The following is a 55762-nucleotide window of genomic DNA, read 5'->3' as shown; positions in this document are numbered from 1 at the left end:
GGACGGCTCAGGCGGAGCGGCGCCGCAGACGGCGGGCGCCCAGGACGACTCCCGTGCCGGCGACCAGCACGCCCCCGGCGACGCCGGCGAGAGCGGTGAGGCCGGGCCCGCGCTCCGCCGACCCGGTGTCCGCCAGCTCGGCGCGGCCGGTCCCGGCGGCGGAGGCGGCCTGGAGGATCAGGTCGGTGACGACGTCCGGCCGCGCGATCAGGGACACGTGGCAGGTGTCGACCTCCACGGTGTGCGAGTGTGCGCGCTTGGCCTGGAAGCGCTCCTGGTCCGGGTTGATCGTCATGTCCTGACGGCCGACGAGGGCCCAGGACGGGATGGTCTTCCAGGCGGCGACCTTGGCCTTCTCCGAGAAGGCGGTCGTGGCCGCGGGCCGCTGGGTGATCGCCAGCAGGTTCGCCCGGCTCTCCGACAGGCAGGCGGCGAAGACCGGGTGCACCTTGTCGTGCTTGAGGTAGAGGTCGGTACCGCTGACACCGCCGCCCGCGCTGTACGGCACGGACTTGGTGGCCGTGCCCAGGGCGCTGGGGAACCGCTCGGACAGCGACATCCCGCTCTCGCCGACGTCGGGCATCAGGGCCGAGACGTACACCAGCGACTTCACATGGGGGTTGCCGGCCGCGGCCGAGCTGATCACCGCGCCGCCGTAGGAGTGACCGGCCAGGACGATGGGGCCCTTGACGCTCTTCAACACGGAGGCGATGTAGGCGGAGTCGCTGTACAGCCCGCGCAGCGGGTTGGCCGGTGCGATGACGGGGTAGCCGCGCGCCTCCAGCCGTTCGATCACCCCGTCCCAGCTGGAGGCGTCCGCGAAGGCCCCGTGGATCAGGACGACCGTCGGTTTCGTCCCGGTCGTGTCCCCGTCCGCGGCGGCGGGGGCCGCGACGGACGCGCACAGGGCCAGGGCGCAGCCGGCCGCGGCGACGTCGGCGCGGCGTATGCGACGCCGCGAGCGGGAATCCAGAGTTGCCGCCATGCCGTATCTCGCTTTCCTCGATGCTCAGGGCGGAGGCCCTACGGCACCTGAGTGTTCACGGCGCGACGGCGACAGGCCCGGCGCGTGTGCCGACCGGGTCACACGCATGGGCCGTCGGGGTGAAATCCGCCCCGCGGGGGTGTGACACCGGCGGGCGCCCCGTACGGGGCGGACCGCGGGGCGCCGGGAACGGTTCGTCCGGCCGACCGGCGGCAGGGCCGGAGCGGTGTGCGCGACCAGGCAGGCGGCCGGCGGGCCGACGAGGTCGCCACCCGGGTCACGGCCGTTCGCGTCGGACGGCGACGGCCGCACCCGGGGCGGCGGTACGGGGGATGCGGCCCGCCGGGCTCACCGTTCGGCCGCGCCCCAAGCGGGGTGCACGACCGCACCGGCGCCGGGCGGCATTCGAGAGCCGCCTCGCCCACTTGCCCGGAAGCGGATCCGGTGCGGCCGGAGAGATGCCCACGGGGCCACGACGGGGCGGTCCGCTACGCGCGGGCGAGAGCCGCCGCACGACCGGCGGGGCCTCGTACGGCCGGTGCCGGACCCGGCGTCAGCCGTGGTCCAGGGAGCGGTGCGGATGCGCCGGGTAGACGCCCATGATCCGCACCTCGGAGGAGAAGAAGCGCAGCTCCTCCAGGGCCAGGGCCACGCTGCTCTCCTCCGCGTGGCCCTCGATCTCGATGTAGAACCGGCTCGCCTTGAGGCCCGCGCCCACCTGGTAGCTCTCGATCTTGGTGAGGTTCACCGCGTTGCTGGAGAAGCCGCCGAGCGCCTTGTAGAGCGCACTCGGGATGTTGCGCACGGAGAAGAACAGGCTGGTCATCATGGGCGTGCCCGAGTCCGGCGGGAACTCGGCGTCACGGGCGAGGACGACGAAGCGGGTGGTGTTGTCCGAGGTGTCCTCGACGCCGCCGCGCAGCACCTGCAGCCCGTACAGGTCCGCGGCTCCGGGCGGGGCGAGGGCCGCGTGCCGCGGGTCGCCGAGCTCCGCGACCTCGCGGGCGGCGCCCGCGGTGTCGTCGCTCACCAGCGTCTGCCAGCCGCCCTCGCGGATGATCTTCCGGCACTGGCCCAGCGCGTGCACATGGCTGCGGACGAAGGCGACGTCCTCCAGCGTGGCGCCGGGCACGCCCATCAGGTCGAAGCGGATCGGCAGGAAGTACTCCGCGATGATCGAGAGGTCCGCCTCCGGCAGCAGGTGGTGGACGTCCGCGACGCGGCCGGCGGCCGAGTTGTCCACGGGGATCACGGCCAGGTCGGCGGTCTCCAGCGCGACCGCCTCCAGCGCCTGCTCGAAGGTCGTGCAGGGCAGCCCACGGCTGTCGGGATACAGCCTGCGGGCCGCGGCGGCCGAGTTCGATCCGGGTTCTCCCTGGTAGGCGATGGTCACCATGTGCGCGTCGGTATCTCCGGATCGATGGGCTGTGCGGGCGGCGGGGCCGTCCTTCGCATGCTACTGCGCGGTGCGCGCGGACCTCGTACGCGTCCGAGGGCCGGACGGCCGCGGCGGGGTCGGACGGCCCCGGCGGGGTCGGGCGGCCCCCGCTCACGCGTGCTGCGGGCGGGTGCCCCGGGCGGCCCCCACCGCCCGGGGGTTCCGCGATCCGCGCCGGCCGGGCCGGCCGGCGCGGCGTTCACCACGGAAGCCGCGCGCCGCGGTCTCCGAAGATTCCGGTCGGGCCGTCCTGGCCGACGGTGGCGTAGCGCACGATCGCCTCCGCGCCCTCTTCCGGGGTCTGGATGCCCTGGCCGCTCAGGCCGTGCAGGTCGGTGGCGCTGAACCCGGGCTCGACGGAGTTGACGCGGATGTGGGGCAGGCCCTTGGCGTACTGCACCGTGAGCATGTTCACCGCGGCCTTCGACGCCGAGTAGACGGGAGTGACGTACCGGGACTCGTTCTTCCCGGGGTCGAGGACGGTGCCGAAGGAGCCGAGCCCGCTGCTCACGTTGACGATGACCGGCGCGGCGGACTCGCCCAGGAGGGGCAGGAAGGCGTGCGTCACGCGCACCAGACCGACGACGTTGACGTCGAGGACGGCGCTCATGTGGGCGGCGGAGGCCTCCTCGGCGCCGATCATGCCCTCGTACACGCCCGCGTTGTTCACCAGGACGTCGAGCCGGCCCTCGCGGCGCCGCAGTTCTCCGGCCGCGGCGGCGACGGAGGCGTCGTCGGTGACGTCGAGCACGAGCAGCTCCGCGCCGGTCTCCTCGGCGGCCGCCCGTCCGCGGGCGGCGTCCCGGGCGCCGATGTAGACGGTGTGGCCGAGCTCGATCAGACGGCGGGCGGTCTCGCGGCCGAGGCCTTTGTTGCCGCCGGTGACGAGGGTGATGGTCATGAGGTGTGCTCCTTTGCTCCGTGCTGGTGTCACGGCGCACGGGTGACCGCGCGCGGACGGGTTCGGGGGCGCCGCGTGGTGGTGCGGGTGGCGGGGGTGCGCGGCCGGTCAGGCGGCGATGCCGTCGAGTTCCGCGAGGGCGTCGGAGGGCAGTTCCAGGGCGGCGGCGGCGACGTTCTCGCGCAGGTGCGCCACGGAGGACGTACCGGGGATGAGGACGGTCGTCGCCGACCGCCGCAGCAGCCAGGCGAGGGCGACCTGCTGCGGCGTTGCGCCCAACCGGGCCGCCACGCCCAGGAGTTCGCCCGACTGGAGCGGGGTGAAGCCGCCGAGCGGGAAGAAGGAGGCGAAGGCGATGCCCTCCGCCGCGCATCGGTCGACGAGAGCGTCGTCCTGCCGCTTGACCAGGTTGTAGAGGTTCTGCACCGCGACGACGGGGGCGATGGACCGCGCCTCGGTCAGCTGGGCGTCCGATACCCCGCTGAGCCCGAGGTGCCGGATCAGGCCCTGCTCGCGCAGTTCCGCGAGGGCGCCGAATCCCTCGGCGATCGAGTCGTCGCTGGTGCCCTCCACCGAGCCGAGGCGCAGGTAGACCACGTCCAGCACGTCGAGTCCCAGGCGCCGCAGGTTCTCGTGCACCTGGGCCTTGAGGTCCGCGGGCTCCAGGGACGGGATCCAGCCTCCGGTGCCGTCGCGCCGCGCGCCGACCTTGGTGGCGATGCGCAGGGCGTCCGGGTAGGGGTGCAGCGCCTCCCGGATGAGTTCGTTGACGACCGCGGGACCGTAGAAGTCGCTGGTGTCGATGTGGGTGATGCCCAGCTCGACCGCCTCGCGCAGCACCGTGAGGGCCTCGCCGCGGTCCTTCGGCGGGCCGAAGACCCCGGGGCCGGCCAGCTGCATGGCGCCGTATCCCATGCGGCTGACGACCAGGTCGTCCGCGAGCTTCAGCGCACCACCGGGGACATTCCGGTCTTTGCTCATGTGTCGTACCTTCCGCGCATTGGGGTGAGGGGGTGATGAACCGGTCGGCTCCGGCTGATCCCCACTGTGCGCGGCGTCAGGCGTGGGTGGCAGTACCCCGCTGATCCTGGGGGTACGGGGACCAGGCACCTCACCGGGCAGGACGTGTCCCGGCGTCCGTGCGGCGCGTCCCTCGGTGAGCCGCCCCGTCCGTCCCTTCGCCGGGTCCCGGCAACCGCCGACGGCACCCACCCCGAGGGCCTTCCCCGACCGGGCCGCCCGGCAGGTCCGGGCGGCCGTCGCCGGTGCCTCCGGCGCATCGGCCGTCAGGGCTGACGCAGGTCAGAGGCGGTCGCCCGCGCCCGGCCGGCCCGCCGTCCACGAGGCCAGGATGCGCAGAGCGTCGTACGACGGGCTGCCGGGCTCGGCGGTCAGCACCATGAGGCGCTGCCCCGAGCCGTCGGGGCTGCTCCACGTGTCGCAGTCGAGCGTCAGGTCGCCGACCACGCGGTGCCGGTAGTGCTTGGTGCCGTACGCGGTGGTGATGACCCGGTGCTCCGCCCACCATGTGCGGAAGTCGGCGTCCTGGACCGACAACTCACCGACCAGGCGGGCGAGTTCGGGGTCACCGGACTCCGCGGCGGCCTGCATGCGCAGCGCGGCAACAGCGTCGCGGGCGTCGTGCTCCCACTGCCGGTGCATTCCGCGCACGATCGGGTCCGTGAACAGCAGGTGCACGTAGTTGCGGCGGCCCGGCGGGATCGCCGAGAAATCGGTGTAGAGGGCCGCGGCGGCGTCGTTCCAGGCCAGGACGTCCATCCGCGTGCCTAGTACGACGGCGGGCGTCGCCGCGAGCTGGTCCAGCAGGCGCCGCATCGCGGGCCGTACGCGCTGCGGCGGACGGCGGCGCCTCGGTTGGGCGTCGGCCTTGCCGGCCAGCTCGTACAGGTACCGCTGCTGGTCGTCGTCGAGGCGCAGCGCACGGGCCAGCGGGGCGAGGACGGATGCCGACGCCCGGACGCGGCCCTGCTCCAGCCGCGTGTAGTAGTCGACGCTGATCGCGGCGAGTTGCGCGACCTCCTCACGGCGCAGACCCGCGACCCTGCGCGCGGAGTCCGCAGGCGGCAGACCGCATTCGTGCGGTGCGAGCTGTGCCCGGCGGGCCTTGAGGAAGGCTCCGAGTTCGCGAGGACCAGATGCCGCAGTCATGTGCCCCATTCTCCCGCGGGGTCCCCCGGTTGTGAGGGGGCAGGTTCCTTCCCGGGCAGGAACTCGCCTCTTCCGCCCGCTCCCACCAGGGCGGACGGTCGAGAAGTGCCCGGCACGGATCCGGGCGGCAGCGGGCCCGCCGAAGCGGCGCGGCCCCGCCGAACAACGAACACGGAGCATCCTGTGGCCAAGACCACCGTCACGTTCGACAGCGCCGGCATCCCCCTCGCCGGACACCTCTACTCCCCCGGCACCCCCACCGCACCGGGCCCGCGGCCCGCGATCGTCGTCGGCCACCCCGGCACCGGCGTGAAGGAGCAGACCGCCGGCCTCTACGCGCGGCGCCTGGCCGAGAGGGGCTTCGTCACGCTCGCCTTCGACGCGGCTCACCAGGGCGAGAGCGGCGGAGAGCCGCGCGGCCTGGAGGACCCGGCGCAGCGCGTCGAGGACCTCAAGGCGGCCGTGTCGTACCTCACCACCCGCGGTGACGTCGACGCCGGGCGCATCGGCGCCCTCGGCATCTGCGCCTCCGGCGGCTACGTCCTTCCCGCCGCGGCCGGCGACCGGCGGATCAAGGCGGTCGCCACCGTCAGCGCGGTCGACGTCTCCCGCCAGTTCCGCCTGGGGGCCGACGGGACCCAGGACGCGTCCGTGTTCCAGGGCATGCTGGAGGCCGCTGCGGCCGCCCGCACCGCGGAGGCCCGCGGCGAGGAGCCGCCCGTCCTGACCCTGTTCCCCGACACCGCCGACCAGGCCCGCGCGCTGGGCGGCGAGCACGGCGTCGACGGCTTCGACTACTACCGCACCCCGCGTGCCCGGCACCCCCGGGCCGCCGACTTCTTCACCTGGTCCAGCGTTGACAGGATGGCGGCCTTCGACGCCTTCGCCGCCGTCCCGTTGATCGGACCGCGTCCGCTGCTGATGATCGCCGGATCCCGCGCGGTCACCGCCTGGATGAGCGTCGACGCCTTCCAGCGCGCCACCGGCCCCAAGGAGTTGTACTGGATCGAGGGCGCCGGCCACGTCGACCTCTACGACCGGGAGCAGTACGTCGACCCCGCCGTCGAGAAGCTCGCCGGCTTCTTCACCCGGAACCTGGACCCGGCCGGGGACCGCTGAAGCGCGGCGCGGGACCGGACGGCCCGGGGGTACGCCGGTAGGGTCCCCGCATGCGCGAACTCGCCACCGGCGTCTGGCACTGGCAGGCGCCGCACCCGGACTGGACCCCCGACGACCGGTGGCCGCGGGAGGTGTCGTCGTACGCCGTCGACGACGGCACCCGGCTGCTCCTCCTCGACCCGCTGTCCGTGCCGCCCGGGCTCCTCGCGCTCGCCGCGGACCGGCGGCCGGTGGTGGTGCTCACCGCGCCCTGGCACGAGCGCGAAACGCGGAGTCTGGTCGAGCGCCTCGGCGCGCCGGTGTTCACGCCCCCGCCGGACACCGCCGACGACCTCGTGCGGAAGTTCGGCGTCACCCGCGAACAGGCGGGCGACGGCAGCCTCGACCTCACGTGGCTGCGCACGGGCACCGGCGGCGCGGGCCGTCTGTACGCGGCGGGCGACCGGCTCCCGGTGGGGATCGAGGCGTTCGCCGGGCGGGAGCACAACGACCTGGTGCTCTGGGACGGCCGGGTGCGGGCCGTGATCCCGGGCGACACCCTGGTCGACTTCGGCCGGGGCCTGCAGATCAACGACCGGCTGCGGGGCGGCATCACGCGCGCACAGGTGGCGGAACGGCTGCGCCCGCTGCTCGCCCTCCCCGTCGAGATCGTGCTCCCCGCCCACGGCGCACCGGCCGACCGGGCCGCGCTGGAGCGTGCGCTGTCCCTCTGACCCCACACCGTCCGGCACAATGCGGCCGTGATCCTTGACGCCATCGACGCCGTGGACTGGTCGGCGATACCCAACCCGACGTCGTGGCCGGGCGACAAACCCTCACGGGTGGCCGACGCACTGCGGCGGCTGACCGTGTCGACCACGGCCAACGAGACGGGGAGCGCGGCGGCGGCACTGGAAGGCAGCGGCTTCACCTGCGGCCACGCCGCCATGGTGTTCCCCGCGGCCTACCCCGCCACGGCGATCCTGCTGGAGCTCGTCGAGCACGGCCGACGCCCGCGCATCCAGGACGTGGCACTCTCCCTCGTGTTCGACACACTGTGCTTCTCCCCGCTCGCCGGCCACAACCGTGTGGACACGCCCTACGGCACCGACGTCCCGCTCTGCTGCGCCATCGCGCGGCAGATCCGCAGCCGTGCCGGCGCCCTCCTCGCGTACGGCATCCACGGGAAGCACCTACTGGCGCAGGCCGCACTCCACTGGCGGCTGGCCGTCGAGGAGGCCGAGCCGCAACCCGACGGCAGCACAACCGCCTTGGCGGTCCTCGAAGGCAAGCCCTTCGACACACCAGCCGAAGCGGAAGTGCACACGACGGCGCCGGAGAAGACGTTTCCGGCCGTGCGTATCGAGGCGCTGACGGCGGAAGCCTCCGGCGCCGCCTACGTACGACTGGCGTACGCGCCGTCCGGCGTGCTGTCGCCGGGGTGCGCCCTCTACGACGCCGAGTGCGGAAACCGCGAGCACTGAACTCACCCGTCGCGGCGTGCGAAGAGGATCCCCCCGAGCCCGCTCTCGGCCGAGGTGAGCGTCATCTGAGCCTCCACGGTGAAACCGGCGTCACCGAGCCACGCGACCATCCGGTCGGGACGGCGCAGGTGAACGCGGACCTTCATCGGGTGGCCGCCGTAGCCCTGCGTCTTCAGCCGCGTCCCTTCGCCTGCGTGGAAGGCGAGCAGGAGCGGGCCGTCCGGCCGAAGGGCCCGCCGGAAGTGCGTGAGGACGGCACCGATAGCGTCGTCGGGGACGTGGATCAGGGAGTACCAGGCGACCAGGCCCGCCACCGAGCCGTCGGGGAGGTCGAGGTCAGTCATGGAGCCGACGTCGAACCGCAGGGCGGGGTGCTCGCGCCGGGCCACCTGGATCATCGCGGGCGACAGGTCGATCCCGAAGGCGTCCACGCCCAGTCCGTTCAGGTGGGCCGTGATCCTCCCGGGTCCGCATCCGACGTCCGCGACCGGCCCTCCGCCACTGCTCCCGACCAGACTGGCGAAGAGCGCCAGGACCGCGCGTTCGTAGGGTGTCTCGTCCAGGAGGCCGCGGACCTGGTCGGCGTAGTCCTCGGCGACGGTGTCGTAAGACGTCCGGGTGTCCGCGAGCCAGTCGTCGGTGTCCATGGCCGGCCACGGTAGTTCACCGGGGGAGCGGGTTCTCAGGCGGCACCCGCGCCCGGTAGGTTCGGTTGCCGTGACCGACGACGGGTGGGAGATCGGCCGGAGCCCGGCCGGGGGGCCGGAGCCGCCGCTGGCCGGGGGCGAGGCCGCCACGCTGCTGGGCTCGCTGGAGCGGCAACGCGCGACCTTCGCGTGGAAGTGCGGCGGCCTGGACGCGGCGGGCCTGCGGGCGACGGTCGGTGCTTCGTCGGTGACGCTGGGCGGACTGCTGAAGCACCTGGCGCACTGCGAGGACGCCACGTTCTCCCGGAAGTTCCTCGGCCGGGAGCCGGGCGCGCCGTGGGACACGGCGGACTGGCACGCCGACCCCGAGTGGGACTGGCACTCCGCGGCGCAGGACGGCCCCGAACAGCTCCTGGCGCTCTGGCAGGGCGCGGTCGCCCGCTCCCGCCGCGTGGTCCGCGAGGCCCTGGCGGTGGGCGACCTCGGCCAGTTGGGCCGCTACACCACCGCTGACGGGCAGTCACCGAGCCTGCGGCGCATCCTCGTCGACCTCATCGAGGAGTACGCGCGGCACGTCGGGCACGCCGACCTCATCCGGGAGTCCGTCGACGGGCTCGTCGGCGAGGACCCGCCGGGCTGACGGACCCCGGCGGGCGACGCGACGGCGCGACTCGGCGGCGCTCAGGCGGGGAACCGGACGCCCGTCAGCCGCTCGCTCGCCGTCCACAGCCGCTCGCCCTCGGCCGGGTCGTCCGCGCCGCGCGGCAGCGGAACCTGGACGGGGGTACCGGAGGTCTGGTCGCGTCCGGCGGGGCCGATGAACTGCCCGCTGCGGACGTCGGGGCTGGTGGCGGCGTACAGCGAGGGCCACGCGGCGCCCTGCTGCGAACCCATCAGCGCCCGTGCGGCCACTGCCACGACCAGCCGGGAGAGCGGGCCGCTGCTGTGCCGCTGCAGGTTGGTCATCGCCGAACCGGGATGGACGACGACGGCCTCGACGCGAGTGCCGGCCAGCCGGCGTGCCAGCTCCCGGGTGAACACGACGTTGGCGCGCTTGGACTTGGCGTAGGCGCCCATCGCTCCGTACCGTCGCTCGCTGTTCAGGTCGTCCAGGCGGCCGCTGCGCCATCGCGCGGCGACGGCGCTGACGGTCACGACGCGGGCCGCGGGAGACCGGAGCAGGACAGGCACGAGCCCGGCGGTGAGGGCGAAGTGGCCGAGGTGGTTGGTGCCGAAGGTCAGCTCGAACCCGTCGGCGGTGGTGCGGCGCTCGGGCACGTTCATGACGCCCGCGTTGTTGATCAGCAGGTCGATCGCCCCCGGCTCCGCGGCCAGCCGCTCGCCCGCCCGCCGGATCGAGGCGAGGTCCGCGAGGTCGACGACGACCGTGCCGACCTCGGCGCCGGGCCGCTCCGCGCCGAGGGCCGCCGCCGCCTCGTCGAGAGTGTCCTGACGGCGTCCGGCAAGGATCACGCGGGCGCCGTGGCGTGCGAGGACGCGCGCGGTCTCCAGCCCGATGCCGCTGTTCCCGCCCGTGACGAGGGCGGTGCGGCCGCGCTGGTCGGCGATGGCGTCGGGGGTCCAGTGGTGGGCGGTGGCGGTGGCGGCGGTGTTGCCGGGCATGCCGGGACTCCTATCAAATGAACGTTCATTTACCAGCTCGACGGTGCCCCACCCCCCGGCGAGTTGTCAAATGAACGTTCAATAGCCGAGGATGCGTGCATGCGCACACGCGACCCCGACCTGAAGCGCCGGCTGCTGCTGGAAGCGGCGCTCGCCGAGTTCGCCGAGTACGGCGTCGCCGGGGCGCGGGTCGACCGGATCGCCAGACGCGCCGGGGTGAGCCCCGGCCTCACGTACTCCTTCTTCGACGGCAAGGAGGGCCTGTTCGAGGCCGTCTACGACGCCGTCGTCGAACAGGCCGTCGCCGGCATTCCCATCGACGCCGACGACCTGCCCGGCTATGCGGGCCGCCTCTACGACGCGGGCCTCGACCACCCGCAGGTGATGCGGTTCGTGACCTGGTACGCCCTCGAACGCGGTGACGGCCGCGAGGTCCGGCCCCTCGTGGCCGCGTCCATGGCCGACAAGGTCGCCGCGGTCGAGGACGCCCAGCGGCGCGGCACCGTCACCGACCGCATGAGCGCGGGAGAACTGCTCGCCCTCGTCCTGGTCATCGCGAACATGTGGCAGCGCCAGGGGGAGGACGTCCGTTCCCTGGTCCCGGCATCGGAGCGCAGGCGCGTCGTCGTGGAGTCGGTCCGGCAGCTCGCCACCCCCTGATCGCGCACGCGGCATCGGCACGCGGCCGCGTGCCACGCCCAAGGCGAATACCGCGGGCGGCCGCCACCGCGGCACCCTGTGGCCCCGTCCGGCGCAATCGCCACGCCCTTCGGCCTGCGCGGCGTTCACCCCCGGGGCAGCCTGGGAAGCGGAGCCCGCCCGGTCGCCCTCGCACGCCGACCGGGCGGGCCGCCACGTCGGCGGGCGGCGGGATGACCCAGCGGACTTCGGCGGTTGTACGCAGTGGAGCAGTACACCGTCACGCGAGGGAGCAGCGGACATGACCGCGCAGGACGTCGACCGCAGCGGCTTCACCGAGCAGTGGGAGCGCTGGCACCGCGCCAAGGAGGAGGTGCTCGCCGGTCCGCACGGCTTCCTGGCGATCACCAGTCTGCGCCGGCCGGGCCCCCGACCGGAACGCTACGACGACGCGCCGGGCGCCTGGTCGGTCGTCGACGGCCACGTGGCGGTCGAGCTGGACGACGGCGAGGAGTTGACCGTCGGCGGGACGACGGTGCGCGGCCGGTACGACTTCGGCGTCATCGGCGAGCGCGACAGCGTGTACGCCGGCTTCGGCGCCGCCGTCGTCGAGGTCGCCAAGCGCGGCGGGCACGACATCCTGCGGCCGCGCCACCCGGACAACCCGCTGCGCACCGGCTTCACCGGGACGCCCGCCTACGCTCCCGATCCCCACTGGGTCCGCGAGGCCCGGTTCGTGCCCTACGACGTCCCGCTTCCGGTGACCGTGGGCGCGGCCGTCGAGGGTCTGGAGCACGTCTACGACTCCCCCGGGCAGGTGGAGTTCGACGTGGACGGCGCGACGCACCGGCTGACCGTCTTCAACGGCTCGCGGCCGGGCGCCCTGATGGCGCTGTTCACGGACGCGACGTCCGGGGTGACCACCTACGCGGCGAACCGCTCCCTGCAGATCGACCCGCCGGACGCCGGGGGCAGGGTGACCCTGGACTTCAACCGCGCGGCCAACCTGCCCTGCGCGTACACCGACCTCGCCACCTGCCCCCTCCCGCCGGCCGGCAACCGGCTGCCGTTCGCCGTCGACGCGGGCGAGCGGATTCCCCTGGAGCGGGGCGGGCAGGTCTGACCCCGGCCGCTCAGCCGCGCAGGACCTCGCCGCCCAGCCGACGGCGGGCCGGGGCCAGGGCCGCGTCGACCTCCTTGCTCCGCGCGACGTCCAGCACGATGGCCGCCGCGTGGTGCTCCCGGCGCTCCACCGCGGCGCGGCGCAGGTGGGTCGGCGGGTGGGTCTGGTCCTCGGCGTGGGCGGTCAGGACGGAGAGCCGGCGCCGCCGCTCGAGTTCGTGCTCCGGGATCGACGCCACGTACTCCTTGAGGCGTTCCCAGACCGCCTCGTCGGGTTCCCGGCCGGCGCCGCGTGTGGCGCGGTGCACGGTACCCGCGGTGACGTACTGCTGGTCGAGCCAGAACCCGATGGCGTCGGCGAGCAGGAGCACGTCCATTCCGCCGATGGCCGCCTCCGTCGAGCCGATGCGCGCCTCCAGGTCGTCCGCGAGGTACTCGGCCTGCTGACCGGCGCGCAGGGTCAGGTGTGCCAGCACGTGCAGGAGCAGCAGCACGGCGGAGGCGGGGAGGAACATGAACAGTCGTGCGGCGATCTCCACCAGCCCCAGGCCGCTGGTGTCGGACTGCGGACGCAGCAGCACGTACCACTCGATCAGGGTGCGGTGCGCGGAGCCGATGACGAGCGTCTCGCTCGTGTCACCGTTCACGAAGTGCCCGAACTCGTGGCCGAGCAGGCCCACCCGCTGCTGCGGGGTCAGCACCTCCCACAGTCCCAGTCCGAGCACCAGCATCCTGCGACGGCGCAGGCCGACGACGGAGACACCGGCGTTGACCTCGGCGTCCACCACGACGATGTCCGCCCGCGGCGCCCCCAGGGTGTCGGCCACGTCGTCCAGCAGCGCGTAGAGCGCGGGCGCGTCCGCGCGCCGCAGCCGGACGCCGTGCCGCGGCACCCGCCCCAACCGCGGACGCATCAGCCATGCCAGGCCCAGCAGCAGAGCTCCCAGCACGGCGGGGACGATCGCCCGCCAGCCCGTCACCAGAAGCCACACACCGGCGCCGGCCACGGCCAGCGTCAGCAGGTGCACGAGCCCGGCGATCGCGTAGGCGCCGGCGTACGCGGCACCACGCCCGGGGCGCGGCGGCCGTTCCGAGGTCATCCTGGCGAACAGTTCCTCGCCGTACCTCCGCGACAGGCGCCGGCGGAACGCGTCGACGGGGCCGTCGTGCTCCTCGTCGTCCTCGTTCCCACCCCGGACGTTCCAGTCGCACGACGTGCACCAGACCACGAACCGGTCGTCGTCCGTCAGCCGCTGCCCGCACCGCGGGCACGGTCTTCCTCCGTCGGTCTCCATGCCGCCCTCCCCATGATCGGCACCGGCCGGGGCATCCTAACGGCGGTCCGCGACCGGCCCGCACCACACCGCGGGGTCCGTGCCCCAGCGCCCCGGCGGGCGGCTCCAGTCCCGCGGGGCACCTCGGTAGCCCAGCGGCGGCCGGGCGTGGACGAGGGGTCCGTACCCGGAGTCGGCGACGGCGAGCAGGCGGGCGGGGTCGCGGTCCTCGCCGGAGCCGGTTCCGGTGCCCCCGTCGCCCCGGCCGATGCCGTCGGTCAGCCAGGACGCCGTGCCCGTCAGCGACAGCCGCAGCAGCCGCCCGCCGCCGTGGCGGCGGGCGTCGGTCAGGGCGCGCAGGACGGCCGCGGCCAGCAGATAGCCGGTGCCGTGGTCGAGGGCCTGGGCGGGCAGGACGCCCGGCCGGCCGTCCGGTCCGGCCTCGACCGAGGCGATGCCGCAGCGTGCCTGGACCAGGCTGTCGAATCCGCGCCGCCCCGCCCAGGGTCCCGACCGCTCCCAGGCGCGGAGCTGGGCGACCACCAGTCCGGGCCGCCGCTCGCGCAGCGCCTCCGGCGCCAGGCCGAAGCGGTCCAGCGCGCCAGGGCGGTAGCCGGTCACGACCACGTCGGCGGAGGCGAGGAGTTCCTCGAGGACCGCACGGTCGGGACCGCGCAGGTCGAGCCGCGCCGACCGCTTCCCGAATCCGGTGTCGGCGTGGGCCCACTCGTCCTCCGGCAGACGGGGACCGTCCACCCGTAGTACGTCCGCGCCGAGCAGGGCCAGGGTGCGCGTGGCGACCGGTCCGGCGATGACCCGCGTCAGGTCGAGGACGCGGACGCCCGCCGCGGGAAGCCCGGCTGGCGGCAGCGGACGCACCAGGGCGCCGTCCGTGCGCTCGGTCTCCACGAGGGGCTGCGCGCCAGGGCCGAAGTCCCGTACGGCGACGGCCAGTCCGCCCTCCGCGTAGACGGTCTCCTCGACCTCCACGGCCGTACGCCCGGCCAGCTCCTCCGCCAGCTGTCGGACCAGGGCGTCCTCGTCGCCGCCGTCGGGAAGGCCCAGGGCGGCGGTCAACCGGGCGCGGTGGTGCGGGTAGTTGGCATGGGTGCGCACCCATCCGTCGGCGGTGCGCCAGAAGCCTGACAGCGGGGCGAAGGAGCTGCCCGCCCGGCCGTCGATCCGCAGGTGCCGCTCGCTGGTGAACGCGGTGGCCACGGCGCCCTCGTCCACCAGCACCGGGGGCGGCGGCCCGCCGGAGCGCAGCGCGAGCAGCTCGGCGGCGGCCAGCGAGCAGACCCCGACCGCGGCCCAGGCCATCCGGCGCACCGGCAGCCGTGCCGGCAGTACACCGGCGACCTCCCGGTAGGTCACGTGTTCCACGTGCTCCGGGGCACCGCCGAGGACCGTCCAGGCGTAGGCGGTCGGACCGTCGGCAGAATGCGACATCACGTCACTCCTCGCTGGACGAAGGGGTCTTCAGCGGGCGGGCCGCCGCCGGTACAGCCCCTCCTGCACGACGGAGGCGACCAGACGGCCGTCCCTGGTGAAGAACTGGCCGCGGGCCAGACCGCGGGACGACGCGTACGTCGGGCTCTCCATGGCGAACAGCAGCCACTCGTCGGCGCGGAACGGCCGGTGGAACCACACGGCGTGGTCCAGTGAGGCGGCCTGCCGCTGTCCCGGGTGGTCGGCGTAGGGCAGGCCGGCCGTCGCGAGCAGCCGGATGTCGGAGATGTACGTCAGTGCGCAGGCGTGCAGCAACGGCCCCCCGGGCAGGGCGTCTCGGGTGCGGACCCACAGCTGCTGGCGCGGCCCCTGCCCGATGCCGGGCAGCCCTTTGACGGGGTCCCCCACGCACCGGGACTCCAGGACGGCCTCGAAGACGGACACGCCCCGGCCCGGTCTCCCGGCCTCCCACAGTTCGGGCAGCCCCTCGGGGCCGGGCGCCTCGGGCGCGTCCGCCTGGTGCTCGTCCCCGTCCTCCGTGCGGTGGAAGGACGCGGAGAGGCTGAAGATGGCCTCGCCGCCCTGGATCGCGACCACGCGACGGGTGGCGAAGGAGCGTCCGTCCCGGGTCCGGTCGACCTCGTAGACGATGGGCCGGTCGGTGCGGCCCGGGCGGATGAAGTAGCCGTGCAGCGAGTGGACGAGCAGGTCCGGGGCGGGCGGTTCCGCGGCGGGCAGTGTCGAGCCCGCGGCGATGAGCGACTGCGCCGCGACCTGGCCGCCGAACGCCCGCAGCGGCATCCCGGCGTGGCAGAAGCCGCGGTAGAGGTTCTCCTCCAGCCGCTCCAGGGTCAGCAGTTCCTTGAACGACGTTGCCGTCTCGGCGGGCTCCGGGACGTTCCGCTGCATGGGTTCACCGCCAGGTGCGTACGGCGGGCGCTCACCGCTCGCCCACTTGTGTGCGTGACGCACATGGTAGGGCCGCCGACCTGTGCGGACCCGGCGGGGCGGGTGCCGTGGATCACGGCATGCCGGGCCGGGCGGGACGCCCAGGGACGGTCTCCGGGCCACGGGCACGGCAAATGCCTGGTCCGGAAGGTGCCCGGACCGCCATGATCCGGGCATGGGCAAGGACATACGGGGTTTCGTCGAGTGCCACCGTGACTACCGAGACCACGAAGAGGACTCCTTCTGGCATGCCACCATCGCCCTGGACCACCTGAAGGTGCCCAGGAATTACGACGCGTTCGGCTGCCTGTTCGGCGTGTGCGACAACGAGCAGTTCCTCCCGATAGCCCCTCTCCGCGGACTGCCTGTCGACGCTTCGAACCGTGTCCGAGCAGGCCAGGAGGCGACGGCCGGACGATCCGCCGGCTGGGTCAGCTGGGCGGAGATCAAGCGAGTCGACTGGGATGAGGAGTCCGCCCGCCCTGACGACCGCATCCACGAGTACTTCCGCGAGCCGCAGGGCGACTGGCAGTTCGCCCAAAGGCACGTCTCCGCTCCTCGGCGGTTCATCGATCTCTGCGGGCAGCCGGCTCACATCGCGGCACGACCGGGTGAGCACTTCCCCGCGGGCTCCCAGTGGGTCGACGGTGACCGGATGTTCCGGGTCGACCGCCTCAGGCGCCGCGATGCCGTACCCGATGACGAGTGGGGTCCCGTGTGGACCGTCATGCGCACCCTCGCCGACCTGCATGGAGATGACGACGTCAGACTGGTCGTCTGGTTCGACGACTGAGCTGCTTCGCTCCCCAGCCGTGGGGATTCCGGCCGTGCGGCCCGCGACAGGGCGGATCGCGGTGGTCCTGTCGTAGCGGGACGAACCCTAGTCCACGCGCGGCGCGGTGACGTCGTACGAGATGCGCCCGGCGGGCAGGTAGAACAGGGCGATGAGGGCGCCGCCGCGGACCTCGGGGTAGTGGTGGCTGCCGGGGGCGGGGGCGGTCCAGCCCGGGCCCTGCCAGCCGCTCGGACCGGCCAGCTGCGCTTCCCGGTCGACAGGGGCCACGAGGTTGATCTCGCCGTAGGGGTGGGCGTGGTACTGGCCCCGGAAGCGGGCCTGGCTGTCCATGTACACCGCGGTGATGCTGAAGTACCGCGTCTCCGCCGAGGGCGGTGCGATGAGGCTGCGCCGGTAGTTCGGGCCGTCGACCTCGATGTTCGCGGCCCAGCCATCCTCGACGCCGCGCTTGATGAGGCGCGCGAGGTGCCCGTACAGCTCGCTGTACGGGCCATGGGTGCCGTTCAGCCAGTCCTCCAGCTCCTTGCCCGCGGTCCGGTTCTTGACCTCGTCCAGGAACGGGATGCTGCGCTCGATGAGCTCTCGCCTGTGATCCATCGTCCGTCCTCCACAGCACCCGGGGTGGCCCTCGCACCCCGTCGGAGCCAGCGTGGCATCGAGTTCCATTACAGTCAACACTTGTAATGGAACACGCGACCGTACGGAATCCCTGAACGACGCATTAACGTTACAGTCCATAGATGTAATGAAATGTCCACCTTGACTCACATCCCCGTCGCGGGGTGGAGGGCCAGGCGAGGAGGTCAGGCCGGTGCACAAGTTCATCCGGCGTTCGGGAAGGCCCGCACCCGTCCCGGTCGCCGCGGGCACACCTCACGGCCGCCTCGCCCGGGGCCGCACGGCACCCGGCAGACGGCAGCGGTCGAGGCATTGGCGGGCGTTGCGGCTGTCCGAGGTGGGCGCTCCCGTCGCGCTCGTGCTGATCATCACGGGGATCGCTCTCGTCGCGCCCACCGACGTGCATCTGGCGTCCCTGCTCATCGCTGCGCCCGCCCTGACGGCGGCGGTCTCGACGGCCCGCGCCACCTCCGGGGTGGCCGTGCTGTCGCTGGCCGGCGCGGTGGTCTGCGACGTCCACGACGGGCTGCTCCGCTCCTCCATCCTGCCCACGCACATCGCCGCCCTGCTGGTGGTCTCCGCCTTCCTCTTCGCCTTCTGCAGCGGCCGCGACCGCAACCGCCGCGAGGCGAGCCAGTTGCGGGCGATCTCCGAGGCGGCGCAGCAGGTCGTCCTGCGGCCCCTCCCCCGCCGAATCGAGGACCTTCGGGTCGCCTCGGTGTACCGGGCGGCCGAGACGATGGCCGAGGTCGGAGGCGACCTGTACGCCGCGGCGCGGACGCCGTACGGCACCCGGCTCCTGATCGGCGACGTCAAGGGCAAGGGCCTGGAGGCGCTGGACGACACGGCGGCGCTGCTGGGCGCCTTCCGCGAGGCGGTGCACCAGCACCGCACTCTGCCCGGTCTGGCCGCGGCACTCGAGGGCAGCGTGCGCCGCCACGTGGCCGAGGCGTCCGAGGGCGACGCCGACGCGCCGGAGCGATTCATCACCGCACTGCTGGTGGAGTTCCCGCCCGGCGCGGGCCATGTGCGGACGGTCAGTTGCGGGCACCCGCCGCCGCTGCTGCTGCGGGACGGCCGCATCACCGCGCTCGCGGGCCCGGCGGCGCCGGCGCCGCCGCTCGGGCTCGCCGGCCTCGACCCCGCCGCGTACCGGGAGGACTGCTTCCCGCTCGCCCCGCGCGATCTGCTCCTGCTCTACACCGACGGCCTCACCGAGGCCCGGGACTGCTCGGGCGCCTTCTACTCCGTGGCCGACCGCGGTATCCCCCGGAACGCGGCGGCGTGCGACCCGGAGTCCCTGCTCGAGGAGGTCCTGGCGGACTTGCTCCGCCACACGGGCGGGCGGCTCAACGACGACGTAGCGCTGGTGGCCGTGCAGTGCCCTCTGGCCGCCTGACGCACGCCCGCACCGGCCCCGCTCAGGTCGCCGGGCGGTCGACTTCGATGCGCGCGCCGTCCGCGTCCGGCGGCCAGAGGGGCTCGGGCACCCGCGCGCCGAACGACTCGCCCCACTGGTTGCGCGACGAGACCTCGTGGACCGGACGCCGGTTGGCCGCGACCCCCCAGCGGCCCAGCGGGTAACCGAAGGCCAGCATGGCGATCATCCGCCAGCCGTCCGCGGTGGGCACGCCCAGCAGGTCGCAGACGGTGCCGGCCTCGTAGCGCAGCACCGTGGTCAGCACGCCGCCGATGCCCTCGGCGCGCGCGGCCAGCAGCGAACTCCAGATGGCCGGATAGATGTTCGCGCCGCCGTGGTCGTCCACCGCGAAGACGAAGACCAGCAGGGGGATCTCGGTGAAGTGCTCGACGAAGCGGTCCCCGGACTTCTTGATGCGCGCCAGCGCCTCCGCGCGCCGCACGGCGTCTTCGTGCGGTGCCGCACCGAGCCGGCCGGCCGCGATGTCCGCGTACTCCTGCTGCCTACAGGACGCGTAGAGCTCGGCGAGCCGGGCCTTGAGCGCGGGGTCGTCGACGGCGAGGAAGTGCCAGCGCTGGGCGTTGCCGCCGTTGGGCGCGCGGATCGCGGCGTCCAGGATCCGGCACTGGCTCTCCATCGGGATGGGATCCGGCTTCATACGGCGCATGATCCGGGTCGTGTAGAGCGCCTCGTGAACGTCCACCGGTCGGCTCCCAGGGCGTGGGCGACAGTTACGTTACAAAGACCGACTGTAACATGCATCCCTGTCGCCCGCCCCGCGCCCCGGAGCCCGATCAGCCGGAACCGGAGGGATGCGCCGCGATGGCGGGCCAGAGGGTGCCGACCACCCGGTCCGCGACGTCCGCACCGGAACCACCGGTGCGGAGGTAGTCGGCGAAGTAGCTGCCGAAGCAGAGCGTCACGACGGTGTCGAGGTCGATGTCCTCGCGGAGCTCGCCGCGTTCGCGGAGCCGCAGCAGCGTCTGCGTCAACTCGTGGCACCGGGGCCCCACTCCGTGCTCCCGCAACTGCTCCAGCAGGCCGGGGGCGCGTTCGGCCTCCGCCATGAAGTTGCCGTGCAGGGCCATCGCCCCCTTGTTGTGGTAGCGCGGGTCGAGGCGGCGCACGGCCTCCCGGAACGCCTCGACCGCCGGCAGCGCGTCCATGTCGACGTCCGGGTACGCCTCGCGCTGGGCGCGGAAGCCGTACTGGAGGGCGTCGACGACCAGGTCGTACTTGTTGGCCCAACGCCGGTACAGCGTGGGCCGGGTGACGCCGGCGTCGGCGACGATGTCCCCGATGGTCATCTGCGAGTACCCGTCGGCGACCAGGCGCTTGCGCGTCGCCCGGATGATCGCCGCCTCGATCGCCGGGTCCCGGGGTCGGCCACCGGCCCTCGGCCCGGCGCCGCGGCCGGTCTCATTGCCATCCCCGGCGCTTCCGGCGCGCTCCTCGCCACTCATCCGCGATCCCCTCTGTGCCCGAAAAGGCCCCATGCCAACGATTGCGGGCGTTACATTACATAAGTGTAATGTAACGGCCCCTCGCTTCACGGTCCCGGGGCCTCGCACGGGGGCGCGGCCCCGGGACGCCAAGGGCAGCATGAGTCGCCGGCCGCTCCCGGACTGACGGTCCGTCCGCGACCGCGCGCCCACGGGCGCTCCGTGCCGGGGGTGCCGAGCGGGGGCGGCGCAGCTATCGTACCGACTGGACGGTATGAGCCGATCCCCCCGCGAGCCCCAAGGAGCCCCGCATGCCGCGCGCGAAGTCCAACGGAATAGAGCTCGAGTACGACACCTTCGGCAGCCCCGGCGATCCGGCGCTGCTGCTCGTCATGGGCCTCGGTGCACAAATGACGCTTTGGCGGCCGGAGTTCTGTTCCGCGCTCGCGGACCGCGGCTTCTTCGTCGTGCGCTACGACAACCGTGACGCCGGTCTGTCGACCGGTCTCGACGAGCACCCCGTCCCGGACATCGGCGCCGTGCTGTCGGGCGACCGCTCCGGCGTCCCGTACCTGCTGGCCGACATGGCCGACGACGCCGTCGGGCTGCTGGACGCGCTGGAGATCCCGGCCGCGCACGTCGTCGGGGCCTCGATGGGCGGCATGATCGCCCAGCAGCTGGTGATCGACCACCCCGACCGGGTGCTGTCGTTGTGCTCGATCATGTCCACCACCGGCGACCGGTCGGTCGGCCGCGCCTCGGCGGAGGCCATCGCGGCGATGCCCGGCTCAAACAGCGTCCCCCTGACGCGCGAGGCCGTCATCGACGAGGCGGTGCGCCGCGCCGCGGTGATCGGCTCCCCCGGCTACCCGCCGGCTCCCCGGGAACTGCGCGAGCGGGTGGCCGCCGCCCACGACCGGGCGTACCGGCCGGAGGGCTACGTACGCCAGTACGCCGCGATCCTCGCCTCACCGGACCGCACACCGGGCCTGCGGTCGGTGGCGGTGCCGACGGTGGTCGTGCACGGCGAGCAGGACCCCCTGATCGACCACAGCGGCGGCCGGGCGACGGCAGCCGCGGTCCCTGGCAGCGAGTTGCTGCTGATCCCGGGCATGGGGCACGACCTGCCGGAGCAGGTGTGGCCGGCGGTCGTGGACGCGATCGCCCGCAACGCCGCCAGGGTCGCCTGAGCCGCCGCCGGTGCCTGCGTCAGGAGTGGTCGCGGACGGACAGCCCGAGGGTTCGAGCGAGGCCCTGGATGCTCTCGTCCACGCGCTGCAGGTGCCGCAGCACGCGCCGCGTCAAGTGGACGTCTTCGGCAGGCGCGCCGCCGGAACTCACTCCGAGCAGGGCGGAAAAGCCCGAACCGCGTTCGAGCGGGGTGTCGTCCTCGCCGCCGGCAGCCACCTGATCGATCAAGGTCGCGAGATTGCGGTCGATCCGGCCGGCTTCGTCCACGACGCACGGATCGGCGCCGATGCGGACACCGGCCGGCATCAGGTCCAGGGTGGCGGCCAGGCTGCGGGTGTGGAAGGCCGCGGTCTCCAGCGACCCCAGCACGCAGAGCGCGGTGCGCCGCCTGGACCGCAGTGGGCTGATCGGGGTGATCAGCGGTTGCACCGACAGACGCAGGCTGTCCAGGGCCGAATCCAGCGCGCGGGCCGGATCGAGCAGATCCGGGCCGGGCGCGCCGCCCATCCGGGCCAGCGCTTGGGAAAGCACCGCGCGCAGCCGCTCCAGCACGTCGCGCAGCAACTGGTCCGTGCGTTCCCGGGTCCGCACCGGCAGCACGAGCAGAGCGGCGGCCAGGCCGCATGCGATCCCGAGCGCGGTCTCCTCGATCCGCACCACCAGCACGCCCGGGGTGAGGGCGTGCAGCAGCGTGTACAGCATGCCGAGCATCGTGGTGACGAAGAAGGACATCAGCGTGTAGGACACCGCGGTCGTGTAGTACATGCCGAACACGCTGAGGGTCGCGAAGGCGAAGGCCGGCCGGGGGTCGCCGCCGATCAGGACGGCGAGGGCGATCCCGGCGACGACACCCACCACCGTGCCGATCAGCCGCCGATACCCTCTGACCAGGACCTCGCCGGTGGAGCCGGTGCTGATGAACACCACCCAGCACGTGAACACCGCCCAGTACCAGCGTTGCGGCGACAGCAGTTCACCGCCGACGACGGCCAGCGCCGATCCGGTCGCGACCTGCAGCGCGATCCTGGTGGTGGGGCGGATGCGGGGGCCCTCCCGCTTCGGTACGACGTCCTCCGCCAGGCCGGAGTCCTCTGCCGTGAGCTCCTCCCGCGACCGTGCCGTCTCGGGGGTGTCCAGGGATGCCGGAGTGTCTTCGTCCAAGGCCAGGCGCAGGCCGAACAGGGCGCGGGCCAACTCCCCGGTGGAGCGGAAGACGTCCCCCATCGCCGGGGACGCGTCGGGCAGGTGCTCGTCGTTGCGATAGCCGAGCAGCCGGTTGCGCACCTCGGCGGGATCGGCGCCCACCGGCCGCGGCCGACCCGGGTCGATCAGCACACGCAGCGCACTCAGCTCCGAGATCATCGCGGGCAGCGTGACCGCGTCGCGGGCGTCGACCGGGGATCCGGCGCGGCGGTTCCTCGTCAGGTGCCGGGTCAGGGTGTCGATGTCGGCTCCGGGCCACAGGACCCGGAGCACGAGCACGGCCAGCCGCTCCACGGCCGTCTCCGCTTCCGCCACGCGGCGCTGGATCGCGGTGGCGGTACGCTCGTCGGGCGTGCCGGTTCGCAGCCGGGCCTGGATCATCAATGCGCCCGTGTGCAGGCCGGCCGTGTACCGGCGCAGATCGTCGACCGACCGCCTGGCCCGCGGCGCCTCCGGTCCGCCCTCGGCCACCTCGATCAGCGCGTCGAGCACCAGCACCAGACGAAGGCGGAAGGCCCGCTGCAGCCGTGCCAGCGTCCGCTCCGGCGGCGAGCGCAGGACGGCGAACCGGAGCAGCGCCGAGCTGCCGAAGGCCACCACCACGGCCAGGAACAGCTGCGGCAGCTGCGCCACACGGGTCTCGGCGAACTGGGTCACGAAGAAGAGCTGGAAGGCGAAGATGCCCAGCGTGGTCGTGCGCGGGCCCAGCCGCCGGATGTAGATGGCGGCGAAGATCAACAGCACGAACACCACGTCCGCCACGACCCGGTACGGCGTCAGCGCACTTCCGACCGCCACGGTCGCCAGCGTGATGGGCAATCCGGCCGCAAGGGTGAGCACCTGGTCGCGCGGCCGGGGCTCGGTGACCGCTACCGTGCTGACCATCGCGGTGAGGGCGCCCGTCACCAGGATGGGTATCGGGGCATGCAGCGCCGCGAGGAGACCGAGCGTCAGCAGCACCGCGCAGACCGTGCTCAGCGCGGACAGCAGCCGGATCAGTCCGGGATCGGATGCCACGAGCCGATCCCAGACGTCCGCCAACGCCGTTCGGGCCCGGTGCATCCCGGCTGCTCTCCTCACCGGACGGATGGTGGAAGTGTCACGCGTCCAGGCTGTCGAGGCTGTCGAGCGAGGCCAGGAAGTCGTCGACGCTGACCACTCTGTGCGAGATCATGTTCAGGCCGCGCATCATCGCCTGGTACGTGACCAGGCCGCCGGGAGCGGCGATCGCGTCGGTGAACGTCGTGACGTGGTAGGCGCGCTCCATCGCGGTGCGGGCCGTCGACTCCACGGCCATGATCCCGGAGACCCCGGCGATCGCCAGGTACTCGACGCTGCGCTGCCGCAAAAGGAACTCGAGGTCGGTGTGGTGGAGCACGTCGAGGCCCTTGTGCGGTGCGAGGATCACCTCGCCCGGCTGGGGAGCCAGATCCTCGTAGAACTCGGTGTTCCAGGTCCCCGCCTCGAACAGCCGGTGGTCGAACATCTCCCGGTGCACCCCGGAGACGTGCTTCCACGTCGAGTAGTCCTCGTCGGTGAAGGCAGTCTTCGAGTAGAAGACGGGGATTTCCTCGTGCCGTCGTACCCCGGCGATCAGCTTGCCCAGGTTGCCAATCGTGTCCAGCCTTTCGTATTCCGAGGCGTAGATGGCGTAGGCCTTGCCGTCTTTCGAGAAGTTCTCATTGACGAGGTCGACGAGCAGCAACCCCACCCGGCCGCGTTCATAGTCGCTCGGCATGACCAACCTCCTACGCAGAGGTCACCGACAGTCGGATCCCGGACCACGGGCCCACGGTTTCCACAATGCGCCCGGACCGACCGCAGAGCGCGCCGAACAACCGCCCGCCGGTCGCGTGTCTGCGACCTGCCAGCCCCTTGACGGATCCCGCACACCAGTACGAATTTCGAAGACGCCTTCGAAGGTGCACAGTGCGTAAGGGCCTGTCGGCCGGCGCGCTCACAGAGTGCCGCTCTCCCCGGACACTCTCCAGTCACGAATGGTGTTTCCACTCGGAGGACGGCACGAGCGCCCAGCCCGCGGTTGCTGGAACCCGGCCGGCCCCCTCCCACACGTGGCGGATTCCAGGGACCGGGGTCTACCGCACCGACGCCGCCGGTGGGCGCTCGCGCAGGGCGCCGTAGCCGATGAAGTACGCGGGCACCCGCTTGAGCCACGGGGTGGAGTTGAGCAGGCCGGCGAGCCGCCCCGCGCGGTCGGCGTCGCCGAGCGGCGAGCGTCCGGCCAGCACCGGGGCGATGAAGCGGCGATGGGCCAGGCGCTGCAGGGCCTGCGTGGCGGCCGTGGTCGGCCACCGGCGGAGCTGGACGGCGCGTACGTCGCGCAGCCCGACGCTGCCGCGGCGCAGCGGCTCCACGAGATGGCGGGCGGTGGCGACGGCGTCCTCGACGGCGAGGTTGATGCCGATCCCGAACACGGGCGACATCGCGTGGGCCGCGTCGCCGATGCACAGCAGCCCCGGGCGGTGCCAGTGCTCCAGCCGGTCGCAGCGCACGTCGAGCAGCTTCACCTCGTCCCAGGAGCGCACCGCGTGCACGCGGTCGCCGAGCCAGGGCACGGCGGCCGAGAAGGCGGCGAGGAACCGGTCGAGGCCCGCGGCCCGGCGGTCGGCGTCGCTGCCCTTGGGGATCAGCGCGGCGCACTGCCAGTACGCGCCGCGGTCGATCATCGCGGTGAGGAAGCGGTCGCCGACCCCGGCCACCAGCCCCTGCGGGTCGCCCGGTTGCCGCGGCACGCGGAACCACCAGGCGTCCATCGGGCAGCCGAACTCCCGCAGGCCCAGTTCGGGCCGCGTCCGGGCGAGTGACCCGCGGCCGTCGCAGGCCACGGTCAGGGTGGCCCGCAGTTCGCCCTCGCGGCCGTCCGGGGTGCGGTAGCGCACGCCCGTGATCCGGCCGCGCTCCTCGAGGAAGGAGGTCGCCTCGGTGCCCATGCGCAGGGTGAACGCCGGCTCGCGACGGGCCTCGTCGGCCAGCAGGTCGAGCAGGTCCCACTGCGGCACCATCGCCACGTAGTTGTACGGGCCCCGCAGCGTGCCGACGTCCGAGACGGTGACCAGGGAACGCCCGGGACCGATCGGCAACTGAACGGTGGTGACGCGGCGTTGCGGCAGCGCGGCGAAGCGCTCCGCCAGGCCGAGTTCGTCCAGCAGGGCGAGGGTCGAGGGGTGCACGGTGTCACCGCGGAAGTCCCGCAGGAAGTCGCCGTGCTTCTCCAGAACGGTGACCTCCACCCCCGCCCTGGCCAGCAGCAGGGCGAGCACCATGCCCGCCGGGCCGCCGCCCACCACGCAGCACGTGGTCCGTTCCGTCATCGCCCCGGCCTCCGTCGTCATCCCGGACTCGACATAACGGAACATATTATCCTTGAACGGTGCACATTGATGCCGTCATGCGGTGCCACGACTCCCGGAGGCCTGATGAGCCAGCAGCCGGTCACCCTGCCCTTCACCGATCCGGACTTCGCCGCCGATCCCTTCCCCCTCTACCGTGAGCTGCGCCAGGAGGGCCCGGTGCGCCGCGCGGTCATCCAGGGCGAGCTCGAGGCCTGGCTGGTCACCCGGTACGAGGACGGCCTGGCGGCCCTCACCGACCCGCGGCTGAGCAGCGACGTCCGGGACGCGGCGGACCCGCGGCTCATGGAGCGGCTGCCGACCACCGAGCGCGAGTCGATGATCCGCACGATGCTGCGCGCCGACCCGCCCGACCACACCAGGCTGCGCCGGCTCGTGTCGAAGGCGTTCACCGCCCGCCGCGTGGCCGAACTGGAGCCCCGCGTCCAGGCCATCGCCGACGAGCTGCTGGACGCCGTCGTGCCTGCCGGGCGCGCCGACCTCGTCGAGGACTTCGCGGTGCCGCTGCCCGTCACGGTGATCAGCGAACTGCTCGGCGTGCCCGTCTCCGACCGCTACGACTTCCAGCGCTGGACCGACGACATGGTCCTCCAGGGCCCCCAGCCGCCCGATCCCGCCAAGATCGAAGCGGCCTGGCAGCGGATGCACGGCTACCTCACCGCACTGCTGGACGCCAAGCGCGCGCACCCCGGGGACGACCTGCTCAGCGCGCTGATCGCCACCCACGACGACGAGCAGCGGCTGGACCGCCACGAGCTCATCTCGATGGCCTTCCTGCTCCTGGTCGCCGGGTACATCACCACCGTCAACCTCATCGGGAACGGCATCGCCGCGCTCCTCACGCACCCCGCCCAGCTGCACGCGCTGCGCGAGGACCCGGAGCTGCTGCCCGGCGCGATCGAGGAGTTCCTGCGCTGGGACGGGCCGGTCAACCCCGGCATCGCGCGCTTCGCCCGCGAGGACCTGACCATCGCGGGGGTGGCCATCCCGCGCGGCGCGACCGTGGTGGTCGCCTCCGCCATCGCCGACCGCGACCCGGCACGGTTCGCCGACCCGGACCGCCTGGACATCACCCGGGCGGACAACGCCCACCTCGCCTTCGGACACGGCATCCACTACTGCCTGGGGGCGCCGCTGGCCCGGCTGGAGGGCAGGATCGCCATCGGCACCGCCCTGCGCCGCCTGCCCGGCCTGGCGCTCGCCGTGCCGGCCGGCGAACTGCGCTGGCGGCCGCGTGTGCTGCGCGGCCCGTCGCGGCTGCCCGTCACCTTCGGTTCCGCACACGGTTCCGCGCAGGAGTAGGCAGGAGCAGGGCGGGGCTCACGCCTCGGGACGCGGACCGCCGGACGAGCGCGCAAGGAGCTCGTCCGGCGGAGCGGTTTCCGGCGGGAGCCGGTCAGATGCGTGAGCCTCCTGTGGGGCCCCTCATGTCCGAGGACTTCCCACGCCCGGTGCCCGGGCGCATCGAGGCCGCCGCCAGCGCGAGCAGCAGCGCGATCGCACCGACCACCACGTTGTTGGCGATGGTGCGCGTCGTGCTGACGTTCCCGGCGATGCACCACGGCGAGATGATCGTCCACAGGCCGATGATGGCCGCGGCCCACGCCATGGAGTGGGTGCGCTCGAAGGCCCTGCCCACACCGCCCATGAGCATGGCGTACGCGATGCCGGCGATCAGGTTGCCGACGGCTATCGTCGACAGGCCGTTGAAGCCCACGATCCAGGGGGACGCCGCCAGGTAGGTGCCGGTCACCAGGCCCATTGCCTCGATCGCCTGGCCCCGGTTGGTGGCGGTCGTCCGTTCGTACTCCGCGCGCAGCGCCAGCAGGTCGGGGTGCTGCTCGATACTCGGTCGCGTAGAGGCCATCTAAACCATCCCCACTCATTTCGGACCTTTCACCCCACACTTACCCACGATGTGGCGGTCGAGACGTGGAGATTCGCGTGGGACGGTGCGAGGCGGCCCCGCTTGCCCCCGCTCAGGCCCGGCAGATGCTCACGGACCTTTCGCGGTACGGCCCGGTCAGACGATCTGCTCGGTGTCGATCCGGGCGTCCACGCGCTTGTAGGCGTCGGGCTGCTGGGTGAGGACCGGCAGGCCGGTGGAGAGCGCCAGGTGCGCGGCGTGGGCGGTGGCGATGTCCGTCGCGCGCTCGTGGGCGATCTGCGCGACGGACCAGCAGGTGGCCTCACCGAGCGCCCGGAAGACGAAGCACGGCGCCGCCAGGGCGTCCTGGAGGCGTTCGTACACCTCGCCAAGGACCGACTCGGTCAGGCCCTGCGCGAAGGGCACCGCCGGGACGTACAGCGGAACCGCGGTCTGCGTCGAGCGGATGACCCGGGCGACCATGTAGGGCCGCCCCAGGGCCAGGGCGCGGACGGCGGTCTGGTCGAGGATGTACCCGCCGCTCACGCCGCCTGACCCGGGTCGGCGGGAGGAGCGGTCTCGAACCCGCGCCGCGCGTCGGCGGAGGCGACGGCCTCGAGGGCGGCCTCCCACTCACCGGGGTGGTCCTGCCGGGCCCGGGCGCCGAGCCAGTCGACCGCGCGCAGGGCGCGTTCGGTGCGCTGGAGCCGTTCGGTGACGGCCGCCTCGATGAACGCGGAACGGTTGCCGCCGGGGCCGCCGGCCAGCTTGTCCACGGCGGCGACGGTGTCCTCGTCGAGGGTGATGGTGACCTTCTGTTTCGCCATACGGTCACCTTACCGATGTATGGCCGCACCGGCGACGATTGTCACCCGGCCGGGCGACCGCGTGTCCGACGCCGATGGGACGATGTCCCCGCACGTACGCACTCAGGGGAGGCTCCACCGGCCATGTCGCTCATCCACCGCACGACGCTGACGCCGACCAAGCTGGAACTGCTCACCGATTGGCTCCCCCGGCAGCCCTGGTACGCGGGCGCGGCGCCGCGCCCGGAGCTCGTGAAGGCCGGCGGCTTCCGCCTGGACGACCCCCTGGGCGAGGTCGGGGTGGAGTTCATGGTGGTCACCGACCAGGACGGCGCCGCCTACCACGTGCCCATGGCCTATCGCGGCGCGCCACTGGCCGGAGCCGAGGACGCGCTCATCGGCACCACGGAGCACGGGGTGCTCGGCAGACGCTGGATCTACGACGGCGCGCACGACCCGGTCGTGGTCGCCCAGTTGATCGCGCTGGTGCGCGGCGAGGCCGAGGCGCAGGCCCAGAGCGTCAGCGACACGCCCGACCCGACCGTCGCCCGGCAGTACGCGGGACCGGCGGAGGCCGCCGTGCCCGGCGCCGGATCCGTCGCCGACGGCCCCGGCGCCACGACCGACGTCACCGTCGACGCGGGACCGGCCGGCCGCCTGCTCCTCCGCGTGGTGCGCGCACTGCGGCCCGGTGCGGCCGACGGCGCCGCGGGCGATGTGCTGGGTCACGTCGAAGCCGGCTGGCAGCAGCCGGACGGCACCGGTGCCCGCGCGGTCTTCGCGAGCCTGCGGAAGGCCGCGGCGGGCTGACCCGCGGGGCGGCGAACTGCGAACTGCCTTACGTGGGCGGCGCGTTCGATAACCTCCCGGCATGAGGATCATGGGGGGATCGGCGGTGGGCGCCGTCTTCGGGGTGCTCACCTCGCTCGCGAATGCGCTGTCGTCGCCGTACTCGGAACTCGGGGCGCCCCTCAGAGGGACCGTCTGGGGCGGCATCGCCAAGGTCCTGAGCCTCCTGCTGGACGCGGGCTGGTCCTGGGCCGCCCTCGCGGTGGCCGCGGGCCTGCTCGCCGGGACGCCCGCCGGCGGCGCGCTGGCCGGACCGCTGGCGCTGGTCGCCGCAACGGCGACGTACTCCGCGATGGACCACCTCCTGGTCAACGCCGGCTCGGACGTCCTGATCTGGGCGGTGGTCGCGGTGTTCTTCGGACCGTTCCTCGGTATGACGGGCGCGGCCGTCCGGCGGCCCGGACTGCTCGGTCTCCTGGCCGCGTTGACGGTTCCGGTCGGTGCCGCCGTCCAGATGGCCGTCCTGCCGCCCCGGCCGCATCTCACGGTGACTCCGGCGATCGCCGTCGCCGAGGCCCTCGTCTGGACGGCCGCCGCGGCCGGTGCGGCCTGGGCCGTTCACCGCTTCCTCGCCGAGCGGCGCGCCGTCGGGGCCCGGTGACGACGGACGCCGCTCGCCGCGCGGCGCGATGGCGCCGGGCGGAGACTGGGAGGAGCACGGTCGTGCCGCCGTGATCGTCGACCGGCTCGCCCCAGGGAGCGGACATGCGCATCGACCTCGCCGGACGGACCGCCTTGGTGACGGCGTCGACGCAGGGCATCGGAGCGGCCATCGCCGCCGGGCTGGCGCGGGCGGGAGCCCGCGTGGGAGTGAACGGCCGCGCCCCTGAACGGGTGGACCAGGCGCTCAAGGAACTGCGGGACGAGGTCCCGGAGGGCGAGTTCGTCGCCGTCGGAGCCGACGTGGCCACCGACGAGGGCGCCGAACGGGCCCGCGAGGTCGTGCCGGACGTCGACATCCTCGTCAACAACCTCGGCGTCTACGGCGCCAAGGACGCCCTCGAGATCGACGACGCCGAATGGCGCCGGTACTTCGACGTCAACGTGCTGTCCGCGGTCCGCCTCACGCGGATGTACATGCCGCGGATGCTGGAGCGGGACTGGGGCCGCATCCAGTACATCTCCAGCGAGTCCGGCGTGGCGATCCCCGTCGAGATGGTCCAGTACGGCATGACGAAGACGGCGATGCTCGCCCTCGGCCGCGGCTTCGCCAAGAAGGCCGCGGGATCGGGTGTCACGGTGAACTCGGTCCTGGTCGGTCCGACCCGTACCGCGGGCGTGGAGGAGTTCGTCCAGGGGCTCGTCGGCGACGAGTTGCCCTGGGAGGAGGCGCAGCGCGTCTTCATGCGCGAACACCGCCCGCAGTCGCTGCTGCAACGGCTCATCGAGCCCGAGGAGATCGCCAACATGGTGGTGTACCTCAGCTCCGACCTCGCCTCGGCCACCACCGGCGGAGCCGTGCGCGTCGACGGGGGCTGCGTGGACGCCATCGTCCCCTGAGCAGGCACGGGGTCGGCCATCACGGCGGTCGGGAAACCTGTGCGACCCCGCGCCGGACGGCCTCGGCGGCCGGTAGCCGTGCGCCGCGCTGTAGCCTTCCGATCATGGCGGACTGGGAGATACGGCCGGCTGCGGCCACGGACGTCGAGGCGGTGGCGGAGCTGCGGGCCGTGGTGCTGCGCGGCGACCTGGAGCGGCTCGGTCGGTACGACGAGCACCGCGTGCGGCAGCGGCTGCGTGACGCCTTCGTGCCGGAGCACACCTGGGTCGTCGACGTGGACGGCGCCTTCGCCGGCTGCGTCGCGCTGCGGCCCGCCGGGGACGCGCACTGGCTGGAGCACTTCTACCTGGCCCCGCGGCTGCAGGGCGGCGGCATCGGCACGGCCGTACTGCGGGAGCTGCTGGAGCGGTGCGACCGCGAGGGTGTACCGGTCAGGCTCAACGTGCTGCGGGGCAGCGCGGCCCGGCGGCTGTACGAGCGGCACGGGTTCACCGTCGACGCCGAGGATCCGGTCGACGTGTTCATGGTGCGCCGGCCCCGTACCGCCGTGCGCGGCGCCTGATCCCGGGCGGCCGCCGGAGCGGTCCGGTCAGCCGCGCCGTCCGATACGCGGCGGCGTGGCCGTGCCGTGCAGCTTCCTGGCGTAGGCACGGTAGCGACGCCGGGACCGTACCGGCATGAGCAGCCGGACGCGCAGCGGCGCGCCCTTCAGGAGCCCCTTCATCACGTCGGGGTCGCCCTCGTAGAGGGTCATCCCGAACTGGAGGTCCAGCCGGTCCGGCGACGTCCTGGCGGCGCCGTGGCCACCGAGTTCGGCCCACTCCGCGGCCGTGATGTGCTTCTCCGCCAGCGGCAGGATCGTCTCCTCCTCGAGCCGCATGTGCTCGAACGCGATGCGGTTCAGGCGGTCGGCGAGCTCGGCGACCTCGTTCCCCCGCACCGAGTCGCCGGTGGCCCGCCAGCTCCGGACCGCCGCGGCCAGTTCGTCGCAGACGGTGTGCAGTTGCTCGTGCTGCTCCTCCATCACGTGTACCAGCGGGGTGAGTTCACCGCTGACCCGCTCCAGGAGCCGGGGCCACAGGCCGATGTCCTCGCCCTCGTGGTGCCCGATCAGCGCGGAGAGCATGATGTCGATGTGCTCGGCCACGATGCGCGTCCGCGCGAGGTCCCCGTCGGCGACGCCCCGCACGAGTGCGGGCGTCAGCCCGAACTCCCGCCGGAACATCGTGTGCACGACGTGCATCTCCTTGACGTTGGCCATCGGCACGGCGTTGTCGCTGCTCATCTGCTCTTCCCGGTGAGAAAACACATTCCACGGCGGCCCCGGGGCACGGCGCAGGCGCACATCGCCGACCCGGGAGCCAGATACTTGCCTCGTCAAGTACATAATCGCGCGGACGCGGATGTCAACCCGGCCCGGTCACGTCAGGCCCCGGTCACCGGGTCGGCATGCCGCCGTGGGGGCTGTTGACCACCAGCGGCGCCGATCCCTCGACCAGGTACGGGTGCCCGGGGAAGTGGTCGACGTGGAGGTGACCGCCGTCCTCGGCGGCGGCCATGGCGTTCAGGTCGTCCGCGAGGATCTCCCTCGCCCCGGGGTCACCGCTGATCACGAGAATCCGCCGCGCGGTGTCGACCTCGATGCGCACCCCCGGACCGGCCGCCGTCCTGACGTCGACCCCTTGCAGGGCGTCGCCCGCCGATGCCGTGGCCGCGACGAAGCCGTCACCGGCCGTCACCGCGCCCGCCAGGGCCGCCAGCTCCTCCGCGGACGCGGCCAGATCCACTTCGCCGTACAGCGGATCCACGGTCAGTCGCACGCGCAGCGCTCCTTCGGTCCGGTCCGGCGGGTCCGGTGAGCCTACGCCCGGACACGGGAGTCGCGGAGGGGTGGCCACGTGGCCGCGGCGTTCCGGCAGGCGGACGTGTTCGCGGAACCGGTCGACGCCGTGGAGGTCGACCACGAAGGGGGAGGCGCGTCGACGATCAGGGCCGTGGGGTTCGCCGGCCCTCCTCGAACGCGGCGCGGTCGAAGCGGTGTCCGCGCTTGACGGTCACGGTGATGCTGCGCAGATTGGCGATGTCGCGCAGCGGATCCTCGTCCAGGACGGCGAAGTTGGCCAGCTTGCCGGGCTCGACGCTGCCCATGGTGGCCTCGGCGCCGGCGGCACGGGCGCCGATGAGCGTGGCGGAGCGGAGGACGTCGGCGGTGGGGATGCCGCAGCGTTCGACGAGGAAGGCCAGTTCGTCGTGAAGCGCGGGGAAGGGGGCCCCGGGGGCGGTCTCGTGGTCGGTTCCGGTGGAGATGGCCACGCCCGCCCGGTGGGCCTGGGCGGTGACCGCGGCGGCGAGGGCGGTGTTGGCGCGGGCCCGGGCGGCGTCCTCGGGGCCCTCACCCGCGAGTTCCGCGCTCTCCCACATGGCGGCGGTGGCGTCCAGGACGGTGCCGCGCCGGGCCATACGGGCGAAGAGCCGGTCCAGGTGCGCGTCGTCCCCGGCGGCGAACCGGGCGTGGTCGACCGGGGGTTTGGTCTTGTAGCTGGTGAGACCGTCGGGAGTGCCCTCGAAGGCGAGCAGGGTGACGTGGGAGACGGTGTCGACGCCGGCAGCGACGACCTCGCCGGGTGTCGCGGGGAAGACGGTGGCGTGGGCCCAGACGGGGATGCCCTGGCGGTGGGCCTCGGCGGTGACGGCGGCGACCAGCTCAGCGTCGAGGTCCGCGTAGACCTTGATGGCGGCGGCGTACGTGCCGCGGGCCATGGCGACGGCCAGCGGCAGGTCGGTGGCGGGCGTGACGGCCTGCATCCAGGGCACTTCACCGGGCACGGCGCCCTGGGAGACCTGGTGGGTGCGCGGGTCGTCGAAGAAGCCGGGGCCGGCCATCAGGGCCGCGTAGCGGATGTCCGGGCCGGGGATCTCGCCGACGAGGGTGGCGCGGGCGAGGTCGCCGATCTGCCGCAGGTCGTCGGCCATGTCACGGACGGCGGTGATGCCGCTGTGGACGTGGCGGCGCAGTGCCGCCTCGGCCGCGGGACGGTCGGGCGGGGTGGCCAGGTGCTGGTGCGTGTCGATCAGCCCGGGGATGACGAATCGGCCGTCGAGCTCGAACACCCGGGCGTCACCAGGGAGTCGGGAGGCGAGGTCGGCGTCGGCGTCGGGTGCGACGGCCGTGATCGTCTGCCCGTCGGTGACGATCGTGGTCGCGGGCCGGGGCGGGCGGCCGGTGCCATCGAAGAGGGTCGCGCCGCGGTAGACCGCGACGGCGCCGGCAGCGGGCGCCGCGTAGGGAGTGGGGGCACCCTGGGGCTGGTCGGCCATGCTCACCTCGACTGTTGACTGTTGCGTCCTGCGTAACATCTGTATCGTCTACCGAAACGATCGGTAGCGTACTCCTGGCGCCGGAGGAGGAGAAGGAGTGGCCGCGATGTCCGAGGTCCCGCGCACCGCGGTGGACAAGGCGCTCGATCTGATCGAGGCCGTCACGCGCGCGCCGCGTCCCGTCCGCCTGACGGATCTCGCCGGCGAGGTCGGCCTGCACCGCGCGACGGCGTACCGGATCCTGCTCGACCTGGTGCGCAGGGGCTGGGTGCTGCGTGCGGGTGACCGTTATCTGCCCGGTACTGCCGTGCTGCGCATGTCGGCGGCCGCGGCGGGGAACTCGCTGACCGCCCTGGCCCGCCCGGTGCTCCAGGAGCTGTCCGACGTCACGGGGATGATGGTCAACCTGCAGGTGCTGGAGGCCGACCGGGCCCGGGTGATCGACGTCGTCCGGCCGGAACGGCTGGCCATGATCAGCCACTTGCTGGGCGAGGCGCTTCCCGTGCACCGTTTCGCCGGGCCGCTGGCGCTCGTCGCGGCACTCGACCCGGCTGCCCGCGCCCCCTATCTGCGTCCCGCCGAGGCCAACGGGTACCCGCTCGACGGGGACGGAGGGCTGCTGGCGGACATCGCGCGAACCGAGCGGACGGGGATCGCCGTCGAGCGCGGGCGCAACGAGAAGCTGGTCGCCTCGGTCAGCCGCGCGGTGACACCGGGGCCGGGGGCCGCCGTCTGCGCACTGACCGTCGTCGGGCCGGACGCGGAGTTCGGGGAGACCCGGCTGCCCGCCCTGGAGCGCGCGCTGCGCGACGCCGGGGAGGAGCTCCGGCGCATCCTGACCGGCCCTCAGGGAGGTGCGGCGTGAACGGTGTCCTCGTGCTGGACCGGGCGCAGACGCGGGCGGCGCTGGAGCCGCACCTCGTCGTCGACGCCGTGGCCACGGCCCTCGTCGCGATCAGCCGAGGCGAGGTGTCGGCGCCGCCGCGGATCGCGGCGCGCACCCCGGCCGGGCTGCTGGGAGCGATGCCGGGCCATGTCCCGGGGCTGGGCCTGGCGGCGAAGCTGGTGTCGGTGTTCGGCGATCCGGCGCGGCCCGGGCGCAGTGCGCACCGGGGCGTGGTCGCGTTGTTCGACGAGCACGACGGGCGTCCGCTGGCCCTGATGGACGCCGAGTCGCTGACGGCGGTGCGAACCGCCGCGGCGGCGACGCTCGGGGCGCGGGTGCTGGCCCGCCCCGGGGCGGTGCGCCACACCGTTGTGGGCACCGGGGCCCAGGCCCGCGCCCAGCTCGACCTGCTGGCGACACTTCATCCGGCCGCGGAGGTCGTCGTCGTCGGCCGTGATCTCCGGGGCGCCCGCGAGGCCGCGGCCCGCCACCCCGGGGCGCGTGTGGCCGAGGGCGTCGAAGAGGCGGTGCGCGGGGCCGAGGTCGTCTTCTGCTGCACCGGGACGACGCGTCCCGTCGTCCGCCGCTCATGGCTCGCGCCGGGCACGCACGTGAGCTCGGTCGGCGGTTCCCACGGGCCCGAGGTCGACGCGGAGACCGTACGGGATGCCGCCCTGTTCGCCGAGTGGCCCGGCGCCGCGGGCTCCCCTCCCCCGGCCGGGGCCCACGAACTGCAGGGCCTGCCCTCCGGCCGGGAGGTCGTGCTGCTCGGCTCGGTGCTCGCCGGCGACCACCCCGGCCGCGGTGCGGGTGACGGGCTGACCGTCTTCAAATCCACCGGGCACGCGGCGCTCGACGTGGCCGCCGCCCATGTCGTCCACGCCGTGGCCCGCGCGGAGGGACTGGGCACGACCGTGGACCTGTGACCGTTCCCGACCGCACACAGACCAGGAGCGCGAGCCTTGCGGCAGACACAGCAGCAGTCACAGCGGCGCCAGTCGGAACGGCAGGGCCCGCGGCAGTCACTGGAGGGCGTCACCGTCGTCTCCCTGGAGCAGGCCGTCGCCGCGCCGTTCGCGACCCGTCAGCTCGCGGACCTCGGCGCGCGGGTGATCAAGGTCGAACGGCCCGGCGGCGACTTCGCCCGGGAGTACGACCGGGCGGCCCGGGGAGAGTCGGCGTACTTCGTCTGGTGCAACCGCGGCAAGGAAAGCGTGGTCCTGGACCTCAAGCAGGACACCGACCGGGCGCTGCTCGACCGGATCCTGGCCGAGGCCGACGTCTTTGTGCAGAACCTCGCCCCCGGCGCCGCCGAACGGCTGGGCCTGGGCGCGGAGGCGCTGCGCGCGCGGCACCCGCGGCTGATCTGGTGCGGTGTGTCGGGTTACGGCGACGACGGGCCCTACGCGGCGAAGAAGGCGTTCGACCTGCTGGTGCAGTGCGAGTCCGGGCTGGTGTCGCTCACGGGCACGCCGGAGAGCCCCGCGCGCGCCGGGATCTCCATCGCCGACATCGCGGCCGGGATGTACGCGTACGCCGGCGTCCTGACCGCGCTGTACGAGCGCGAGCGGACCGGCGAGGGCGGCGCCTTCGACGTGGCGATGCTCGACGCGCTCGGCGAGTGGCTGGGGCAGCCGCTCTTCCACGGCCTGTACGGGAGCGCCCCGCTGTCCCGCAGCGGTGCCCGGCACCCGTCGATCTCGCCGTACGGCCACTACCGGGCGGGCGACGGCGGGGAGGTGTTCATCAGCGTGCAGAGCGACCGGGACTGGGTCGCCCTGTGCGAGAAGGTGCTGGAGCGGCCCGAACTGGTCCGCGACCCGCGCTTCGCGGACAATCCGCTGCGCCACGCCCACGACGGCGAGCTCACCGCGCTCCTCGAGGAGCGGTTCGCCGCCCTGGCGGCGGACGAGGTCATGGAGCGTCTGGACGCCGCCGGGATCGCGAACGCCCGGCTGCGGTCGGTCACGGAGTTCGCGGCCCATCCGCAGCTCGAAGTCCGCGACCGCTGGCGGGAGTTCGGCACCCCGTCCGGCTCGCTGCGCGGGCTGCTTCCGCCGGTGACGGTACGCGGACGCGAGGCCCTGATGGGGCCGGTGCCGGCGCTGGGCGAGCACACGGAGGCCGTTCGCGCCGAGTTCTCCGGCGCGCGGTACGGGACGGAGGTCGGCCGGTGAACGACCACGCGGCGAACGTATCGGAGCGACGGCTCGTCACCCAGCCCGAGCACACGCGCCAAGGCACGGCGCACTGCGGGTCAGGGAGCGGGTGACGAAGGACCGCGGATGACCATCGGTTTCGCGGCCACGGCCCGGGCACGGGCCGAGGCGCTCTCGACCTGGTCACGGGTGACTTCCCTGTAAAAGCGTTCCCCATGGGCGTCGGTGATGTCGATGACGATGCCGGTCCACTCCTCGGCGGGTTCCTCGGGCACATGCCCGAGTTGGTATTCGGCGTCCCGAAGCAGTTCCTCCGTCACCCGGACCCCGGTCAGCCGCTCGGCGAGGGCGAAGGCCGCGGCCTTGGTGTCGACGCCCCCGCCTGTCCCGTATTCGTCGTGCGACAGTGCCCAGCCGACCTCGCGGATCGACGAGTTGAGGGCATCGGGGGTGCTGCCTGCCCTGACTGTGGGCCGTTCGAACGTGGTCCGGAGTTCCCCGTCCTCATACCAGTGGAAGAAGTCCATGGGCTTGCCTCCGTTGCTGGAGTGCACCACGGCGCGCCCGCCCGCCGACAGGGCTTCCAGGAAGCGCGGCTGCATCCCCGTGCCCCCCTCTCCGACGTGCAGGACGAGCGTCCAGTCGCCGCCTTCACCCGGGACGGTGAACGCGCCCGCAACGAAGGAGTCGTCCCAGTAGTCCATCGGGTCGCGCAGTTCGTCCTGCCGCTCGATCAGCGCGTCGGCTCCCGTGCATGTGCCCTGGAGCTCCGCCCCCATCACTCGCAGCACCTCCCCCGGGGTGACGCCCCGCGCCAGGGTCAGGGTGTACCCGCACTCCAGCGCGTAGCCGAACAACGGACAGGAACGTATCCATGCGTAGTCATGTGCGGTCGCCAAGTTCATGCATGACAGTCTGCCCGCCGCCACCGACAAGGCCGTAAGACGGACCAGAGGTCGGAGCTGTTCGTCGTAGACAGTGTCTACGGCTACTGGTAGACAATGTCCATGACGGACGGCGGCTCCCTGCGGGAGCGACTTGTCGATGCCGGCGTGGACCTCGTGCTGGCCGGGGGCACCGCGTCGGTGGGGCTGCGCGAGATCGCCCGGCGGGCGGGGGTGTCGCACGGCGCGCCGCGGCGCCACTTCCCCACGCATGATTCCCTGCTGTCGGCGATCGCCCGGCGCGGCTTCGAGGACCTGCACGCGCGGTTCGCGGCCGCCACGGCGGGCGCGGCGGCACCGCGTGCCCAACTGGTGGCCGCCGCCCGGGCGTACGTCGGGTACGCGCTGGACCATCGCGGCATGTTCGAGCTGATGTTCCGTCACGACCTGCTGGACGGCGCGCCGCAGGCGGACGGCGGTCCACGGCTGCGGGAGACGTCACTGCCCCTGTTCGGGGCCCTCGTCGAGCTCGTCACGCGGTGCCGGGCCGAGGAAGGCGCCGCGGTGGCCGCCGCTCCGCCCGCCGCGGTGACGGCCGCGGCCCTCTGGTCGAACCTGCACGGTCTCGTCCAGCTGTGGACGTGGGGCAGTCTCCAGGTCGTCCTGGGCGCCGACGGCCCGGGCGAGGAGTCGCCGCGCTACGAGCAGCTCGTCACGGCGGTCGTCGACGCCCACCTCGGGCCGGTGCCCGCGTGATCTCCCCCGCGCGGCGGCGGCTCGCGCTGGCGGCGAGCGTCGCGGGCGCCGCGATCGTCGCCCTGGACGGGGGCGTCCTGCTGGTGGCGCAGCCCAGTCTGCAGCGGGACCTGGGCGCGAGCGTGGCCGAGATCCAGTGGACCAGCACCGGCTACCTGGTGGCGGTGGCGGCCCTGCTCGTGCTCGCGGGGCGGCTCTGGGACCGCTACGGCCACCGGCGCCTGCTCTGCGCCGGAGTGCTGGGCTTCGGGGCGGCGTCCGCCGGGATCGCCGCCGCGGGGAGCGTCGGGTGGGTGATCGCCCTGCGGGTGGCGCAGGGCGTGTTCGGCGCGCTGCTGCAGCCCGCGACGCTGGCGCTGCTGCGGCTGGCGTACCCCGAGGACCGGCTGGGCCGGCCGATCGCCGTCCGGACGAGCGCGCTCGCGGTGGCCGCGGGGGCGGGTCCCGTCGTCGGCGGACTCGTCGTCGCGCAGCTGGGGTGGCGCGCCGTGTTCTGGGTCAACGTCCCCGTGGCACTGGCGATCGCCGCGCTCACGCTCGCCGTCCGGGTCCCGGCGCCGCGGCGGACGGACGACGGCGGCGGGCGGGTCGGCCTGGTCGGCGCGGCCCTGTTCGCGACGGCGCTCGCGGCCCTCGTCCACGCGCTGGCGGGCATCCCCGGACGCGGGTGGACGGGTGCCGGGACGGTGCTCGAACTCCTCGCCGGGGCCTGCGCCCTCGCGCTGCTCGTCGTGTACGAGCGGCGTGCGGCGCATCCCAACGTGCCCCGCACGGTGGCCCGTTCGGTACCCGTGACGGCGTCCGTCGCCATCCTGCTCGTGACGACCGCCGGGCTGTTCGGCACGCTGTTCCGGGCCACGTTCCACCTGCAGGACGCGCTGGGTCTCGATCCACTGGCCACCGGGCTGAGGGTGCTCCCGCTGACGGCGCTGATGGTGCTCGGCGCGCCCGTCGCCGGTGCCGCCCTGCGCCGGTACGGCCCGCGCCGCACCGCCGTCTGCGGCACCCTCCTGGTCGTCCTGGGCATCGCGCTGCTCTCGCGGTCCGGACCGGGTGGCGCGTGGGCCGGCATGGCAGCCGCGTTCGCCGTCCTCGGCGGGGGCTTCGCGACCGTCATGGTGACGGCGACCGCCTCCGTCGTGGGCGATGCGCCGCCCGGGTACGCCGGGGTCGTCGGGGGGCTCAAACAGACGGCGATGAACGTCGGACCGACCCTCGGCGTCGCGGTCGCGGCCGGGACGGCGGGAACGGCCGGGGTACCGGGCGCCACGATGGGCACCACCTTGGTCCTGCTCGCCGCGGTCGCCGCCCTCGGCCTGCTCCCGGCGTCGCTGCTGCCGCGGCCCGCCCGGGCGTAGGCCGGGCCTGGTGCCCGGGCGGCCGGTCGGCCGGGCGGCCGGGCGACGTGGCACATGCGCGGCGCGGCCCCGGGCCGCCGGCGCTTGGATCGGACGTGAGATCGTCGTGATCGTGCTCGAACCCTGGATGATCGATGACGACGACCCCGTGCGTGTGGAATCCGGGACCGTGGTGGGGATCCTCCGGGCGAGGATGGACAGCGGGCGGCTTGAGACGTGGCTGACCGGTCCGTCCGGGCGATTGCTGGGATTCGTGACGAATACCGGGCGCGCGATGGTGATGCTGCTCCAAGGAGAGGGGGATCCCGGCGAGCACGCCGTCGACCCGGAAGCCCGCGGATCGAGCGAAGGGTTCGTCCTGTCCAACGGGCAGCACGACGCGTACCCGGACGAAGACACCGTCCTCATCGGCGAGGCGTTCAGGCTCGTCGAGCACATCGTCGGCACGGGGTCCTGGCCGGCGGACGCGCCTGTGGCGGTCGATGGCTGAGGTGCCCGCCGGTCCCCGGTCCCTCACCTCGAGCGCCTGGACCGCTGAACGCCGCCGCCCCGGCCGGCCGCGTGGGGAGGAGCGGCCGGCCGGGGCGTGCCCTATCGGCCGGGTCAGGCGCCGGCGCGGTAGGTCGAGGTGAACGTCCAGTCGCCGGAGCCGACTTCGTAGATGCGGTCACCGTCGGCGGAGCGGACGAAGCGGGCGCCCTTGGGCGCGGCCACGTCGCCGGAGGTCACCGGCACGTGCACCTCGGCCGTGGTGCCCGCGGGCACGGTGAGCCGCAGCCGGTACGCGTCCCCGTCCAGGCGCCAGGAGGTGCTGACGGTGCCGTACGGGGTGCGGTACGAGCCGGAGGCGGAGGTGAGGCCGGCGACGAGGGCCGGGTCCACCAGGAGCCGGCGGTAGCCGATGGAGCCGGGCGCCTGCTGGATGCCCGCGAGGCGGGCGGTGAACCAGGCGTCGATGGCGCCGAGCATGAAGTGGTTCTGCGACTGGCCGGGGCCGCCGTCCCAGCTCTCGCCGAGCGTGGTGTTGCCGTGCAGCACCTGGTAGCCGTAGCTGGGGCTGGTGGTCTGGGTGGCGATCCGGCCGACGACGTCGTCGTGGCCGGACTCCGAGAGCACCCGGAAGGCGGCGGGCAGGGAGATCTCCCCCAGGTTCAGGTGGAAGTCCGCCGCCTCCACGCTCGCGACGAAGTGGCCGAGCAGGCGCTCGCGCTGGTCGGCGGGGACGGCACCCATGTCGAGGGCGAGGGCCTCGGCACCGTGCCCGCCGCCGCCGAAGGTACCGGTCGCGGGGTCGTAGTACCTGTCCGCGAGGGCCTTCGCACTGGCGTCGGCCTTGGCCCGGTACCCGGCCGCGGCGTCCTGGTCGCCGAGGAGCGCGGCGATGCGGCTCATGGCGTCGACGACCCGCCAGTAGCCGTAGGTGCCGGCCACCGCGCGCGGGAAGGTGGTGTCCGGGGTGAACCAGTCGCCGAGGCCGTAGTCGAGGATGCCGCCGGAGACCTTCTCCTCCAGGAAGGTCACGTACTTCCGCATCTGCGGGTAGTACGTGGCGAGGGTCTGCTCGTCGCCGTAGGTGGTGTAGAGCTGCCAGGGCACCAGGACGAAGGCGCCGCCCCAGTTGGAGTCGTTGCGGTAGCCGCCGGGCAGGGCCGTGTACTCCGGGGTGGTGGAGGTGATCAGGCCCTCGGGCGTCTGGCCGTCGGACATGTCGCGGACGATCTTGCGGAGCTGGGACTCCATGTCGTAGTTCGCGGCGAGGGTGGGGAAGACCAGCTGGTCCTGCTCCAGCCAGCCCAGCTTCTCGCGGCTCGGGCAGTCCGTGAGCACGCTCATCATGTTGCCCTCGATGGAGCGGCGGATGATGGAGTGGATGCCGTTGATCAGGTCGTCGGAGCTGCTGAACTCACCGGCCGAGGTGTTGTCGGTATGCAGCACCTTGCCCCGGACGGTCACCGTCGCCCCGGCGGGCAGGCCCTTCAGCTCCAGGTAGCGGAAACCGTGGTAGCCGTACTCGGGGTGCCAGGTCTCGGCGCCGGCGCCGCCGGTGGTGTAGCTGTCCCACAGGGGCCCGCCGACGTTGCTGATGGACTGGAAGGCGTGGCCGTCCTTCAGGCTCTCGGCGGGGACGATGCGGACGGTGGTGCCGGCGGGTGCGGTCACCGTGATCTCGGGCCAGCCGGCGATGTTCCTGCCCAGGTCGAAGACGCGGCTGCCCTCGGCGCCGGGCACCTCCTTGCCGGTGAGCGTCTCGACGACCCGGATCGGTTCGGTCTCGCGGGCGCTGAGCGTGGCGGGCGCGTCGGCGGTGCCGGGGCCGGAGACGGTGACCGCCTCGTCCCAGCCGTCGCGGCTGCCGCGGGGCTCGTCCCAGTGCGGGACGGCACGGCGCGCGTCGTAGTCCTCGCCGCCGTACCAGTTGGAGGAGGTGGTGGGCCCGAGCGTGGTCCGCCAGTCGTCGCCGCTGGTGATACGGCGGACGGTGCCGTCGGCGAGGGTGACCTCCAGCTGGGCGATCAGCTTGGGGTCGCTGATGTTGCCGTAGAGCTTGCGGTAGCGGTCCGCGGTGCTGACGACGTTGGAGATGCCGTTGCCGAGGGAGACGCCGAGGGTGTTGCCGCCGGTGCGCAGCAGGTCGGTGACGTCGTAGGTGGCGTACTGGACGCGCTTGGTGAAGGTGGTGTTGGCGGGTTCGAGGACGGCGTCCCCGACCTGCCTGCCGTTGATGGTGGCGTCGTGGATGCCGAGGCCCGACACGTACAGGCGGGCGCTGCGCACGTGCTTCGGCAGGGCGAAGTCCTTGGTGAACAGGGGCAGTCCGGACGGCAGCCAGGGCTTCGGCGGCTGCTGCCCGGTGATTGCGGCGGCCTGGGTGAAGGGCCCGGTGGGGGTGTCGGCGGTGGCGACGGTGTAGTCGGTGGGGAAGCCGGGGACGCGGCCGTCGTCGGTCAGGACGTCGGCGCGCGGATAGAGGGCGACCTCGTCGAAGGTCTTCACGGACTTCAGGTCGAGGGTGAGCGTGACGGGCTGCTGGGAGACGTCCGGTCCGGTGTGCGCGGCACTGGAGTAACCGGCCGCGGTCTGGAGGGCGCTGTTGGGCAGCCCGTCCACGGCGAGGGCCGGCTCCCACGTCTTGCGCAGGGTGTTGGACTCCGAGGCGGTGACGGCGGCGCCCTTGGCGAGGCCGGTCGTGCCGGAGGCCGAGTCGCGGACGTCGATCTCGCCGAGCTGCAGGCGCCAGGTGCGGTCGGGGAAGTTCTCCTGCAGGGGCAGACCGAGGCGGGTGACGTCGAACCGGACGTAACGGGCGGTGGTGCGGGGCAGCTTGACGACCACGGGGGTGATCTGGCGCTTGCCGAGCTGCCAGTCGGCGTTGGTGATCCAGTCGGCCTGCCAGTCGGTGCTCTCGGTGAGGCCGGTCTCGAAGGACGCGGGCGCGCTCCAGCCGGCGGCGTGGCCGGTGCCGTGGGGGCCCGCGGCGGACCAGAGCATGACGCGCCAGTAGACCCGGGTGCGGGAGCCCAGCTCCTTGCCGGCGTAGACGGTCTGCGGGACGGCGGAGCCGACCTTGCCGGAGTCCCACAGGTCGGGGCGGCCCTGGCGGAGCCTGGTGGGCGAGGTCGCCGCCTGGACCCGGTAGGCGGTCTGGACGAGCCCCGGGGAGCTGCCGGTGAGGGCCCAGCTCAGCTCGGGGGTGGTGTCGTCGATGCCGAGTGCCTGGGTGAGTTTCTGGGTCCGCAGGGTGGTGGCGGTCAGTGACGCGGGGGCGCCGGCCTCCGCGGTGACGGCGGTGGGCAGGATCGTGACGAGCGCGGTGAGACCGGTCGCGACGGCGAGGGCCGGGCTGCGCCGGGCTGCTCTGCGCGGGGGTCGGGGCATGCGGGTGCTCCTTGACGGCGGTGCGGTGGGCGGGTGCTGCGGGTCGGGCGCCGCGGGGGACGGCATGTCAGATCCGGCGCAGGGTGGCGGTGACCCGGCGGTACGGACGCAGGGTGACCGGGCCGAGGAGTCCGGACGGCAGGGGCTTGTTGCGCTCGTTCGACAGGGTGTTGGAGACCCGCACCGTGAGGGTGTTGCGGCCCGCGCGCAGCAGGTCCGTCACGTCGGCGGTGTACGGGGTCCACAGCAGCGGGGGCAGCTCGGTGCCGTTGACGGTGACGGAGGCGACCTCCCGGACCTGGCCGAGGTCGAGACGGAAGCCCCGGCCGTCGAGGGTGCCGGCGTCGAGGACGAGTTCGGTGGTGTAGACGCCGGTGCCGGAGAACAGCGGTTCCACGGCCGTCCAGCTGCCGAGCGGGCCCGTGACGGGGGTGGCCCCGGCTCGCTGCAGGGTGAGCGTCCAGTCGCCGGCCACGGGGACCGGCGTGAGCGGGTCGGTGACGCTCACCGTGCCCCGGTAGGTGCGGCCGCCGTCGGTGCCGGTGAGGACGTGGTCGCCGGGGGCGTCGAGGGCGGCGGTGACGTGCAGGGACTGGCCGGTGGCGGTGACGGAGGCGATGGAGGCGGCGGGCAGGGTGCTGTCGGTGAGGTGCGGCCGGGGCTTCGCGTCGGCGCGCACCACGACGGCGAGGGTCTCGTACGGGGCGAGCCGCAGCGGCAGCCGGACGCCGCCGTGCTTCTGCTCCCGGTGGACGGGCGCGGGGCGCACGGTGCCGGTGACGGGGTCCCAGAGCTCGGGGACGCCGGTGGCGGGGAGCACGGCCACGGTGTCGACGGCCGCGGCGCTCTCGTTGTTGAGCAGGAACGCGACGTCCTTGCCGCGGGTGGTGCGCAGCACGCGTACGGCCGGTGCCCGCGGTTCGAGGACGGCCGCGGCGACTCCGGCGTCCCGCGCGGCGTCCCCGAGGGCGGCGGTGCCGGCGACGCGGACGGCGGTTCCGGCGCCGACGCGGCGGCTGCCCGGGACGGTGTCGCCGAAGAGCGCGGTCAATGCCCGCTCCAAGGTGCGGTCGCGCCCGTCGGCGTCCTCCTGGGGCAGGGTGCCGACGGCGACGACGGTGCCGCCCTGCCGGGCGAAGGCGTCGAGGCGGGCGACGGCGGCGGCGTCGAGGGTCGGGGTGACGGGGAGGACGGCGAGGTCGTAGCCGGCCTCGCCGACGACGAGCCGTCCCTGGTGGACGCGGGCGTGGGCGAGCAGTTCCGGGTCCCCGGACAGGGCGCCCTCGTGGACGAGGTCGAAGTCGACCTGGGCGCTCTCCAGCGCGTACGCGGCGTCGGTGAAGGCGCCGTCGACCTCGCCCTGCCGGGTGGTGCCGCGCCACTGCTCGGCGGCGCGCTGCGGCTGGACCAGGGCGGTGCGGGCGCCGGAGGTGCCGCGGGCGACCTCCATGACGCGGCCGATCCAGTCGGCGATCGGCTCCATCGCCCACCACCAGGGCGCGCGCGGGCCGAACGGCGGCGGGAAGAAGACGCGCTGCTCGTCGGTCCACAAGGCGTGCAGCACGGTGAGGTTGACGCCGCGGGCGGCGTTCGCGCCGACCAGCGCGCGCACGAAGTCGGGCGCGACCTGCCACCCCATGTTGCCGAAGCACTCCAGCAGGGCCCGGTCGCGGCCCATCTGGTGGGCGACGCTCACCGGGTTGCGGGGGATCATGGTGGTCTGTCCGGCCACGTACTCGGCGGTGATGATGTCACCGCCGGGCACCTGCGCCCACTGGTGGACCTTGTGCAGGTCGCCGGTGGAGACGATCCGCTTGGACGGCGAGGTCTCGTCGTACAGCGGGTTGGTGATGAGGGCGACGCCGCGCTTCTCGTACCACTCGGACTGCTTGCGGAAGTAGCCGGCGAACCGGTCCGATACCGCCTGCCAGTAGCGGCCCCGGGTGATGCGGCCGGTGCGGCCGAGGTCGTCGAAGGCCGCCGCGTAGGCCGTGCCTGGCTCGGCACCCGTCCTGCGCAGGGCGGCGGCCAGGGCGGGCGACCACGGCAGGCGCTTGAAGTGGGCCTCGGCGGAGGCGAAGAACGGCTCGTCGTCCCAGAAGCCGGGGATGACGTTGCCGAAGTAGCGGGCGAACCTGCGGTGGTACTCGCCGGGCACGATGTCGAGGAACAGCTCCACCGGCTCGTCGTCGAGGAGGTCCACGTAGCTGCGGCTGTAGCCCTGGGAGTCGTCGATCAGCGGGGTGCCGCCGAAGACGTCGATCAGCCAGTCGCCCTCGGGAACGCGCCAGGTGCCGTCGCCGAGTTCCCCCGTGAGCTCGACGAGCTGGTCGCCCGAGACGGCGCCGACCGGGCGGGCGGCGGCCGCGACGGGGGCCGCGGTGCCGGCGGGCGGGATCCGGGCGGGGAAGTCGCCCGCGGCGGCGGGGTCGTCGAAGGCGGTCCTGGTGTGGAGGGCGGTCCCGTCGGCGGCGGTCACGACCAGGCTCGCCCACAGGGCGCGCTGGGTCCCGGTGGCGCGGACGCCGACGCTTCCGGCGGGGTGCGTGGTGTCGGTGACGGTGCCCTTGGCCTTGCCGTCGAGGGTCACGGCAAGGGTGGCTCCGCTGACGGTGACGGCGAGGGTGTGGAACTTGGTCTTGTTGAAGCCGTCGGTGCGGGTGGAGCGGGCGAGCTCGACGGGGTCGCGGTCCTTCCCGAGGAGCGAGACGGTGACGACGCCGGTCTGGTCGAACTCGACGGCGTAACCCGCGCTGCCGTCGGCGGCGGCCCGTACGACGAGTCCGGCGGCCACCTGGTCGGCGCGGGCGCTGCCGGTGACGGTGTAGTCCTGCCACTCCGCTCCCCCGCGCAGCACGGCGGCACCGCCCAGGACCGCGGCATCGGCGACCAGCGAGGTGGTGTCCACGCCGACACCCGTGGTGGTGCGCAGGTCGACGGCGGCGGGACCGGAGACGACGGTGCTGGACCGCCACAGGGCCTTCAGCCGCAGATCGGGGCGGGGGCTGTAGGTGCGCGGGCCGACCTGGCCGCCCTTGACGATGTACTCGCCGGAGCGGCCGCTGGGGAAGTGGTCGTCGTTGAAGATCCACACCCGCATGCCGGTCTTCTCGGCGGTCTCCAGGACGTGGCCGACGATCGCGAACCATTCCTCGGTGAAGAAGACCGGCTGCATCTCGGCGTTGTCGAAGGGGAAGAGGACGACCTCGTACATCCCCTTGTCCCGCAGGTCGGCCATCTGGGCGTCGACGAGTTCCGGGGTGACGGGTCCGTTCCAGTACCAGTAGACCGTCGGGCGGCTGTCCTTGGCGGGGTCGGCGAAGTGTGCGGGCGACCAGGTCGCCTCCGCGCTGCCGTGGTGCTGCTGCGCGGCGTACGCGGGAAGGGGCAGGCCGGATGCCAGCGCGGCTCCGGTCACTCCCGCGGCGGCCACGAAACGGCGTCTGGACAGGGGGAATTCAGGCATGACGGTACTCTCCGTGGGACGAAGGCGGGGGGGAGGCGGGAGGGCGGGCGGTGGCGCTCTCCCCGGGCGTGTCAGACGGCCGCGAGGGCGGCGACGTCGGCGGGCGCGAGGGCGCGGTTGTGCAGCCGGAAACCGGCGACGGCACCGGTGAGGTAGGGGTGCGTGGGGTTCTGCGAGCGGCCGAGGTAGTTGTGCGTGGTCGTGCCGAGCAGCAGGGGGCTCGCGGCCATCGCGGGGTTGCGGCCGGCTTCCGCACCGTCGACGTAGAGGACGCCGGTGCCGTCGCCGAGGGTGAGCGCGACGTGGGTCCAGCGGCCGGCGGGCAGCGGCGCGGCGGCGTCGACGACGTCCTCGGCCTCCATGCCGGCGATCTTCAGGGCCGCGCGGGCACGCCCCGCGCCAGTGCGCGGGGTGAGGAACAGATAGGTGTCCTTGTGGTAGCCGAGGTCGAAGACGCGGGCGGAGTTCACCAGGACGTCCACCCGCACCCACATGCTGACGGTCAGCTCGGCCAGCCCCGCGGGCAGGGCAGGGGCCAGCGCGACGTGGCCCCCGGCGCCGTCGAGGGCGACGGCGGCCCGGCCGCCCGGCCCGTCCGCGGTCCAGGAGGCCCCCGTGGCGAGCGCGGCGGCGGCGAACGTGCCGGTGGTGTCCGCGGCGGCGGTGCCGGTGCCCTCGTCGAGTGGGTAGCGGGCGACGTCGCGTTCGCGGCCGGCGCGGGGCGCGACCGCCCAGTAGACCGTGTAGTTCTCGTGGTGGACCTGGTGGAACGGCTTCAGGGTGACCGCGCCGCCGGCCGCCTCGGCGGTGAAGGCGCCGTCGCCGCCGCGCACCGGCCGCAAGGATTCCGGCACGATCTGCGGGATCGTCGTCAGATCCGTGGAGCCGTACGTGCCGGCCAGCACGAGTGGGCCGTACGACACCGAGCGCACCTGCGGGTTGTCGGGCGCGGGGCGCCACACGGGTTCGCGGGGCAGGGTGAGTTCGACGGTGTCCCCGGCCCGCCAGCGGCGGTCGAGGGTGAGGTAGCTGCCGGGCTCGACGCGGCCCGGGTAGGGGTCCCCGGCCACACGGACCCGGGCCCGGCCCCTGCCGTCCGCCAGCCAGCCCGGTATCCGGACCTTGAGCGCGAAGCGGCCGCCGCCCTCGGCGACGGTGATCCGCACGGTGTCCTCCGAGATCGCGTGCTGACGTACCGTCACCGCGTCCTTCGCCCCGTGGCACCGCCATTCCGCCTCGGAGGGGATGAAGAGGTTGACGTAGAGCGCGTCGCCGGACTGGAAGTAGATGCTGTCGGCGAACTTGGTGTGGGTCTCCAGGCCGGTGCCGTGGTCGCAGGAGAAGTTGTCGTAGTCGCCGCTGTAGCTGCCGGGCGCCGCGCCGAGCCCGCCCTTGGGCTGCCGGTGGGAACCGGCCCACAGGCCGGTGTAGTACGTGACGAAGCCGTGCTCGGAGTCCGGGTCCTGCTCGCCGAGCATCTGGTTGTACAGGGTCCACTCGTAGTGGTCCATGTAGGCGGTGCGGGACGGCTCGTGCAGGAACAACTGCCTGCCGAGCTTGAGCATGTTGTAGCTGTTGCAGTTCTCGCAGGTGTTCTCCGACAGACGGCTGACGATCTCGTCCGGGGGCCCGAAGAACTCCAGGTTGGAGTTGCCGCCGATGGCGTACGTGTGGTGCTCCACGACGGTGCGCCAGAACGTGCGCGCGATGTCGAGGTAGCGGCGGTCCCCGGTGGCCTCGTAGCTGTACGGCGCGCCGACGACCTTGGCGATCTCGGTGTTGGCGTGGCGGCCGGCGAGTTCGTCGCGTCCGCCGGCGAGCGGCGCGTAGAGCTCCTCGTGGTCGAAGCGGCGGGCGGTGCGCAGGTGCGCGGGGTCGCCGCTGACGAGGTGGAGGCGGGTCAGGACGTCGTTCATCCCGCCGAACTCGACCTTGAGCACGGACTGCATGCGCTCGTACGGCAGCGGGGCGGTCCGCGCGTCCGCCCAGGCGGCCATCCCCAGGAGCACGCTCATGGCCTGCTCGTTGCGGCTGAGGGTGTACTGGTCGAGCAGCCCGGCCATGATCTTGTGCAGGGTGTAGTACGGCGCCCAGGGCTTGCCGCCCGCCTCCAGGCCGTCGAAGACCGACTCGGGGAAGGCCGACAGGTATCCCTCGTGGAACCCGGCCGCGGGCGAGGCCGCCTGGCACTCCGCGAGCGCCGCGACGAGGACACGGGCCTTGTCGGCGTAGACGTCGTCGCCGGTGTTGGCGTGGGCCTGCGCGAGCGCGGACAGCAGGTGGCCGGTGGTGTGGCCGCGCAACTGGACGTCGGGGGCCTCCCATCCCCCGCAGGGCTCGGCGGACGAGGGCAGTCCGACGTTGCGGCGGAAGGTGTGCAGGAGCCGGTCGGCGTCGACGAAGCGCAGGTAGGCGCTGGTGCGCCGCATGTTGTCCAGGAACGGGCCGTCCAGCAGGCGCACGGCGGACAGCGGCAGCGGGACGAGCTTCGGGCGCGCGCCGGGGCTCGTCCCGTTCGGGGCGGCGTCCGACGGCCCGGGGGCGGTCGGAGCGGCGGCGGCCGGTGCCGCCTGGACGGTCTGCGCGGCCACCGACAGGCTCGCGGCCGCCGCGGCGCCGGCGGTCAGCACTCTCCTGCGGGACGGCTGGGAGGGGTGTGGTGCGGACATTCTCGGAACTCCTTCCGGGCACGGAGGAGTACCACCGGTCGGCGGTTGTCCGGCGGTATGCGGCCGTGGAACGCGGTTGCCGGGCAGCCCGATGCCCGGCCACTGGCCTGAGAGCGAATGAATCGTTTTTAGAACCAGCGGCAACCTAGGGTGACTTCGCGGAGACCGTCAAGAGCCGCCGGTCAATCCGGAACCCATGGAGCACCACGGCCGACGGACCGTCATAAATAAGTACACAGTGGGTGATAGGGCCTTCGAAACGGCCCCGGCGTGACGGGGAAGCGGCTCCCCATGCCGGGCGTCTTGTCGCGGCAGCCACGGCCGCGTATCTTCCCTCCGTCGCCCGATGAATCGTTCAAGTCCGGAAGGGAGCAGCAAGCGCGGTCCCCGTTGCCGCACCGCGGCTTCACGGGAGGCCGCGGGCACTCCGGGTGTTCGCCCGCGGCGAAGGCCGGCAGGGGATACTCCGGGGCGGCGAAAGGATCGATCACCCATGACCACTGACAGGATCTCCGCGGCCGCCGCCGGCACCTGGCTGCTCGGCGACATGAAAGTGAACCGGATCGGCTTCGGCGCGATGCGACTGACCGGCAGTGCCGCATTCCACCTCGGTACGCCGAGCGACCGCGACCGCGCGATCGGCGTGCTGCGCCGTGCCGTCGAACTCGGCGTCGACCACATCGACACCGCCGCCTTCTACTTCTCACGGCTGCGTTCGGCCAACGAGCTCATCAACTCGGCCCTCGCGCCGTACCCGGAGGGCCTGGTCATCGCCACGAAGGTGGGTCCCGCACGCGACGCCTCCGGGGAGTGGGCCACCGCCGCCCGTCCCGACCAACTGCGCGGCCAGGTCGAGGAGAACCTGCGGCAGCTCGGCCGCGACCACCTCGATCTGGTCAACCTCCGTTTCATGGGCGGGACTTCCGTGGCCGAGCACTTCGGCGCCCTGGCGGAGCTCCGCGACGCCGGGCTCGTCCGCCACCTCGGGCTCTCCAACGTCCGCCCCGAGCACCTGGCCGAGGCACGGGCCATCGCCCCTGTGGTGTGCGTCCAGAACCGTTACGGCGTCGACGCCCGCGACAGCGACGACCTGCTGCGGGAGTGCGGCGCCCAGGGCATCGCCTTCGTGCCCTTCTTCTCCATCGCGGGCGGGGGCCGCGAGCGCGGACCGGACGCCGGCGGTGCCGAGAGCGGCGCGGTGCTCGCCGTCGCGGCCGCCCACGGAGTCTCGCCCGCCAGGGTGCGGCTCGCATGGACGCTCGCGCAGGGCGACCACGTCCTCGCCATCCCGGGGACGGGCGATCCGGAGCACCTGGTCGACAACCTCGCGGCGGGCGCGCTGCGGCTGACGGACGAGGAGAAGGCGTTCATCGACGCGGCCGGCCCGCCCGCCCGCTGACCCCGGGACGGCCCGGGACGGCCCGCTGACCCCGGGGCAGCGCCGGGGTCGGCGGGCGCGGTGGCGGTCAGTCGTGCGGCACGACCGCCACGGGCGCCTTCGCGTGGTGCAGCACCGCGTGCGTCACCGGGCCGATGTGCAGCCCGGCGGCCGCGTTCCGGACGCGGCGGCCGACGACGACCAGCGACGCGTCGCCCGCCGCCTCGACCAAGTGGTGCGCCGCCCCGCCGGCCAGGGACTGCTCCACGACCTGGACGGCGGGGTACTTCGCCCGCCACGGCGCCAGCACCCTGGTCAGCTCCTTCCCCTGGGCGTCGGTCAGCTCGCGCTCCAGGTCGAGGGCGATCGCGGCCGGGTTGTAGCCGTAGGAGGCCGGCAGGTTCCAGCCGTGGACGGCGCGCAGGCCCGTTCCGCGCAGCATGGCGGCCTCGAAGGCGAAGGCCAGCAGGTCGTCGTGGGGGCGGGCCAGGTCGACGCCGAGCACCACGTCACGGAAGGGCGTGTACTCCGAGACCAGCCCGTCGAGGTCAGGCCGGTGCTCGTCCCGGCCCGTCTCGCCGGCCCGTACGAGGACGACGGGCCGCACGGCCTGGGCGACGGTCGCGGAGGCCACGGAGCCGACGAGGAACCCGGCGAGCGCGCCGAGGCCACGCGAACCCAGCACCAGCAGCTCCGACTCCTCGGCGGCCGCCGCGAGGGCCGCCGCGGGCTGCCCGCTCACGAGCCCTGCGGAGATCTCCAGGTCCGGGTGGCGCCCGGCGAGTTCGGCGGCGGCGTCGCGGGGCACGGACTCGGCCCACTGCCGCTGGGCGTCGGGGTCCAGCGCGGCCACCGCCCCGGCCAGCGGGGCGTAGGCGGTGCTGTACGGCTGCCACTCGTGGACGTGCACGAGCCTCAGCGGCAGTCCACGGCGCAGCGCCTCGCGGGCGGCCCAGTCCGCCGCGGCCCGGCTCTCGGGCGATCCGTCGAGACCGGCGGTGACCGTACGGGACATGGCGTGCCTCCAGGCGAACGGGACGAAGGGCATGGGCTGTTCGCCCCCAGCTTCCCGCCCGCGACGCGCCCCGGGCAGGGGCCGCCGGGCCCACCGGGGGGCCGATCGGCCCATGGGCGACGGCACGCGCCGTCCGGGACAGTGGGAGCGGGTCACCGCTGCGACCAAGCCTACGGGGGCGGGTCCGGGCAGGGCGGCGGGGGTGTGGTGACGCATCCGCGACATACGGATGGACACCGCCGGGCCCCCGGACACCGGGCGCCGGTTCTCCGGTCCCCGGCACAGTCGGCGGAACACGGCCCCGGGGAGCGCCGGGCACGGCTGTCCGCCCACCGGGGTCGTCCGCGCCGTCACGCCGAACGCGACCCCCGCGCCGCATCACGGCAGGCCGGGGCTCACCGCGCGGCCGCGGAGCCCCGGACCACGGCGACCGGGCAGTGGGCGTGGTGGAGCAGCGCCTGGCTGACGGAACCGAGCACCAGACCGGCGAAGCCGCCCCGCCCCCGTGCGCCCACGACGAGGAGCTGGGCGGTCCGGCTCTCCTCGATGAGGGTCTCGCGGGTTCGGCCGCGCACTGCCTTCGTCCGGACCGCGAGCCCGGGGTGGCGCTCGCGCCGTCCCGCGATGGCCTCGGCCACCAGGCGTTCCTCGGTGCGGGCGAGTTCGCCCGGCGCGCTCGCGTACGGCATCGCGGGGTCCTGGGGCGGGGGCACCGGCGTGCGCCAGGGGGTCCACGCGTGCAGGGCGAGGAGTTCGGCGCCGCGCAACGCGGCCTCGGCGAAGGCGAAGTCGACCGCGTCCGCGCCGGCCGGGGAGCCGTCGACGCCGAGCAGGACCGGGCCGCCGGCGGCCGGCTGCTCCCGCACGACCATGACGGGGCACTGGCCGTGGGCGGCGAGGTGCACGGCCGTCGAGCCCAGCATCAGGCCGACGAAGCCGCCCATGCCGCGGGATCCCACGACCACGAGTTCCGCGGCGCGCGACTGGGCCTCCAGCACGGTGAGGGGTTCACCGGTCACCACGGCGTGGGTGACGTCGACGTCCGGTGCCGCGCTCCTGGCCCGCTCCACGGCCTCCGCCACCACGCGCTGGGCGGCGTGCCGCAGGCCGCCCTCGGGCGGTCCGAGATTCGAGGGGCCCAGGGGCACGTGCATCGCGGGCCACAGGAAGGCGTGCACCACCCGCAGCCCGGCGCGGCGCCACGCGGCCTCCCGGGCCGCCGTCTCCACCGCCGCAAGGCTCGATGCCGAGCCGTCCGCTCCTACGACCACCAGGCCGCTCACCGCGCCTCCTCACCCGTCCTGCCGCCCTGCCGTTCCTCCGCCTCCGCCCGCCTCCGGCCTCAGGTCCTGCGACGGCCCCAGGAAGGGCCGGTCTCCTCCCACTCGCGGCCCCACGCCGCCGCGCGGTGGCGGTCGATACGCAGGCGGACGACCCAGCGTCCGGCGAGCACGAGCGCGCAGACCCCCGCCGCGGCGACCGTGCCGAAGACCACGCCCTGGGCCTCGGCCTGCGCGGGGGTGAGCCGGTTCTGCTGCAGGCGGCCGTTCACGTCCAGCCAGACGGTCGTGGGCGATCCCGCGGGGCTGCCCGGCTCGACGCGGGCCTCCCCGGTCCTGGTGGAGCCGTCGGGCGCGGTCCACCGGACGGTGGTGAGGACCTTGCCGATGGAGCCGGTGTACGGGTTCTCCACGGCCTTCGCGGCGTCCTCGGTCAGGAAGGCCGTCGCCAGGTGGGTGCCCTGGCTGTGCCGGAGCTCGGAGTCCTCCACCGCGACCGCCGTGGCCGCGCCGGCCGCGGGGGCGCCGGCGGCGATCAGCAGGGCGGCCGCCACGCCGGTCCAGGCCTCCACGACATCGGAACGCCGACGCAGCGAATTGCGGCGCCAGCGCCAGAACACCGCCTTGCCGCCCATGGCCGTGCTCCCTTCCCTGTCCGACGACCGTCGCACGCGCCGGCGCTCCCGCAGCAGGGGCCGCACGGATCATTTCCGCCCCAGGAGGGGGCCGACCGGCCCATCCGCGGGTACGGGACCGGCGCGCCCGGCGCCGCAGCCCCGGATGTGACGACCGTCACCCGCCGGCGATCGAACTTCCCGTGCCGCCCCCCGTCCTGTCGGTGTCCTCGACACCTTCCGGATACGGAGTACCGATGCCCATCCCCCTGACCGACCCCCTCTCCCCCGGCACCCACGCCTTCGAGGTGGACGGGGTGGTCCAGCGCTACCACGTCCACGGCACCGGCCCGGTGTGCATCGCGCACTCGGGCGGGCCGGGCGTGTTCTGGGAGTACCTGCGGATGCCCGAGGTCGAACGGCACCTCACGGTCGTCTACCCGGAGCCGGCCGGCACCGGCGGCTCGGGCCGTCTCCCCTCGCACCCGCACGGGTACACCCGTGAGCTCTACAGCCGCTTCCTGGAGGCGCTCGTCGACCACCTGGGCGTCCCCCGCGCGCACTTCCTGGGGCACTCGCACGGCGGTTTCGTCGTGCAGTACCACGCCCTCCACCGGCCGGAGCGCGTCGCCGGGATCGTCCTCTACGACAGCGCACCGGTCACCGGCCCCGAGCACGGCGCCGAGGCGATGCGCATGGTGGCGGAGTTCGCCGCCCGGCACGCGGGACACCCCGGCCTGCCGGAGGTCCTGGAGGCCCTGCAGGGGGTGTCCGCGATCTCGGACGACGCAGGGATGACGGCGACCCTCAAGGGGCTGCTGCCCGCGTACTTCGCCGACTACTGGGGCCGGGAGGAGGAGTTCGCGCCCCTGCGCGCCGCGGTGGCGGGCACGCACATCTCGGGGCTGGACGCGGTGCTCGTACCCGATGTCATCGACGACCGCGGGCAGTTGGGGGCGCTCACCGTGCCGGCGCTGGTCGTGGCCGGCCGGTACGACGTGGTCTGCGGGCTGCGATGGGCCGGTGAACTGCACGAGCTGATCCCCCAATCGGAGCTGCTGGTCCTGGAGAACAGCGGGCACTTCGGCCATCTCGAGGAGCCCGGGCGCTTCGCGGAGGCCGTGGTGGGCTTCGTGACCGCGCGCGAGCGGGCGGTCCCCGCCTGAGGTTGCGGGGAAAGGGTGCGACGCGGCGGCCGTGCGGCCGCCGCGTCGCAAGGCCGGACCGGCCTCTCCCGGCGGGTGGGTCCGGGCCGTCAGGCG

Annotated in this window: 51 protein-coding genes; 22 read left to right on the top strand and 29 right to left on the bottom strand. The window is 73.7% G+C overall.

Annotation, left to right across the window (positions count from 1 at the left end; all coding sequences use genetic code 11):
- Positions 1–7: 7 nt before the first annotated feature.
- From ACFW3D_RS30925 to ACFW3D_RS30905, 5 genes are all read right to left on the bottom strand, one after another.
- Positions 8–985, bottom strand: a complete 978-nt coding sequence (locus ACFW3D_RS30925; protein ID WP_500509668.1) for an alpha/beta fold hydrolase — start codon at positions 983–985, stop codon at positions 8–10.
- A gap of 553 nt (positions 986–1538) precedes the next feature.
- Positions 1539–2381 carry a prephenate dehydratase gene (locus ACFW3D_RS30920; RefSeq protein ID WP_500509666.1) on the bottom strand — a complete coding sequence of 281 codons (843 nt, stop codon included), beginning with the start codon at positions 2379–2381 and terminating at the stop codon, positions 1539–1541.
- Positions 2382–2622: 241 nt separating this feature from the next.
- Positions 2623–3324: an SDR family NAD(P)-dependent oxidoreductase gene (locus tag ACFW3D_RS30915; protein ID WP_500509664.1), complete on the bottom strand. Its 702-nt coding sequence runs from the start codon at positions 3322–3324 to the stop codon at positions 2623–2625.
- A 108-nt stretch (positions 3325–3432) separates the two neighbouring features.
- Entirely contained in the window at positions 3433–4305 is an 873-nt protein-coding gene (locus tag ACFW3D_RS30910) for an oxidoreductase (protein WP_500509662.1), read from the bottom strand.
- A gap of 321 nt (positions 4306–4626) precedes the next feature.
- Positions 4627–5493, bottom strand: a complete 867-nt coding sequence (locus ACFW3D_RS30905; protein WP_500509659.1) for a helix-turn-helix domain-containing protein — start codon at positions 5491–5493, stop codon at positions 4627–4629.
- A 183-nt stretch (positions 5494–5676) separates the two neighbouring features.
- Here ACFW3D_RS30905 and ACFW3D_RS30900 point away from each other — a divergent pair, with 183 nt between their 5' ends.
- Genes ACFW3D_RS30900 through ACFW3D_RS30890 form a run of 3 tightly spaced genes read left to right on the top strand, consistent with a single transcriptional unit; the run spans position 5677 to position 8075 of the window.
- Positions 5677–6612: an alpha/beta hydrolase gene (locus ACFW3D_RS30900; RefSeq protein WP_500509657.1), complete on the top strand. Its 936-nt coding sequence runs from the start codon at positions 5677–5679 to the stop codon at positions 6610–6612.
- A 50-nt stretch (positions 6613–6662) separates the two neighbouring features.
- A complete protein-coding gene (locus ACFW3D_RS30895; protein WP_500509654.1) occupies positions 6663–7325 on the top strand; it encodes an MBL fold metallo-hydrolase in 663 nt (220 codons plus the stop codon).
- A gap of 27 nt (positions 7326–7352) precedes the next feature.
- Positions 7353–8075 (top strand): hypothetical protein, encoded by a 723-nt coding sequence (locus ACFW3D_RS30890; RefSeq protein ID WP_500509652.1) that lies wholly within the window; start codon positions 7353–7355, stop codon positions 8073–8075.
- A gap of 2 nt (positions 8076–8077) precedes the next feature.
- Here ACFW3D_RS30890 and ACFW3D_RS30885 read toward each other — a convergent pair whose 3' ends face one another.
- Complete coding sequence (locus ACFW3D_RS30885) at positions 8078–8722, bottom strand: class I SAM-dependent methyltransferase (RefSeq protein WP_500509650.1); 645 nt, start codon at positions 8720–8722, stop codon at positions 8078–8080.
- Between the two features lie 70 nt (positions 8723–8792).
- On the opposite strand from ACFW3D_RS30885, the gene ACFW3D_RS30880 reads away from it, so the two are divergent.
- On the top strand, positions 8793–9362 hold the full coding sequence (locus ACFW3D_RS30880) for a DinB family protein (RefSeq protein ID WP_500509647.1): 570 nt from the start codon (positions 8793–8795) through the stop codon (positions 9360–9362).
- Positions 9363–9403: 41 nt separating this feature from the next.
- Here the strand turns inward: ACFW3D_RS30880 and ACFW3D_RS30875 are convergent, their stop codons facing one another.
- A complete protein-coding gene (locus ACFW3D_RS30875) occupies positions 9404–10345 on the bottom strand; it encodes an oxidoreductase (RefSeq protein WP_500509645.1) in 942 nt (313 codons plus the stop codon).
- A 99-nt stretch (positions 10346–10444) separates the two neighbouring features.
- Between ACFW3D_RS30875 and ACFW3D_RS30870 the strand changes: the two genes are divergently transcribed.
- The gene (locus tag ACFW3D_RS30870) at positions 10445–11005 is read left to right on the top strand and encodes a TetR family transcriptional regulator (RefSeq protein ID WP_500509643.1); all 561 of its coding nucleotides are present in this window, start codon (positions 10445–10447) and stop codon (positions 11003–11005) included.
- A 280-nt stretch (positions 11006–11285) separates the two neighbouring features.
- Positions 11286–12107 carry a DUF1684 domain-containing protein gene (locus tag ACFW3D_RS30865; RefSeq protein ID WP_500509641.1) on the top strand — a complete coding sequence of 274 codons (822 nt, stop codon included), beginning with the start codon at positions 11286–11288 and terminating at the stop codon, positions 12105–12107.
- Between the two features lie 10 nt (positions 12108–12117).
- Here ACFW3D_RS30865 and ACFW3D_RS30860 read toward each other — a convergent pair whose 3' ends face one another.
- Genes ACFW3D_RS30860 through ACFW3D_RS30850 form a run of 3 tightly spaced genes read right to left on the bottom strand, consistent with a single transcriptional unit; the run spans position 12118 to position 15738 of the window.
- Positions 12118–13401 (bottom strand): M48 family metallopeptidase, encoded by a 1284-nt coding sequence (locus tag ACFW3D_RS30860; protein ID WP_500509638.1) that lies wholly within the window; start codon positions 13399–13401, stop codon positions 12118–12120.
- A gap of 36 nt (positions 13402–13437) precedes the next feature.
- Positions 13438–14829 (bottom strand): CoA transferase, encoded by a 1392-nt coding sequence (locus ACFW3D_RS30855; RefSeq protein ID WP_500509636.1) that lies wholly within the window; start codon positions 14827–14829, stop codon positions 13438–13440.
- Positions 14830–14859: 30 nt separating this feature from the next.
- Complete coding sequence (locus ACFW3D_RS30850; RefSeq protein WP_500509634.1) at positions 14860–15738, bottom strand: acyl-CoA thioesterase; 879 nt, start codon at positions 15736–15738, stop codon at positions 14860–14862.
- Between the two features lie 214 nt (positions 15739–15952).
- Here ACFW3D_RS30850 and ACFW3D_RS30845 point away from each other — a divergent pair, with 214 nt between their 5' ends.
- Positions 15953–16570, top strand: coding sequence for a hypothetical protein (locus ACFW3D_RS30845; RefSeq protein ID WP_500509632.1), 618 nt, complete (start codon positions 15953–15955; stop codon positions 16568–16570).
- Positions 16571–16657: 87 nt separating this feature from the next.
- Here ACFW3D_RS30845 and ACFW3D_RS30840 read toward each other — a convergent pair whose 3' ends face one another.
- Positions 16658–17170: a 4-hydroxylaminobenzoate lyase gene (locus ACFW3D_RS30840; protein WP_500509630.1), complete on the bottom strand. Its 513-nt coding sequence runs from the start codon at positions 17168–17170 to the stop codon at positions 16658–16660.
- Between the two features lie 214 nt (positions 17171–17384).
- On the opposite strand from ACFW3D_RS30840, the gene ACFW3D_RS30835 reads away from it, so the two are divergent.
- A complete protein-coding gene (locus ACFW3D_RS30835; protein WP_500509628.1) occupies positions 17385–18590 on the top strand; it encodes a PP2C family protein-serine/threonine phosphatase in 1206 nt (401 codons plus the stop codon).
- A 22-nt stretch (positions 18591–18612) separates the two neighbouring features.
- Here ACFW3D_RS30835 and ACFW3D_RS30830 read toward each other — a convergent pair whose 3' ends face one another.
- A complete protein-coding gene (locus tag ACFW3D_RS30830; protein ID WP_500509626.1) occupies positions 18613–19314 on the bottom strand; it encodes a nitroreductase family protein in 702 nt (233 codons plus the stop codon).
- 91 nt (positions 19315–19405) lie between these two features.
- Positions 19406–20074, bottom strand: a complete 669-nt coding sequence (locus ACFW3D_RS30825; protein WP_500509624.1) for a TetR/AcrR family transcriptional regulator — start codon at positions 20072–20074, stop codon at positions 19406–19408.
- A 290-nt stretch (positions 20075–20364) separates the two neighbouring features.
- Here ACFW3D_RS30825 and ACFW3D_RS30820 point away from each other — a divergent pair, with 290 nt between their 5' ends.
- On the top strand, positions 20365–21243 hold the full coding sequence (locus tag ACFW3D_RS30820; RefSeq protein ID WP_500509622.1) for an alpha/beta fold hydrolase: 879 nt from the start codon (positions 20365–20367) through the stop codon (positions 21241–21243).
- Positions 21244–21262: 19 nt separating this feature from the next.
- Here the strand turns inward: ACFW3D_RS30820 and ACFW3D_RS30815 are convergent, their stop codons facing one another.
- The 3 genes from ACFW3D_RS30815 to ACFW3D_RS30805 form a co-directional block, all read right to left on the bottom strand.
- Positions 21263–23464, bottom strand: coding sequence for an FUSC family protein (locus ACFW3D_RS30815; protein ID WP_500509620.1), 2202 nt, complete (start codon positions 23462–23464; stop codon positions 21263–21265).
- An 82-nt stretch (positions 23465–23546) separates the two neighbouring features.
- Positions 23547–24185 carry a cysteine hydrolase family protein gene (locus tag ACFW3D_RS30810; RefSeq protein WP_500509618.1) on the bottom strand — a complete coding sequence of 213 codons (639 nt, stop codon included), beginning with the start codon at positions 24183–24185 and terminating at the stop codon, positions 23547–23549.
- Positions 24186–24543: 358 nt separating this feature from the next.
- Positions 24544–25824, bottom strand: coding sequence for an FAD-dependent oxidoreductase (locus ACFW3D_RS30805; protein ID WP_500509615.1), 1281 nt, complete (start codon positions 25822–25824; stop codon positions 24544–24546).
- 60 nt (positions 25825–25884) lie between these two features.
- Between ACFW3D_RS30805 and ACFW3D_RS30800 the strand changes: the two genes are divergently transcribed.
- Positions 25885–27120 carry a cytochrome P450 family protein gene (locus tag ACFW3D_RS30800; RefSeq protein ID WP_500509613.1) on the top strand — a complete coding sequence of 412 codons (1236 nt, stop codon included), beginning with the start codon at positions 25885–25887 and terminating at the stop codon, positions 27118–27120.
- 94 nt (positions 27121–27214) lie between these two features.
- On the opposite strand, the gene ACFW3D_RS30795 is transcribed toward ACFW3D_RS30800, so the two are convergent.
- From ACFW3D_RS30795 to ACFW3D_RS30785, 3 genes are all read right to left on the bottom strand, one after another.
- Positions 27215–27685, bottom strand: a complete 471-nt coding sequence (locus ACFW3D_RS30795) for an SPW repeat protein (RefSeq protein ID WP_500509611.1) — start codon at positions 27683–27685, stop codon at positions 27215–27217.
- A gap of 156 nt (positions 27686–27841) precedes the next feature.
- Positions 27842–28231, bottom strand: a complete 390-nt coding sequence (locus ACFW3D_RS30790; protein WP_500509608.1) for a hypothetical protein — start codon at positions 28229–28231, stop codon at positions 27842–27844.
- Positions 28228–28512 (bottom strand): ribbon-helix-helix domain-containing protein, encoded by a 285-nt coding sequence (locus ACFW3D_RS30785; protein WP_500509606.1) that lies wholly within the window; start codon positions 28510–28512, stop codon positions 28228–28230. Before ACFW3D_RS30785 ends, ACFW3D_RS30790 begins: the two co-directional genes overlap by 4 nt.
- A gap of 123 nt (positions 28513–28635) precedes the next feature.
- On the opposite strand from ACFW3D_RS30785, the gene ACFW3D_RS30780 reads away from it, so the two are divergent.
- The 4 genes from ACFW3D_RS30780 to ACFW3D_RS30765 all read left to right on the top strand — a co-directional run bounded on the left by ACFW3D_RS30780 (position 28636) and on the right by ACFW3D_RS30765 (position 31403).
- Positions 28636–29301 carry a maltokinase N-terminal cap-like domain-containing protein gene (locus tag ACFW3D_RS30780; RefSeq protein ID WP_500509603.1) on the top strand — a complete coding sequence of 222 codons (666 nt, stop codon included), beginning with the start codon at positions 28636–28638 and terminating at the stop codon, positions 29299–29301.
- A 61-nt stretch (positions 29302–29362) separates the two neighbouring features.
- A complete protein-coding gene (locus ACFW3D_RS30775; protein WP_500509601.1) occupies positions 29363–29941 on the top strand; it encodes a hypothetical protein in 579 nt (192 codons plus the stop codon).
- Positions 29942–30045: 104 nt separating this feature from the next.
- Positions 30046–30840: an SDR family NAD(P)-dependent oxidoreductase gene (locus ACFW3D_RS30770; protein ID WP_500509598.1), complete on the top strand. Its 795-nt coding sequence runs from the start codon at positions 30046–30048 to the stop codon at positions 30838–30840.
- 104 nt (positions 30841–30944) lie between these two features.
- Positions 30945–31403 (top strand): GNAT family N-acetyltransferase, encoded by a 459-nt coding sequence (locus tag ACFW3D_RS30765; protein ID WP_500509596.1) that lies wholly within the window; start codon positions 30945–30947, stop codon positions 31401–31403.
- A 27-nt stretch (positions 31404–31430) separates the two neighbouring features.
- Here ACFW3D_RS30765 and ACFW3D_RS30760 read toward each other — a convergent pair whose 3' ends face one another.
- The 3 genes from ACFW3D_RS30760 to ACFW3D_RS30750 all read right to left on the bottom strand — a co-directional run bounded on the left by ACFW3D_RS30760 (position 31431) and on the right by ACFW3D_RS30750 (position 34159).
- Complete coding sequence (locus tag ACFW3D_RS30760; RefSeq protein ID WP_500509594.1) at positions 31431–32126, bottom strand: hemerythrin domain-containing protein; 696 nt, start codon at positions 32124–32126, stop codon at positions 31431–31433.
- A gap of 151 nt (positions 32127–32277) precedes the next feature.
- A complete protein-coding gene (locus tag ACFW3D_RS30755; protein WP_500509592.1) occupies positions 32278–32661 on the bottom strand; it encodes an Imm32 family immunity protein in 384 nt (127 codons plus the stop codon).
- Positions 32662–32827: 166 nt separating this feature from the next.
- The gene (locus ACFW3D_RS30750; RefSeq protein WP_500509589.1) at positions 32828–34159 is read right to left on the bottom strand and encodes an amidohydrolase family protein; all 1332 of its coding nucleotides are present in this window, start codon (positions 34157–34159) and stop codon (positions 32828–32830) included.
- 106 nt (positions 34160–34265) lie between these two features.
- Here ACFW3D_RS30750 and ACFW3D_RS30745 point away from each other — a divergent pair, with 106 nt between their 5' ends.
- From ACFW3D_RS30745 to ACFW3D_RS30735, 3 genes are read left to right on the top strand one after another with little or no spacing between them, the layout of a single operon-like run.
- Complete coding sequence (locus ACFW3D_RS30745) at positions 34266–35024, top strand: IclR family transcriptional regulator (protein WP_500509586.1); 759 nt, start codon at positions 34266–34268, stop codon at positions 35022–35024.
- Entirely contained in the window at positions 35021–35971 is a 951-nt protein-coding gene (locus ACFW3D_RS30740; protein ID WP_500509584.1) for an ornithine cyclodeaminase family protein, read from the top strand. Before ACFW3D_RS30745 ends, ACFW3D_RS30740 begins: the two co-directional genes overlap by 4 nt.
- Positions 35972–36007: 36 nt before the next feature.
- Complete coding sequence (locus tag ACFW3D_RS30735) at positions 36008–37222, top strand: CaiB/BaiF CoA transferase family protein (RefSeq protein ID WP_500509582.1); 1215 nt, start codon at positions 36008–36010, stop codon at positions 37220–37222.
- An 80-nt stretch (positions 37223–37302) separates the two neighbouring features.
- Here ACFW3D_RS30735 and ACFW3D_RS30730 read toward each other — a convergent pair whose 3' ends face one another.
- Positions 37303–38109 carry a DUF6461 domain-containing protein gene (locus tag ACFW3D_RS30730; RefSeq protein ID WP_500509580.1) on the bottom strand — a complete coding sequence of 269 codons (807 nt, stop codon included), beginning with the start codon at positions 38107–38109 and terminating at the stop codon, positions 37303–37305.
- A gap of 102 nt (positions 38110–38211) precedes the next feature.
- On the opposite strand from ACFW3D_RS30730, the gene ACFW3D_RS30725 reads away from it, so the two are divergent.
- From ACFW3D_RS30725 to ACFW3D_RS30715, 3 genes are all read left to right on the top strand, one after another.
- The gene (locus ACFW3D_RS30725) at positions 38212–38844 is read left to right on the top strand and encodes a TetR/AcrR family transcriptional regulator (protein ID WP_500509679.1); all 633 of its coding nucleotides are present in this window, start codon (positions 38212–38214) and stop codon (positions 38842–38844) included.
- Positions 38841–40202, top strand: coding sequence for an MFS transporter (locus ACFW3D_RS30720; protein WP_500509577.1), 1362 nt, complete (start codon positions 38841–38843; stop codon positions 40200–40202). The genes ACFW3D_RS30725 and ACFW3D_RS30720 overlap by 4 nt, the downstream gene beginning before the upstream one ends.
- Positions 40203–40308: 106 nt before the next feature.
- The gene (locus ACFW3D_RS30715) at positions 40309–40692 is read left to right on the top strand and encodes a hypothetical protein (protein ID WP_500509574.1); all 384 of its coding nucleotides are present in this window, start codon (positions 40309–40311) and stop codon (positions 40690–40692) included.
- 113 nt (positions 40693–40805) lie between these two features.
- On the opposite strand, the gene ACFW3D_RS30710 is transcribed toward ACFW3D_RS30715, so the two are convergent.
- The 3 genes from ACFW3D_RS30710 to ACFW3D_RS30700 all read right to left on the bottom strand — a co-directional run bounded on the left by ACFW3D_RS30710 (position 40806) and on the right by ACFW3D_RS30700 (position 50213).
- Positions 40806–44078: a family 78 glycoside hydrolase catalytic domain gene (locus tag ACFW3D_RS30710; protein WP_500509572.1), complete on the bottom strand. Its 3273-nt coding sequence runs from the start codon at positions 44076–44078 to the stop codon at positions 40806–40808.
- Between the two features lie 67 nt (positions 44079–44145).
- Positions 44146–47544: a glycosylhydrolase-like jelly roll fold domain-containing protein gene (locus ACFW3D_RS30705; protein ID WP_500509570.1), complete on the bottom strand. Its 3399-nt coding sequence runs from the start codon at positions 47542–47544 to the stop codon at positions 44146–44148.
- Positions 47545–47615: 71 nt separating this feature from the next.
- A complete protein-coding gene (locus ACFW3D_RS30700; protein WP_500509567.1) occupies positions 47616–50213 on the bottom strand; it encodes a glycoside hydrolase family 127 protein in 2598 nt (865 codons plus the stop codon).
- A 493-nt stretch (positions 50214–50706) separates the two neighbouring features.
- On the opposite strand from ACFW3D_RS30700, the gene ACFW3D_RS30695 reads away from it, so the two are divergent.
- On the top strand, positions 50707–51612 hold the full coding sequence (locus ACFW3D_RS30695; RefSeq protein WP_500509564.1) for an aldo/keto reductase: 906 nt from the start codon (positions 50707–50709) through the stop codon (positions 51610–51612).
- Between the two features lie 67 nt (positions 51613–51679).
- On the opposite strand, the gene ACFW3D_RS30690 is transcribed toward ACFW3D_RS30695, so the two are convergent.
- From ACFW3D_RS30690 to ACFW3D_RS30680, 3 genes are all read right to left on the bottom strand, one after another.
- Positions 51680–52606: a universal stress protein gene (locus ACFW3D_RS30690; RefSeq protein ID WP_500509562.1), complete on the bottom strand. Its 927-nt coding sequence runs from the start codon at positions 52604–52606 to the stop codon at positions 51680–51682.
- Positions 52607–53001: 395 nt separating this feature from the next.
- Positions 53002–53889 carry a universal stress protein gene (locus tag ACFW3D_RS30685; protein WP_500509559.1) on the bottom strand — a complete coding sequence of 296 codons (888 nt, stop codon included), beginning with the start codon at positions 53887–53889 and terminating at the stop codon, positions 53002–53004.
- Positions 53890–53948: 59 nt separating this feature from the next.
- Positions 53949–54521 (bottom strand): Rv1733c family protein, encoded by a 573-nt coding sequence (locus tag ACFW3D_RS30680; protein WP_500509557.1) that lies wholly within the window; start codon positions 54519–54521, stop codon positions 53949–53951.
- Positions 54522–54757: 236 nt separating this feature from the next.
- Between ACFW3D_RS30680 and ACFW3D_RS30675 the strand changes: the two genes are divergently transcribed.
- On the top strand, positions 54758–55666 hold the full coding sequence (locus ACFW3D_RS30675; RefSeq protein WP_500509555.1) for an alpha/beta fold hydrolase: 909 nt from the start codon (positions 54758–54760) through the stop codon (positions 55664–55666).
- Positions 55667–55762: the final 96 nt, after the last annotated feature.

Origin of the sequence: Streptomyces sp. NPDC058864 (assembly GCF_042742985.1) — a bacterium.
Taxonomy (GTDB): Bacteria; Actinomycetota; Actinomycetes; order Streptomycetales; family Streptomycetaceae; genus Actinacidiphila.
Note: the sequence above shows the minus strand (reverse complement) of the source record. Positions and strands in the feature narration are given on the sequence as shown.

Bases quoted from the DNA above. Each gene is read 5' to 3' on its own strand.
- ACFW3D_RS30775 (WP_500509601.1), top strand. From the start codon at position 29,363: ATGAGGATCATGGGGGGATCGGCGGTGGGCGCCGTCTTCGGGGTGCTC.
- ACFW3D_RS30785 (WP_500509606.1), bottom strand. From the start codon at position 28,512: ATGGCGAAACAGAAGGTCACCATCACCCTCGACGAGGACACCGTCGCC.
- ACFW3D_RS30745 (WP_500509586.1), top strand. From the start codon at position 34,266: ATGTCCGAGGTCCCGCGCACCGCGGTGGACAAGGCGCTCGATCTGATC.
- ACFW3D_RS30865 (WP_500509641.1), top strand. From the start codon at position 11,286: ATGACCGCGCAGGACGTCGACCGCAGCGGCTTCACCGAGCAGTGGGAG.
- ACFW3D_RS30925 (WP_500509668.1), bottom strand. From the start codon at position 985: ATGGCGGCAACTCTGGATTCCCGCTCGCGGCGTCGCATACGCCGCGCC.
- ACFW3D_RS30870 (WP_500509643.1), top strand. From the start codon at position 10,445: ATGCGCACACGCGACCCCGACCTGAAGCGCCGGCTGCTGCTGGAAGCG.
- ACFW3D_RS30810 (WP_500509618.1), bottom strand. From the start codon at position 24,185: ATGCCGAGCGACTATGAACGCGGCCGGGTGGGGTTGCTGCTCGTCGAC.
- ACFW3D_RS30710 (WP_500509572.1), bottom strand. From the start codon at position 44,078: ATGCCCCGACCCCCGCGCAGAGCAGCCCGGCGCAGCCCGGCCCTCGCC.
- ACFW3D_RS30800 (WP_500509613.1), top strand. From the start codon at position 25,885: ATGAGCCAGCAGCCGGTCACCCTGCCCTTCACCGATCCGGACTTCGCC.
- ACFW3D_RS30905 (WP_500509659.1), bottom strand. From the start codon at position 5,493: ATGACTGCGGCATCTGGTCCTCGCGAACTCGGAGCCTTCCTCAAGGCC.
- ACFW3D_RS30915 (WP_500509664.1), bottom strand. From the start codon at position 3,324: ATGACCATCACCCTCGTCACCGGCGGCAACAAAGGCCTCGGCCGCGAG.
- ACFW3D_RS30705 (WP_500509570.1), bottom strand. From the start codon at position 47,544: ATGCCTGAATTCCCCCTGTCCAGACGCCGTTTCGTGGCCGCCGCGGGA.
- ACFW3D_RS30765 (WP_500509596.1), top strand. From the start codon at position 30,945: ATGGCGGACTGGGAGATACGGCCGGCTGCGGCCACGGACGTCGAGGCG.
- ACFW3D_RS30820 (WP_500509622.1), top strand. From the start codon at position 20,365: ATGCCGCGCGCGAAGTCCAACGGAATAGAGCTCGAGTACGACACCTTC.
- ACFW3D_RS30875 (WP_500509645.1), bottom strand. From the start codon at position 10,345: ATGCCCGGCAACACCGCCGCCACCGCCACCGCCCACCACTGGACCCCC.
- ACFW3D_RS30760 (WP_500509594.1), bottom strand. From the start codon at position 32,126: ATGAGCAGCGACAACGCCGTGCCGATGGCCAACGTCAAGGAGATGCAC.
- ACFW3D_RS30750 (WP_500509589.1), bottom strand. From the start codon at position 34,159: ATGGCCGACCAGCCCCAGGGTGCCCCCACTCCCTACGCGGCGCCCGCT.
- ACFW3D_RS30895 (WP_500509654.1), top strand. From the start codon at position 6,663: ATGCGCGAACTCGCCACCGGCGTCTGGCACTGGCAGGCGCCGCACCCG.
- ACFW3D_RS30840 (WP_500509630.1), bottom strand. From the start codon at position 17,170: ATGGATCACAGGCGAGAGCTCATCGAGCGCAGCATCCCGTTCCTGGAC.
- ACFW3D_RS30795 (WP_500509611.1), bottom strand. From the start codon at position 27,685: ATGGCCTCTACGCGACCGAGTATCGAGCAGCACCCCGACCTGCTGGCG.
- ACFW3D_RS30675 (WP_500509555.1), top strand. From the start codon at position 54,758: ATGCCCATCCCCCTGACCGACCCCCTCTCCCCCGGCACCCACGCCTTC.
- ACFW3D_RS30850 (WP_500509634.1), bottom strand. From the start codon at position 15,738: ATGCAGCGGAACGTCCCGGAGCCCGCCGAGACGGCAACGTCGTTCAAG.
- ACFW3D_RS30845 (WP_500509632.1), top strand. From the start codon at position 15,953: ATGGGCAAGGACATACGGGGTTTCGTCGAGTGCCACCGTGACTACCGA.
- ACFW3D_RS30860 (WP_500509638.1), bottom strand. From the start codon at position 13,401: ATGGAGACCGACGGAGGAAGACCGTGCCCGCGGTGCGGGCAGCGGCTG.
- ACFW3D_RS30725 (WP_500509679.1), top strand. From the start codon at position 38,212: ATGACGGACGGCGGCTCCCTGCGGGAGCGACTTGTCGATGCCGGCGTG.
- ACFW3D_RS30885 (WP_500509650.1), bottom strand. From the start codon at position 8,722: ATGGACACCGACGACTGGCTCGCGGACACCCGGACGTCTTACGACACC.
- ACFW3D_RS30780 (WP_500509603.1), top strand. From the start codon at position 28,636: ATGTCGCTCATCCACCGCACGACGCTGACGCCGACCAAGCTGGAACTG.
- ACFW3D_RS30855 (WP_500509636.1), bottom strand. From the start codon at position 14,829: ATGTCGCATTCTGCCGACGGTCCGACCGCCTACGCCTGGACGGTCCTC.
- ACFW3D_RS30700 (WP_500509567.1), bottom strand. From the start codon at position 50,213: ATGTCCGCACCACACCCCTCCCAGCCGTCCCGCAGGAGAGTGCTGACC.
- ACFW3D_RS30770 (WP_500509598.1), top strand. From the start codon at position 30,046: ATGCGCATCGACCTCGCCGGACGGACCGCCTTGGTGACGGCGTCGACG.
- ACFW3D_RS30730 (WP_500509580.1), bottom strand. From the start codon at position 38,109: ATGAACTTGGCGACCGCACATGACTACGCATGGATACGTTCCTGTCCG.
- ACFW3D_RS30825 (WP_500509624.1), bottom strand. From the start codon at position 20,074: ATGAGTGGCGAGGAGCGCGCCGGAAGCGCCGGGGATGGCAATGAGACC.
- ACFW3D_RS30680 (WP_500509557.1), bottom strand. From the start codon at position 54,521: ATGGGCGGCAAGGCGGTGTTCTGGCGCTGGCGCCGCAATTCGCTGCGT.
- ACFW3D_RS30805 (WP_500509615.1), bottom strand. From the start codon at position 25,824: ATGTTCCGTTATGTCGAGTCCGGGATGACGACGGAGGCCGGGGCGATG.
- ACFW3D_RS30920 (WP_500509666.1), bottom strand. From the start codon at position 2,381: ATGGTGACCATCGCCTACCAGGGAGAACCCGGATCGAACTCGGCCGCC.
- ACFW3D_RS30690 (WP_500509562.1), bottom strand. From the start codon at position 52,606: ATGTCCCGTACGGTCACCGCCGGTCTCGACGGATCGCCCGAGAGCCGG.
- ACFW3D_RS30910 (WP_500509662.1), bottom strand. From the start codon at position 4,305: ATGAGCAAAGACCGGAATGTCCCCGGTGGTGCGCTGAAGCTCGCGGAC.
- ACFW3D_RS30695 (WP_500509564.1), top strand. From the start codon at position 50,707: ATGACCACTGACAGGATCTCCGCGGCCGCCGCCGGCACCTGGCTGCTC.